The following is a 56109-nucleotide window of genomic DNA, read 5'->3' as shown; positions in this document are numbered from 1 at the left end:
AAGTCATTGCCCGCGCCATGCATCTTGCTGAAGCGCAAGGCCTTGGAACCGGCCTTACTCATTCCCGCTGCCCGCCTTCTTCGCTGGCGCGGGTGCCGGCTGAGTGGTCGTTGCAGCCGGGTCGACGGTCGTGGTGGGGGCAACGGCGCCCTGGGCCTCCGCCGGGGTCGCCTCGGTGGCGGGCTCGGCAGCGGGTTCGACGGTTTCCTCCACCGGCACCGGCTTCTGCGGCAGTACCAGCGGGCCCTTGTTGCCGCAGGCGGCGAGGAGCAGCAGCGAGGCCGCTGCCAGCGGAATCAGGATGGCGTTTCGATGGGGGATCTTCATGCCCCGAGTATAGCCATTGGCGGCTGAGCGGTTGGTGCAGGGAATCGGGTTGCCGGCCAGCGGCCGGCACTACCGCAGGCGCTCAATCCTCGGGAGGCGGAAGCGGCCGCGTCCACAGCCAGATCGCCACCACGGTCATGCTGCCGATCGAGAACCACTTCACCCAGGCAATCGGTACGCACCACAGCATGATGGCGGCGCATACCGCCATGGTGATCGTGGCCATCCACTTGCCGTAGCGGCTGACCGCCCCGTGTGCCTGCCAGTTGGCGATGGCCGGGCCGAAGCGTGGATGCTGCAGCAGCCAGTTGTGCAGGCGCTCGGAGCCACGCGAGGCGGCCCAGGCCGAAATCAGGATGAATACGGTGGTCGGCAGGCCCGGCACGAAGATGCCGACGATGCCGGTGCCGAGGCTGACATACGCCAGCAGCCACCACGCCCAGCGGAAACGCACCACGCGCGGAGGCGTGGCGGCATCGCGAGGGGCGGAAGGATCTGGCGCGCTCATGGCCGCAAGGATACCGGTTCAGGGTGCCAGGCAGCGCCCGGCACCCTGTCGCGATCACGGCTGGGCGATGCCCAGCTGCTGCAGCACGAACGCGTACGACTCGGACAGCTCGCGGTAGCGCTGGAAGCGCCCCGACTTGCCGCCGTGGCCGGCTTCCATGTTGGTGCGGAACAGGATCGGGTAGTGGCCGGTGTTGTCGTCACGCAGCTTGGCCACCCACTTGGCCGGCTCCCAGTACTGCACCTGCGAATCCCACAGGCCGGTACCCACGAACAGCGCCGGGTACGCCTGCCGCTTCACGTTGTCGTAGGGCGAGTAGGACAGCATGTAGTCGTAATACTGCTTCTGTTCCGGGTTGCCCCACTCGTCGTACTCATTGGTGGTCAGCGGAATGGTCGGGTCGAGCATGGTGGTGACCACGTCGACGAACGGGACCTGCGCCACCATCACCCGGTAATCCTGCGGGGCCTGGTTGGCCACCGCGCCCATCAGCAGGCCACCGGCGCTGCCACCGGACGCAGCGACGCGATCCTTCGCCGCCCAGCCCTGTGCGACCAGGCCGCGGGTGACGTCGATGAAGTCGTTGAAGGTGTTCTGCTTGTGCAGCAGCTTGCCGTTCTCGTACCAGTCGCGGCCCATTTCCTGGCCGCCGCGGATGTGGGCGATGGCATACACCACGCCACGATCAAGCAGGCTTACCGCGGTCTGGTTGAAGTACGGATCCATCGACATGCCATAGCTGCCATAGGCGTACTGGAACAGCGCGCCCTTGCCGTCCTTCTGGTAGCCCTTGCGGTAGACCAGCGACACCGGCACCTTCACGCCATCACGTGCGGTGATCCAGACGCGGTCGGTTTCGTACTTCGACGCGTCATAGCCGATCACCGGCTGCACCTTCAGCTGGCGGCGCTCACCGGTGGCGGTGTTCAGTTCGAACACGGTGGTGGGGGTGGTCATCGAGGTGTAGACGTAGCGCAGCCAGGGCGTATCGGCCTCGGTGTTGTCGCCCAGGCCCATCGAGTACGCTGGCTCATCAGCCTTCACGTAGTCGCTGCGGCCATCCTTGAACAGCAGGCGGATGCGTTCCAGGCCCTCGGAGCGTTCGGCGATGGCGGTGTAGCCATCGAACAGTTCGAAGCCTTCGATGAACACCGCATCGTCGTGCGCGATCCAGTCCTTCCATTGCGCACGCGAAGTGGCATCGGTCGGCGCAGTGACCAGCTTGAAGTTCTTCGCGCCGTCGTTGGTGCGGATCACCCAGCGGCCGTCGTAGTGGTCGGCATCGTACTCGACGTCACGCTGGCGAGGGGCCAGCACGGTGAACGTGGTCGGGTCGCCGGCCGGTGCGTAGCGCTCTTCCGAGGACACGGTGCTGTGCACGCCGATGGTGATGAAGCGATCATCGCGGGTGCGGCCGATGCCCATGTAGAAGCTGTCGTCCTTCTCTTCGTAGACGACGGTGTCGGCGCTGGCTGGAGTGCCCAGCACGTGCTTCTTCACGCGCACGGTCAGCAGCGTTTCCGGATCGTTCTCGACATACAGCACGGTGCGGTTGTCGTCGGCCCAGACCAGGTCGCCGGAGCTGCCGGTGATCACATCGGGCAGCACCTTGCCGGTGGCCAGATCCTTGAAGCGGATCGTGTACTGGCGGCGGCCCACATCATCCTCGGCCCAGGCCAGCAGCTGGTTGTCCTGGCTCACTTCCATCGAGCCGACGCTGAAATAGCCCTTGCCGGCGGCCATGGCGTTGACGTCCAGCAGGATCTCCTCGGCGGCCTCCATGCTGCCCTTGCGGCGCGCGTGGATCGGATAGTCCTGGCCGGTCTCGAAGCGGCTGTAGTACCAATAGCCGCGCTCACGCGCCGGCACGCTGGAATCATCCTGCTTGATGCGGCCGACGATCTCCTTGTACAGGGTGTCTTCGAGCGGCTTGAGCGGCGCCAGCACCTGGTCCGCGTAGGCATTCTCGGCCTGCAGGTAGGCCAGCATGTCCTTGTTCTCGCGCTTGTCGTCGCGCAGCCAGTAATAGTCATCGTTGCGGGTCGCGCCGAACGGCGCCTTGACCACATGCGGATGCTTGGCGGCATCCGGCGGAACAGGCGGAGTGGCGGCGGTGGCAGTAGTGGTCATCAGGCTGGCGAGCAACAGGCAGAGAGTGGATTTCATGTAGTGGGGTTCCTTGAACTGCAATGCAATGGCGTCCTTGTGCCCGAGTCTGGGTTGCAGGAGGGCTGCGGGCAACCCTGCGGATCGTCATGGGGAGTGCCGGCCGCTGGCCAGCAACCTCACGAACCCGGAGACGGTCGGAATGCCGGCCGGCGGCCGGCACTACCACAACGCATGACCCAGACGCGCGGCGTACCATGGGCACATGAGCACCCTGCCCCACACGCCGGGCTACAGCCGGCGCAGCCATGAAATCGCTCCATTCCACGTGATGTCCCTGCTGGCCCGCGCACAGGCGCTGGAGCAGGCCGGCCACGATGTGATCCACCTGGAAATCGGCGAACCGGACTTCACCACCGCCGAACCTGTCGTGCGCGCCGGCCAGGCCGCATTGGCCGCCGGTCATACCCGCTACACCGCCGCACGTGGCCTGCCGGCTCTGCGTGAGGCCATCAGCGGCTTCTATCGCAGCCATTACGGGCTGGATATCGACCCTGAACGCATCCTGGTCACACCGGGTGGGTCCGGTGCGCTGCTGCTGGCCAGCAGCCTGCTGGTCGATCCCGGCCGCCACTGGCTGCTGGCGGACCCCGGCTATCCGTGCAACCGCCACTTCCTGCGCCTGGTGGAAGGCGGTGCGCAACTGGTACCGGTCGGGCCGGAGACCGCCTACCAGCTGACCCCGTCACTGGTGGAACAGCACTGGGATGCCGACAGCGTCGGCGCGCTGGTCGCCTCACCGGCCAACCCGACCGGCACCGTGCTTTCCGCCGACGATCTGGCCGCACTGTCGCAGGCCCTGCACGCGCGGGGCGGCCACCTGGTGGTGGACGAGATCTACCACGGCCTCACCTATGGCCTGGATGCGCCCAGCGTGCTGCAGGTGGATGACAGCGCGTTCGTGCTGAACAGCTTCTCCAAGTATTTCGGCATGACCGGCTGGCGGCTGGGCTGGCTGGTGGCACCGCCGGCCGCGGTACCGGACCTGGAGAAGCTGGCGCAGAACCTGTACATCAGCGCCTCGAGCATCGCCCAGCATGCCGCCCTCGCCTGTTTCAGCGAGGAATCGATGGCGATCTTCGAACAGCGCCGCGACGCGTTCCGCCAGCGTCGCGACTTCCTGCTGCCCGCACTGCGTGAGCTGGGCTTCCGTATCGAGGTCGAGCCGCAGGGCGCGTTCTACCTGTACGCAGACGTCAGCGCGTTCACCGACGATGCGCAGGCGTTCTGCGCCCACTTCCTGGAAACCGAGCATGTGGCATTCACGCCCGGGCTGGATTTCGGCTTCCATCGTGCCAACCAGCACGTGCGCCTGGCCTATACCCAGGAAGTGCCGCGATTGCAGGAGGCGGTGGAGCGGATCGCGCGTGGGTTGAAGCATTTCCGGTAGCGCCGACATGTGTGCGGCCTGCGCGTTGTTGGCGGCGCCGCCGTGGCCACCTTCGATGTTCTCGTAGTAGGTCACGTCCTTGCCGGCGTCGATCATCTTCGCCGCCATCTTGCGGGCATGGCCCGGATGCACGCGGTCATCGCGGGTGGACGTGGTGAACAGCACCGGCGGGTACTTCTTCTTCGCATCGAACAGGTGGTACGGCGAGAAGGTCTTGATGAACTCCCAGTCGCTGGTATCCGGGTTGCCGTACTCGGCCATCCACGATGCGCCTGCCAGCAGGTGGTTGTAGCGCTTCATGTCCAGCAGCGGCACCTGCACCACCACCGCACCGAACAGCTCCGGGTACTGGGTCAGCATGTTGCCGGTCAGCAGGCCACCATTGCTGCCGCCCTGCACGCCCAGGTGCCTGGCGCTGGTGATCTTGCGCTTGACCAGATCGCGCGCCACCGCGGCCATGTCTTCATAGGCCTTGTGGCGGTTCTGCTTCAGTGCCGCCTGGTGCCAGCGCGGCCCATACTCGCCACCACCACGGATGTTGGCGACCACGTACACGCCGCCCTTTTCCAGCCAGGCGCGGCCCATGCCACCGGAATAGCTCGGGGTCAGCGAGATCTCGAAGCCACCGTAGCCGTACAGCAGGGTCGGATTGGAACCGTCCAGCTTCATCGCCCGATCGTGCACAACGAAGTACGGCACGCGGGTGCCATCCTTGCTGGTGGCGAAGTGCTGCTCGATCACCTTGCCCTTGGCATCGAAGAAGGCCGGCATGGTCTTCAGCGTTTCCGGGGGCTGGCCGATCTCGGCCAGCGCCAGCGTGGTCGGGGTCAGATAGTCGGTGGCCGTCAGCCACACCGCGTCGCTGTCATTGCTGTCGACCGCAGCCACGCCCAGCGTGCCGAAAGCCGGTGCACCAACGAAGCGGCTGGTCTGCCAGCCATTGGCGCCCGGCGTCAGCACCGACAGGCGGTTCTTGACGTCGTCCAGCACGTTCAGCACCAGATGGTTCCTGGTCCAGGTGGCGCTGGCCAGCGAGGTGGTCGCGGTCGGGGTGAACAGCACGTCGAACTCGCGCTTGCCGGCCAGGAAGTCATCCAGCTTGGTGGCCAGCAGCGAACCGGACGCATAGGTCTTGCCCCCGACAGTCCACGGATCACGCAGCTCCAGGGTCAGCCATTGCTTGTGCAGGCCCTTCTCGGCCGAATTCGGCGCGTCGATCTTGGTCAGCGTGCCATCGTCACCGCGCAGGTAGATCTCGTTGTTGTAGAAGGCGAGCGTGCGGCTGACCAGGTTGCGTTCGAAGCCCGGAGTGTCATCGTGCGTCGCCGCGATGTACATGTCTTCCGGCTTGCCTTCGTACACCGTCGTGGCCGAGGCCATCGGAGTGCCACGCTTCCACAGCTTGGCCACGCGCGGGTAGCCGGAGGTGGTCATCGAGCCGGCACCGAAGTCGGTGTAGACGAACACGGTATCGCGGTCGATCCAGTTGAGGCCGCCCTTCGACTCCGGACGGAAGAAGCCATCCTTGATCCAGGTCTTGTTGGCCAGGTCGAATTCGCGGGTGACGTCGGCATCGGCGCCGCCGCGCGACAACGCGATCAGGCAACGGCTGTAGTCCGGGCGCAGGCAATCGGCGCCGTGCCAGACCCAGTTCTCACCCTCGGCCTTGTTCAGTGCATCCAGGTCGAGCACGGTTTCCCACTGCGGCGAGGCCTTGCGGTATTCGGCCAGGGTGGTGCGTCGCCACAGGCCACGCTCGTGCTGCTGGTCCTTCCAGAAGTTGTAGTAGTAGTCGCCGATCTTCTGCACGGCGGGAATCTTGGCATCGGAGTCGAGCACCTCGCGGATGCTGGCTTCCATCTGCTTGAATGCCGGGGTCTGCGCAAGGCGCGCCTCGGACTTGGCGTTCTGTTCCTTGACCCAGGCCAGCGGCTTGTCGCCGGTTACGTCTTCGAGCCAGGCGTAACGGTCGGTGTCTTCAGCGGCCACGGCGGTCCCCGCCGAGGCAGCGGTCATCATGCCAGCCAACAGGCAGGCGGAAGCGAATCGTGACATTGCAGCTCCAGGCAGTCATAAGCCTTGGAACGCTAGCATGGATCACCGCTGTCGCCCCCGTGTCGAAGGTCAGGCCGCGGCGGTGGCGCCGCGACGGCGGCGGGCCGCACCGCCACCGCGTCGGTCCGCCTGTCCACCGGTGTGACGCGCCCGCCGCAGCCACGACAGGCGCGGCAACGGGAAGCGCAGCAGCGCCCACCAGGCCACCAGCGGCATGCCCACCAGCCACATCGGCAACCAGCCCAGCCACGCGCTGCTACCACGCGCGGCCGGCCAGACCAGGACCAGTGCCACACCGGCCAGGGCCAACTGCCGCACGCTGCGCAGCAGGCGCGGGTCGGCACGTTCAAGGCTGACGCGTTCAGCTGCAGGGCGACGGACGGAACGTGCGTTCATGGGGCTTCTCCGGTAGACAGTGCAACACAGCTTGGTCAATGCCCTTCTCAAAGGCTGCGACACCATTGACGGATCGCGCACGCTCAGTCGACCATGCTCACGCAAAGCCCTCCTGAGCCCGCTCCCGCATGACTTCGATCCGCCCGCTCTGCGCCATGCTCTTGGCCCTGTCCCTGGCGGGCCCCGCCGTGGCCGCCAGCGAGCCGCCATCGCCCCGTGCCAGCGCCCCACGCGTCGCCGACCCGGATGCGCCGATCGACCTGAAGCGCTTCATGGGTACCTGGTACGTGATTGGCCGCGTGCCGAACTTCGTCGAGCGCGGCCATGTGGCCAGCGTCAACGAGTACGAACTGCGCGACGCGCACAAGGTCGGCATCACCTACCGCTATCGTGATGGCTTCGGCGAACCCCTGCAGGAGATCCGCGCACGCGCCAGTGTCGACCCGGACAGCGGCAATCACGGCTGGCGCACCTGGTTCTATCGCGTGGTGCCCACCCATTCACGGGTGCTGGAAGTAGCACCGGATTATTCCTGGGCACTGATCGGCTACCCGGGCCGCGAGATGGCCTGGATCTTCTCGCGCACACCGGACATGGACAAGGGCCTCTACAAGGAACTGGCCGAGCGCCTGCGTGACGAATACGGGGTGAACACCGACAAGCTCAAGCGTGTGCCACAGCGCCCGGAGCAGGTCGGCAAGCTGGGTTACGAAGTACCCAACGTGCGTTGAGAGAGCGCCGGGCGCAGATGTAGTGCCGGCCGCTGGCCGGCAGCTCGGGCACACCTGGAGCAGCGCATCGTTGCCGGCCAGCGGCCGGCACTATCTGAGGCGGGCTACTTGCGGGTGTAGTGCGCGACCAGGCGGTCGCCGAGCATCTGCAGCAGCTGCACCAGGATCAGCAGCACCACCACGGTAACCAGGGCCACGTCGGTGCGGTTGCGCTGGTAGCCTTCGCGCAGCGCCAGGTCGCCCAGGCCGCCGGAACCGATCGCGCCGCCCATGGCAGTGAAGCCAACCAGAGCAACGGTAGTGACCGTGGCGGCGGCAATCAGGCCCGGCCGCGCCTCGGGAAGCAGCACCCGGGTGACCAGTTGCCAGGTGGTGGCACCCATCGACTGCGCGGCCTCGACCACGCCGCGGTCCACTTCGCGCAGCGCGGTTTCCACCAGGCGCGCGTAGAACGGCGCCGCACCGATGACCAGCGCCGGCAACGTGCCGAGCACGCCGATCGACTGGCCCATCAACCACAGCGACACCGGGATCAACACCACCATCAGGATGATGAAGGGTACCGAACGCAGCAGGTTCACCACGATCGCCAGCGCGCCATAGACCAGTGGCCGGCGTTTCATCTGCGGCGCGCCGAACACGTACAGCAGCACGCCCATCGGCAGGCCGATGGCCAGGGTAAGCGGCAGCGAGCCGGCCATCATCAGCAGCGTCTCGAGGGTGGCCTTGCCGATATCCACCCACTTGTCCGCATCCAGGTGGCGGAAGAAGCCGCCGGCAGTAGCGATGATCATCGACGCAGTTCCTCAACGTGCACGCCGGCGGCCACGAACGCCGCCTGCGCGGCGGACTGGTCACCGCCCACCAGGGCGACGACCAGCTGGCCATACGGGGTGTCCTTGATCCGGTCGATACGGCCGGACAGGATGTTGTAGTCGACCCCGGTCTGCCGCGCGACGCTGCCGAGCAGGGGTTCGTAGGTGTCGCCACCAAGGAACGTCAGCCGCACGATGCGGCCACCGACGGCATCGAAATCGCGATGCAGCGCACCTTCGTCCATGTGCTCCGATTCGCTGACGAAACGGCGCGTGGTCGGATGCTGTGGATGCAGGAACACCCGGGTGACCGGCCCGGTCTCGACCATCTGGCCGGCGTCGAGCACGGCGACGCGGTCGCAGACGCGGCGGATCACGTCCATCTCGTGGGTGATCAGCACGATGGTCAGGCCCAGCTCGCGATTGATCTTCGACAGCAGCGACAGCACCGATGCCGTGGTCTGCGGATCGAGCGCACTGGTGGCCTCGTCGCACAACAGGATCTGCGGACGCGTTGCAAGTGCGCGGGCAATGCCGACGCGCTGCTTCTGGCCACCGGACAGCTGCGCCGGATACTTCTGCGCATGCGCTTCCAGGCCAACGGTCTGCAGCAGCTCGACCACGCGTGCGTCGATCTCCGCCTTCGGCGTGCCGGCCAGCTCCAGCGGGAAGGCGACGTTGCCGGCCACCGTGCGCGAAGACAGCAGGTTGAAGTGCTGGAAGATCATGCCGATGCGCCGGCGCAGCGCGCGCAGGCCGTCCGCGTCCAGTGCGGTGACATCCTCGCCACCGATCAGCAGACGCCCACCACTGGGTTCTTCCAGGCGGTTGATCATGCGGATCAGCGTCGACTTGCCGGCGCCGGAATGGCCGATGATGCCGAATACCTCACCGGCCTCGATGGTCAGGTCCAGCGGCTGCAGCGCGCTCACTGCGCGGCCGGCAACGGCATAGGATTTGTGCAGGCGCTGGAACTCGATCACGGGCGTGGCTCACCGGCTGGGTGACGGAAGGGGGCGTGCAGCCTACCAGCGCAGGCGGTCGCGCGCCCGCGCCATGGGCCAGAATGTTATTCCTTTTGGTTCTAAGCCGCTGCCCACGGTAGCGCCGGCCGCTGGCCGGCACCTGCAGCGGTCCCTCCGGCGCGAGGGGTTGCCGGCCGCCGGCCGGCCCTACCCCGGCTCAGGGGTGGTCCAACGGCTTCGGCGGCTCCTGCCGGTTCACCCGCTCGCGATGCAGCAGGTACAGGCCGGACGCAACGATGATCGCCGCCCCCACCCAGGTATAGCCATCGGGCAGCTGGCCCCAGAACGCCAGGTCCCAGCCGATCACCCAGACCAGCCCGCTGTACTCCAGCGGCGCGATCATCGAGGCCTCGCCCAGCTGGAAGGCCCTGGTCAGGGCGATCTGGCCCAGCGCTCCGGCCAGGCCCATGCCGCCGATCAGCGGCGCATGTGCCAGTTGCAGTGGCACCCAGCCGGGTAGGGCCAGCAGGCCGGCACCGATGGCCATGATCACCAGGAACCAGACCACCATCGACTGCGAGGTATCGGTGCGGGTCAGCAGGCTGACCGTGATCGCGGCTACGGCATAGGCGGTGGCCGCGGCCAGCACCATCAGCCCAGGCACCGAAATGAAGCCGTCCACGCCCGGCCGCAGCACGACCAGCACGCCGACCAGGCCGATGCCGATGGCTACCCAGCGCCGCGGCCCGACCCGTTCGCCCAGCAGCGGCACCGACAGCGCAGCGATCAGCAGCGGGGCGACGAAATAGATGGTGTAGGCAGTGGACAGCGGCAGGTCGCGCAGGGCGAACACGAAGCAGCCGATCATCGCCATGCCCAGCGCACCACGCAGCAGGTGCAGCCCCCAGCGGCGCGGCACCAGTGAACGCGGCCCGGCGCTGGCCAGCACCCAGACCAGCACGAACGGCAACGAGGCCGCGCCGCGCAGGAAGGTCACTTCCAGGGTGGGATAGCTGGCCGACAGCTGTTTCATGCCGGCGTCCATCAGCGAGAAACAGGCGACCGCAGCGACCATCCAGGCCACCGCGCGCGAAGGGGAGCGTTGCACGTTCATGGCCCATTATCGCCCGGTCGTCGCTTTCTGTAGAGCCGAGCCCACGCTCGGCTGCTCTTCACAAAGCAGCCGAACGTAGGCTCGGCGTTACAAAGGGCGGGCATAGGGCCCTCGCGATAGAATGGCTGCCACTGAATCCTGCGGAGCATCGCCCATGCCTTCCTTCGACGTCGTGTCCGAAGTCGACACCCACGAACTGACCAACGCCATCGACCAGGCCAACCGCGAACTGGCCACCCGCTTCGATTTCAAGGGCGTGGATGCCAAGTTCGAGCGCGATGGCGATGTGATCAACCAGTTCGCGCCGACCGAGTTCCAGCTCAAGCAGATGAACGACATCCTGCGTGCACGCCTGGCCGCGCGCGGCATCGATGTGCTCAGCCTGGAGTTCGGCGACATCGAGACCAACCTGGCCCAGGCCCGGCAGAAGATCACCGTCAAGCAGGGCATCGAGCAGAAGGTCGCCAAGAAGATCGCTGCTGCGCTGAAGGAGGCCAAGCTGAAGGTTGAAAGCCAGATCAATGGCGACAAGCTGCGCGTGCAGGGCAAGAAGCGCGATGACCTGCAGGACGCCATCGCCGTGCTCAAGGCCGGCAAGTTCGAGCTGCCGCTGCAGTTCAACAATTTCCGCGATTGATCTGGCCGCCGGGCATGGCCCGGCGCCGGCACCTGCGGTGCGACGGCGCGTTGCAAGCGACGCGCCTACAATGTCCGCCCCGCCAGCCGACGTGCCCGCCATGACCGACGCCCAACTGCCCACCGAGGACCCGATCGCCGCCACCCGCCTGTGGCTGGAACGCATCGTCATCGGCCTGAACCTGTGCCCGTTCGCCAAGGCGGTGTATGTGAAGGACCAGGTCCGCATCGTGCTCAGCGATGCGACCACGACGGAAGCCCTGGTTGAGCAGCTGGCCGAGGAACTGGTCCTGCTGCGCGATACGCCGGCCGAGCAGATCGATACCACGCTGATCGTGCATCCGCAGGTGCTGACCGATTTCCTCGACTACAACGACTTCCTCGACAACGCCGATGCGGCGATCGAGGCACTGGACTTGCAGGGCATCCTGCAGGTGGCCAGCTTCCATCCGGGCTACCAGTTCGAAGGCGTGGCGCCGGGCGATGCCAGCAACTACACCAACCGTGCGCCCTTCCCCACCCTGCACCTGCTGCGCGAAGACAGCGTGGCGCGCGCGGTGGACGCGTTCCCTGATCCGGACGTGATCGTCGAGCGCAACATCCAGACCTTGGACCGTATCGGCGTGGACGGCTGGCATCGCCGCCTGCGTGGCGAAGACCTGTCGTGAGCACGGTGCCGCCGATTGCCGCTTGGCCGGCCGCGCCGCTGTCGGGCAAGGTGGTGCTGGTCACCGGCGGCGCCAACGGCATCGGCCGTGGCATCGCCCAGTGCGTGCTAGGTGCAGGTGGCCGCGTGTTGATCGGCGACCTGGACGTGGAAGCCGGCCAGGCCTGCCTGCGCGAGTGGCAACGCGGTGAGGACGCCGCATTCCAGCACCTGGACATTACCGACGAAGCCAGTGTGCGCGACTTCATTGCCACGGCCCTGCAGCGTTTTGGTCGCATCGACGGGCTGGTCAACAGCGCGGGCATCGCCGATGCGCACGGCTCGCGGCTGCAGGACATGGACTGGGATGAATGGCAGCGCCGCCTGTCGTCGCTGCACGGCGCTTTCCTGTGCAGCAAGCACGCGTTGCCGGCGCTGACAGCCAGCGCCGCCGGCGCCATCATCAACATCGCCTCGACCCGCGCCTGGCAATCCGAAGCGCACAGCGAGGCCTATGCGGCGGCCAAGGGTGGCCTGGTGGCCTTCACCCATGCGCTGGCGATCAGCGCCGGCCCGGCGGTGCGGGTGAACAGCATCAGCCCGGGCTGGATCGGCACCAGCGAGTGGCAGGCACCCTCACGGCGACACGCGCCGGAGTACTCGGCCATCGACCACGCACAGCATCCGGTCGGCCGGGTCGGCCACCCCGAGGACATCGGCGCGCTCGCGGTATACCTGCTGTCGTCGCTGTCCGGCTTCAGCACCGGCCAGGATTTCATCGTCGACGGCGGCATGACCCGGAAGATGATCTACGCCGAATGACCCACCACCGGTAGTGCCGGCCTTGGCCGGCGTTCCGGTAGATCCACGCCATGCGTGGAGGGCGGTGAAGTGCCAACCAAGGTTGGCACCTACCCGACGCCTTACGCCATGCCCGAGTGACGCAGCAGCGCGTCAATCTGCGGTGCACGGCCGCGGAAAGCCCTGAAGTTCTCCGCCGCCTGGCGGCTGCCACCGCGCGACAGGATCTCATCACGGAAGCGTGCACCGGTTTCCGCCAGTGCCTGTGGCGCTTCCTCGAACGCGGCATAGGCGTCGGCGCTGAGCACCTCGGCCCACTTGTAGCTGTAGTAGCCCGCGGCGTAACCGCCCGCAAAGATGTGGCTGAACTGGTGCGGGAAGCGGTTCCAGGCCGGCGGGTGGTTCACCGCCACTTCCGCCCGCACGCGGTCGAGCAGCGCCAGCACGCTGTCCTGCGCTGGCTCGAACTGGCTGTGCAGCAGCATGTCGAACAGGCCGAACTCCAGCTGGCGGACGGTGGCCATGCCGCTGTGGAAGTTGCGCGCGGCCAGCATGCGCTCGTACAGCGTGCGCGGCAGCGGCTCGCCACTGTCCACGTGCGCGGTCATCGCCTGCAGGTGGTCCCATTCCCAGCAGAAGTTCTCCATGAACTGGCTGGGCAGCTCAACCGCATCCCATTCCACGCCGTTGATGCCGGCCACGCCCAGTTCGCCGATGCGGGTCAGCAGCTGGTGCAGTCCGTGGCCCATCTCATGGAACAGCGTGGTCACTTCGTTGTGGCTGAAGGTGGCCGGCTTGCCGTTGGCACCCCGGCCGAAGTTGCACACCAGGTAGACCAGCGGCGTCTGCACGCTGCCGTCGGCGCGCACGCGACGGTTGCGGCAATCATCCATCCACGCCCCGCCGCGCTTGCCCTCGCGTGCGTACAGGTCCAGGTAGAACTGGCCGACCAGCGCGCCCTGCGCATCGACCAGGCGGAAGAAGCGCACGTCTTCGTGCCAGACCGGCGCGCTGTCCTCCTGCACATGCAGGCCATACAGCTGCTCGATCACCGAGAACAGGCCGCCCAGCACCTTCGGCTCGGTGAAATACTGCTTCACCTCCTGCTCGGAATAGCTGTAACGCGCCTGCTTCAGGCGGTCGGCGGCGAACGCCAGGTCCCAGGCCTGCAGGGCATCGATGCCCAGCTGCTCGCGTGCGAACTGCTCCAGCTCGGCGCGGTCCCTGGCGGCGAACGGCTTGGCGCGCGAGGCCAGGTCACGCAGGAAACCGAGCACTTCGGCCGGGTCCTGCGCCATCTTGGTCGCCACCGAGTAATGGCCGTACGAATCGAAGCCGAGCAACGCAGCCAGTTCGGCGCGCAGGGCCAGGATGCGGTCGATGTTGCCGCTGTTGTCCAGTGCGTCATCGCCGAATTCGGACGCACGCTGGGCGCTGGCGCGGTACAGGATCTCGCGCAGGTCGCGGTCCTCGCCCCAGGTCTGCACCGGCAGGTAGCACGGCATCTGCAGGGTCAGTTTCCAGCCGGCCTTGCCGTCCTTCCGTGCTGCGGCATGCGCGGTGGCCTTCACGTCTTCCGGCAGGCCCTTCAGCCGCGCTTCGTCTTCGATGATCAGCGACCAGGCATCGGTAGCGTCGAGCACGTTCTGCGAGAACTTCGCCGACAGCGCCGACAGTTCTTCCTTGATCGCAGCAAAACGCTGCTGCGCCTCGGGCGCCAGCTCGGCGCCGCCCAGGCGGAAGTCGCGCAGGGTGTTGTCCAGCACCTTGCGCTGGGCTTCATCGAAATGCGCCGTCTCCGGGCTGGCGGCCAGCGCCTGGTACTGGCGGTAAAGCGCCAGGTTCTGCCCCAGCGCACTGGCGAAGCGGGTCACCCGCGGCAGGTTGCTGTTGTAGGCCTCGCGCAGCTCCGGGGTGTTGACCACGCCCTGCAGGTGGCCGACCAGGCCCCAGGCGCGCCACAGTCGCTCGGTCGCGTCGTCCAACGGGGTGACGAAGGTCTCCCAACGCACCGGCTGCACCTGCTCGGCCGCGCTGACGGCGGCTTCGGCCTCGGCCAGCAGCACATCCAGCGCCGGCGCGACGTGCTCGGGGCGGATCGCCTCGAAGCGCGGCAGGCCGGAAAAATCGAGCAGGGGGTTGGCAACGGTCACGGCAGATCTCCAGGATACGGGCCCGGCACCCGGGCAGCCCTCCAGATATGGCGCTGCCGGGCGCGGCTGACAAGGGGGCACGGCATTCACATCGGCCTTACGCGCGCCCCCCGAAGCTCTGGATGCGGGGGAGTCCGCAGCGGCACGTACCGAACGAGGCCCCACATGGAAGGTCTGGCTGCAGTTGCATCCGCCTCACCGGCGCGGTCGCTGGCACTGTCTGCCAGCGCGGCCGAACTGGCCTGGATCGCCGCGCTGTGCGATGCCGGCGACGACGCCCCGCGCCACCTGCAGCAGTTGCAGGCGGTGCTGCAGCAGGGCGGCACGTTCAATGAAAGCCAGGAGTGGTACCCGTTCGAAGTGGTCGAGCGCGGCGCCAGCCAGCTGCAGCTGGGCCATGAGCGCGAGTTCGTGATCTGCGTGCTGCTGTGGTTGCAGGCATTGGCCCAGGGCCGCGCCAGCATCCTGGATCCCACCCTGCACCTGGATGACCGCGCGATGGACATCGAGGCCTTGCCCGATGCACTGCGCGACGCGGTACTCGACGCCTTCACCGCAGCGGGTTACTGAGACACCGTCGCGGACGCCGACATGGCCCGGCGACAACGTCGGCCGTCCTACAACGCTTCCAGGCTGCACCACGGCAATTCGGGCAGTCCCTGCCCGGCCACCGCAGCGGCCAGCTGTGCGTCGGCGCCGTCGACATCAATGCCCTGGCGCGCGTACCACGCCGGATCGTAGTAGCTCTGCGCATAGCGCTCGCCGCTGTCGCACAGGATGCTGACGATGCTGCCCTGGTGGCCCGCTTCGCGCATCCACTGCGCCGCCTGCAGCACGCCGATGAAGTTGGTGCCGGTGGAGCCACCGACGCGTCGGCCGAGCTGGCGGCTGACATGGCGCATCGCAGCCAGGCTCAGCGCGTCGGGTACCTTGACCATCGCATCGACGCTGGTCGGGATGAAGCTCGGCTCCACCCTTGGCCGGCCGATGCCTTCCACGCGCGAACCACCACTGCAGGTCAGGTCGCGCCAGTCCTGTTCACCGGCCACGGCGGCCCGGTAGCCGTCGAAGAACACCGACACTTCCGGGTCCGCACACAGGATGCGGGTGTCGTGGCGGCGGTAGCTGACATAGCGGCCCAGGGTGGCGGCGGTGCCGCCGGTGCCGGGGCTGCACACGATCCATTCCGGAACCGGGCTGGGCTCTTCGGCCATCTGCTTGAAGATGGACTCGGCGATGTTGTTGTTGGCACGCCAGTCGGTCGCGCGCTCAGCGTAGGTGAACTGGTCCATGAAGTGGCCACCGGTTTCACGGGCCAGCTTTTCCGAATCACAGTTGAGGTCGCAGGCGCGTTCGACCAGGTGGCAGCGGCCGCCTTGGAACTCGATCGCGGCGATCTTTTCAGGCGAGGTGGTGGCCGGGATCACCGCAATGAACGGCAGGCCGAGCAGGCGCGCGAAATAGGCTTCGGACACCGCCGTCGAGCCGCTGGACGCTTCGATCACCGGTCGCCCTTCGCGCAGCCAGCCATTGGCCAGCGCATACAGGAACAGCGAGCGCGCCAGCCGGTGCTTGAGGCTGCCGGTGGGATGGCTCGACTCATCCTTCAGGTACACATCGATGCCCTCGAACCCGGGCAGCGCCAGCGGGATCAGGTGGGTATCGGCGGAGCGGTTGAAATCGGCTTCAATCTTGCGGATGGCGGCGGCCACCCATTCACGCTGCGACATGGCGGGCAATCGTTGTCAGGACGGAACGGTGCGATCCGGCCATTGTACGTCGCGGTACCGTCAGGTGCTGGCCGGTAGAATGCCCCCATCCGGCCGGCAACGGCCCTGTCTGAAGGACCTCCCCCCATGACCATTCCCGCCCTGCGCGATGTCCCCGGCGTCGCCGCCCAGGCCCCGGCCGAAACCACCGGCTTCGTGTTCAACCACACCATGCTGCGGGTGAAGGACATCACCGCCTCGCTGGACTTCTACACCCGCGTGCTCGGCTACCAGCTGATCGACAAGCGCGACTTCCCCGAGGCCCAGTTCAGCCTGTACTTCCTGGCCTACCTCCCGGCCGGCGTGGTGGTACCGGAAGACGACAGCCAGCGCCGCCTGTGGATGGCCGGCCTGCCGGGCGTGCTGGAACTGACCCACAACCACGGCACCGAAACCCAGGACGGCGCGGTCTACCACGACGGCAACAGCGACCCGCGCGGCTTCGGCCACATCTGCGTGTCGGTGCCGGACATCGAGGCGGCCTGCCAGCGCTTCGAGGACCTCGGGGTAACCTTCCAGAAGCGGCTGACCGACGGCCGCATGAAGAACCTGGCCTTCATCAAGGACCCGGACGGCTACTGGGTCGAGATCATCGCCAACGTCTGACCCGGAAAGGGGCACAATTCCGGTAGCGCCGGGCCATGCCCGGCGGCCTTGAGCAGGCCGCGCTGCGCGCTCGCCGGGCACGGCCCGGCGCTACCGACTCCGTCCCCTTTTTGAAGAGGTTCGTATGGAAACGATGGAACTGCACCGTGGCCGCCTGATCGACCACATCCAGCTGGTGGTGCGCGACCTGGCCGCCAGCCGCCGCTTCTACCAGGCAGTGTTCGATACGATCGGCATCCCACTCGGCGGCGAAGGGCCGGACTTCTTCTGGGCCGACGAGCTGTTCATTTCCAGCGCCAGCAGCCGTGCCGCCGCCGGCCAGCTGACCGGCCGCCATCATCTCGCCTTCCAGGCCCGCGACAGCGCCACGGTCGATGCCTTCCACACCGCTGCCATCGCCGCCGGTGGCACAGACAACGGCGCACCGGGCGAGCGCCCCTACCACCCGGGCTACTACGGCGCCTTCGTGCTCGACCCCGATGGCAACAACATCGAAGTGGTCTACCACGGCCCGGCGAACTACAGTGCCGACTCGGTGAAGGTGACGTTCTGACTTCACCGACGCCGTGAACGAAGAAGCCGGGCAATGCCCGGCTTCTCTGTTTCCAGCGCTGCAGCCCTCAGTGGGCGGCCATGTAGATGTCCTGCAGCACGGCCTTTTCCAGTTCCAGCTCGCCCAGCAGGTTCTTCACGATATCGCCCAGGCTGAGGATGCCGACCAGCTGGTTGCCGTCGGTCACCATCAGGTGACGGCGACGCGAGTATGTCATCAGCGACATGGCCTGCTTCAGCGTGGCGTCCGGCGCAATGCCCTCCAGGCCCGTGGACGGCAGGCTGGAAATCACCCGGCGGCCGGCCTGCGGGCCATCATCGGCCAGGGTGCGCACGATGTCCTTCTCGGAGATGATGCCGACCGGGGCATCGTCCTTCATCACCACCAGCGCAGCGATCCTGTTCGCGCTCATCTTGTGGGCGGCGGCACCGATGGTGTCTTCGGCATCGATGGTGATGACAGCTTCTTTCTTGGATTGCAGGAGTTCGCGGACGTTCATTCTTGTTTCCTGGTGCAGGTCACTGAAGTCAAAAAAGTGTGCTCTTCCGATACGCCCCCTCCCCGGGAACAGACCTTTCAGCGCACGTCTGGCGCACCCGTCTGCCGCATGGGAGGCATCGGCAGACGACGTGCTGCAACGCGAACGAGGTGGGGGTTCAACCGCTCAACCCGGACCTCGGTCAAATCGATTCTACGACTGCGACCATCGGTCACTACCGGCATCGATAGGACAGTTCGTCATGGGAACCAGCTGACGATCCAGAGAATGGCACCGCGGCTGAAACCGCCGCTGAATACAAGCGCAGTTGCGCATTAAAGATTGATTGCCCGCTGCCGACAGCGGACAGAACACCCGGCGGCAATCCCACTTCGCACTGTCCGGCCAAACGAAAGGGCCCACGCGGGGCCCCTTCGCTTGCAGCATCCAACCGGAGCGATGGGTATTACTCCACCGTCACGCTCTTGGCCAGGTTGCGCGGCTTGTCCACGTCGGTGCCGCGTGCCAGCGCAGTGTGGTAGGCCAGCAGCTGCACCGGGATGGTGTGCACGATCGGGCTGAGCACGCCGGCGTGGCGCGGGGTGCGAATCACGTGCACGCCTTCGGACGCGTTGAAGTTGCTGTCCTGGTCGGCGAACACGAACAGCTCGCCGCCACGCGCGCGCACTTCCTGCATGTTCGACTTCACCTTTTCCAGCAGGCTGTCGTTGGGGGCGATCACCACCACCGGCATATCCTCGTCCACCAGCGCCAGCGGACCATGCTTCAGCTCACCTGCCGGGTAGGCCTCGGCGTGGATGTAGGAAATCTCCTTGAGCTTGAGCGCGCCCTCCAGCGCGATCGGGTAATGCAGGCCACGGCCCAGGAACAGCGCATTGGACTTGCGCGCAAAGCGTTCGGCCCACGCCGCGATCTGCGGTTCCAGGTTCAGCGCGTGCTGCACGCTGCCCGGCAGGAAGCGCAGCTGCTCCAGGTAATCCGCTTCCTGCGCCGCGTCGATGCGGCCATGCAGCTTGCCCAGCACCACGGTCAACTGGAACAGCGCGGCCAGCTGGGTGGTGAAGGCCTTGGTCGAAGCCACGCCGATCTCGGCGCCGGCACGGGTGTAGCAGACCAGCTCGCTGGCGCGCGGAATCGCGCTTTCCGGCACGTTGCAGATCGACAGCGTGTGCTTGTGGCCAAGCGCCTTGGCGTACTTCAGTGCCTCCATCGTATCCAGCGTTTCGCCGGACTGGGAAATGGTCACGACCAGATGCTTCGGGTTCGCATAAGCGGCGCGGTAGCGGTACTCGCTGGCAATCTCCACGCTGCACGGCAGGCCGGCGATGGCCTCGATCCAGTAGCGCGCGGTCAGGCCTGCGTAGTAGCTGGTGCCGCAGGCGATGATCTGCACGCCTTCGATGCCCGACAGCACCGCCTCGGCGTTCTTGCCGAACAGCTCGGCCGGGAAGCCACCGGCGTCGATCGCCGCTTCGATGGTGTCGCCCAGCGCACGCGGCTGTTCGTGGATTTCCTTCTGCATGAAGTGGCGGTACGGACCCAGCTCCAGCGAGGCCAGCGACACATCGGACAGATGCACGTCGCGCTCGACCGGCTGGTCATGCTCGTCGAAGATGCGCACGCCATCGCGACGGATCTCGGCGGTGTCGCCCTCTTCCAGGAAGATCACCTTGCGGGTGGCCGAGATCACCGCCGAGACGTCGGAGGCGACGAAATTCTCGCCCTCGCCCAGGCCGATCAGCAGCGGGCAGCCCATGCGCGCGCAGACGAAGCGCTCCGGCTCGGCGCGGCTGACCACGGCCAGCGCATAGGCACCGGTCAGCTCTTTCACCGTGTGCTGCAGCGCCACCAGCAGGTCATCGCCGTCCTTCAGGTGGTGGTGGATGAGGTGGGCGATGACTTCGGTATCGGTCTGCGACTCGAAGGTGTAGCCCAGCGCACGCAGCTTCTCGCGCTGCTCCTCATGGTTCTCGATGATGCCGTTGTGCACCAGCGCCACGCCATGGCTGATATGCGGATGCGCGTTGGCCTCGGTGACACCACCGTGGGTGGCCCAGCGGGTGTGGCCGATGCCCAGCACCGCATTGAAGCCCTCTGCCTCGGCCGCGGTGGCCATTTCCGACACACGACCGGTACGACGCACGCGGCGTACATCGCGGCGCTCACCCTGGTCGACTACCGCAATACCCGAGGAATCGTAACCACGGTATTCAAGACGCTTCAGCCCCTCGATCAGTACCGGCACCACGTCGCGATCAGCGATCGCACCCACGATTCCACACATGTCACGCGTTTCCTTGAAGACGATCGGCGCATTCTAGCCCGCGCGTCCGGCGTCGCCCTCCTGTCCGCTTAATGAAAGTGTCCGGAAAGGTGTCCGCGGACACCCGGACACTTCGCCTCCTCATCCAACCTGTTGAACCAAAAGGAAATAAGGTTGGCACGCAACCTGCTTGGTACTGGTTACCACCGTCAGGCACGCATCCGATGATCCGCGACACCTCCGCACAGGACCAGATCGTTTCCACCGCCCCGGCCGGCACCTCCCGCGTGGCCTGGCACCGCTATCGCTGGCCGGCGCTGGGTGCCATCGCGCTGCTGGCCGGCATCGGCTGGGCGGTACATGCCTGGTCCAATGCCAGCCGCTCCTTCGACAGCAGCCGCGTGCGCATCGCCGAAGTGAAGCGCGGCGACCTGGTGCGCGACATCGCCGCCGACGGCCGCGTGATCGCCGCCAACAGCCCGATCCTGTATGCCATCTCGGCCGGTACCGTGGACCTGAAGGTGGTCGCCGGTGACGTGGTCAAGAAGGGCCAGGAGCTGGCGATCATCGACAGCCCGGAACTGCGCAGCAAGCTGGCCCAGGAACAGGCAACGCTGGCCGGGCTGGAAGCCGAGGCCAGCCGCGCCGCGCTGGACGCGACCCTGGCCCGCGCCAAGTCCCGCAAGGAAACCGACCAGGCCACCATCGAGCGTCAGGCCGCCGACCGTGACCTGCAGCGCTACCAGCGCGGCTACGACGGCGGCGCGGTACCGCAGATCGACCTGGCCAAGGCCAAGGATTCGCTGAAGAAAGCCGACATCGCCCTGGCCAACGCCACCACCGATGCGCGCCTGCAGAGCCAGGGCGCCGACCTGGATGCCCGCAACAAGCGCCTGCTGGCCGACCGCCAGAAAGCGGTGGTGGCCGAAGTGCAGCGCCAGGTCGATGCGCTGACGCTGCGCGCGCCCTTCGATGGCCAGGTTGGCCAGGTGCAGGCCGTGCAGTCCACCAACCTGGCCGCCAACGCGCCGGTGCTGGGCGTAGTCGACCTGTCCAAGTTCGAGGTCGAGATCAAGGTGCCGGAGAGCTTCGCCCGCGACCTGGCGATCGGCATGCCGGCCCAGCTGACCGGTGGCAACGGCCAGCCGTTCCCGGGCGAGATCAGCGCAGTATCGCCGGAAGTGGTCAACGGCGAGGTCAACGCCCGCGTGCGCTTTGCCAGCGCGCAGCCGGAAGGCCTGCGCCAGAGCCAGCGGATGTCGGTGCGCGTGCTGCTCGATACCCGCAAGGACGTGCTGAAGGTCGAGCGCGGCCCGTTCGTCGAACAGGGCAACGGCGTGGCCTACGTGATGGATGGCCGCACCGCCGTGCGCCGTCCAGTCGAACTGGGCGTCAGCAGCCTGGGCGAAGTGGAAATCAAGTCGGGTGTGCAACCGGGCGACCGCATCGTGGTCTCCGGCAGCGACCTGTTCAAGGACGCCGAACGCGTCTCCGTCAACTGATACCTGAACCCTGAATCCTGGAGAGAGGACACCCCATGTACATGCTCGAAATGCGTTCGGTCGCCAAGGTCTTCCGCACCGAACAGGTGGAAACCCACGCACTGCGCTCACTGGAACTGCAGGTCAAGGAAGGTGAGTTCGTCGCGGTCACCGGCCCGTCAGGCTCCGGCAAGACCACCTTCCTCAACATCGCCGGCCTGCTGGAAACCTTCACCAGTGGCACCTACATGCTGGACGGCCAGGACGTGAGCACGCTGGGCGATGATGCGCGCAGCCGCCTGCGCAACCAGAAGATCGGCTTCATCTTCCAGGGCTTCAACCTGATCCCCGACCTGAACCTGTTCGACAACGTCGACGTGCCGCTGCGCTATCGCAAGATGAGCGCCAACGAGCGCCGCGAACGCATCGAGAAGGCGCTGACCCAGGTCGGCCTCGGCTCGCGCATGAAGCACTACCCGAACGAGCTGTCCGGCGGCCAGCAGCAGCGCGCGGCGATCGCACGTGCCCTGGCAGGCAGCCCGCGCCTGCTGCTGGCCGACGAACCGACCGGCAACCTGGACACGCAGATGGCCCGCGGCGTGATGGAGCTGCTGGAGGAGATCAACGCTGCCGGCACCACCATCGTGATGGTCACCCACGATCCGGAACTGGCCGCGCGCGCACAGCGCAACGTGCACATCGTTGATGGCCAGGTCACCGATCTGGTGCGCGAGCCGGTGCTGGTCACGCCGCCGCGCCACATCGTCGCCGTCAACGAGTGAGGGCCCCACCATGTTCGCCTACTACGCCCGACTGGCGGTGCGCAGCTTCCGCCGCAACAAGGTCCTGACCGCGCTGATGGTGGTTGCCATCGCGCTCGGCATCGGCGCCTCGATGACCACCCTGACCGTGTTCCACGTGCTGTCCGGTGACCCGATTCCCGGCAAGAGCAACCGCCTGTTCTACGTCCAGCTCGACGCCGCGACCGGCGCCTACGTCGCCGGTGAGGAGCCGGAAACCCAGCTGACCCGCTTCGACGGTGAAGCCCTGCTGCGCGAAGCCAAGGGCGAGCGCCAGGCGCTGATGAGCGGAGGCGGCGGCACCATCGAACCGGACAACAGCACCCTCAAGCCCTTCAGCATCGACACCCGCTGGACCTCGGCCGACTTCTTCCCGATGTTCGAGGTGCCCATGCAGTACGGCCGCCCCTGGACGCGCGAGGACGATGAAGGCCGTGCGCGCGTGGTGGTCATCTCCAAGGCGCTCAATGACAAGCTGTACCAGGGCGCCAACAGCGTGGGCCGCGACCTGCGCATGGAAGGCCAGAGCTACCGCATCGTCGGCGTGATGAAGGAATGGAGCCCGGAGCCGCACTTCTACGACCTGACCACTGGCAGCTACGGCAAGAACGAAGACCTGCTGCTGCCGATCTCCACCTCCTTCGACCTGAAGCTGGGCAGCAACGGCAACATGAACTGCTTCGGCGAGAATCCGGACGGCAACAGCTACTCGCTCAACGCACCGTGCGCGTGGCTGCAGTACTGGGTGGAGATGGACCCGGCCAAGGCCGACGACTACCGCCGCTACCTGGAGAACTATTCGACCCAGCAGCGCGAGGCCGGCCGCTTCAAACACCCGCCGAACGTGCGCCTGCGCACCGTGATGGAGTGGCTGGACTTCAATGGCGCAGTGCCCAGCGACGTGCGCCTGCAGCTGTGGCTGGCACTGGGCTTCCTCGGCGTCTGCCTGGTCAACACGGTGGGCCTGCTGCTGGCCAAGTTCCTGCGTCGCAGCGGTGAGATCGGCGTGCGCCGCGCGCTCGGCGCCAGCCGCGGACAGATCTTCCTGCAATGCCTGGTGGAAGCCGGCGCGGTCGGCGTGGTCGGTGGCGTGCTGGGTATCGGCCTGGCCCTGCTCGGCCTGTTCGCGGTGCGCCAGCAACCGGTGGAATACGCCAAGCTGGCCCACCTGGACGGCAACATGCTGCTGCTCGCACTGGGCCTGACCCTGCTCGCCAGCGTCGCCGCCGGTTTCCTGCCCGCCTGGCGTGCGATGCAGGTCACCCCGGCCATCCAGCTCAAGTCGCAGTAAGCACCCGAACGAGGACTCCCATGGACATCCGCCCCATCCTCAGCACGCTGCGCCGGCACAAGACTGCCGCTGCCCTGATCGTGCTGGAAGTCGCACTGACCTGCGCCATCGTCTGCAACGCGCTGTTCCTGGTCAGCCAGCGCGTGGAGAAGATCAGCATGCCCAGCGGCATCGCCGAGAGCGAACTGGTGATGCTGCGCGTCAGTGGCATCGGCAAGCAGACCGACGCCATGGCCCGCACCCGCGAGGACCTGGCATCGCTGCGCGCGATTCCCGGCGTCAGCAACGTCACCATCATCAACCAGGTTCCCTTCCGCCACGGCTCCTCCAGCAGCAGCATCTCGCGCGAGGTCGACCAGGAACGGCCGACCACCAACGCCTCGATGTACACCCTGTCCGAGAACGGGCTGGCCACGATGGGCATCAACCTGATCGCCGGCCGCGATTTCCTGCCCGGCGAGTACCAGAACTTCGAAGACGCCAGCAAGGGGGGCGCCAAGGAAAACGCCATCCCGGTCATCCTCACCCAGGCCACCGCCGCCAAGATGGAACCCAACGGCAGCGCGCTGGGCAAGACCTACTACATGGGCAAGCAGCCGCTGCACGTGGTCGGCATCGTCGACACGCTGAGCACGCCCAACGGCTGGAATGACAACTGGACCAACTCGATGCTGCTGCCCATGCGGCGCACCTTCGACGAGGGTGGCACCTATGTGCTGCGCACTTCGCCGGAACGCCGCCAGGAGGTGCTTGATGCGGGGGCTGCTGTACTGGAGCGCAACGACCCCAACCGGCTGATGCGCGACAAGCTGACCTATGAAGACCAGCGCAAGGACTTCTTCAAGAACGACCGCGCGATGGTTGGCCTGCTGATCACCGTCAGCGTCTCGCTGCTGGTGGTCACCGCACTGGGCATCATCGGCCTGGCCAGCTTCTGGGTGCAGCAGCGCAGCAAGCAGATCGGCATTCGCCGCGCACTCGGTGCCACCCGCGGGCAGATCCTGCGCTACTTCCAGACCGAGAACTTCCTGCTGGCCTCGCTGGGCATCGTGCTGGGCATGCTGGCGGCCTACGCGATCAATCTGGCACTGATGAACCTGTACGAGCTGCCACGCATGCCCCTGTACTACCTGCCGCTGGGCGCGCTGCTGCTGTGGGTGCTGGGCCAGGTCGCGGTGTTCGGGCCGGCCCGGCGCGCGGCAGCGGTCCCGCCCGCAGTTGCCACGCGGGGCGCGTGAGATGCGTGCCTGCCGGATGCTGTTGATGGCACTGCTGCCACTGCCGGCGCTGGCCGGCGGTGGCAGCTCGCAGACGCTGGAATGGCGCCAGGATGATGCCCGCCTGGCGCTGCGCTCGACCGAGGGCCAGGTACGGGTGGAAGCCGCGCGTCCGGAAGCCCGCTTCGGCGTGCGCAGCGGCGACCGCATCCTGCGCCTGGACGATACGGCTGTGCGGCGCATCGAGCATCTTGCCGATGCGCTGCGGCATTCCAGTGCCCCGACTGCGTACCTGTTGCTGCGCCGCGACAAACGCGAGCTCACCGTCCCGGTGGACGCCACCTCGTGGCGGCTGGCGCTGGTCGCTCCGCCACCGCCGCCACCGCCGCCACCAGCGCGGCGCTGAAACCAGCCCGCCCTCGTCGCCGCGGCTTTGGCTATGCTTGATGGGTGGCGCCGGGCTCTCCCGGCGTATGGATACGAACACGGCTCCATCGGCGCCGCCCATCCCTTTCTGCAGAACTGCTTGATGCCTTCGATCCTGATCATCGACGACAACGCCAGCGTGGGCACCGCGCTGGACGTGCTGTTCTCCCTGCATGACATCGACACCCTGCAGGCGCAGAGCCCGGCCGAAGGGCTGGCCCTGCTCGAGTCGCAGCCGGTTGATCTGGTGATCCAGGACATGAATTTCAGCGAGGACACCACCTCCGGCGAGGAGGGCGAAGCGCTGTTCGCACAGATCCGCGCGCGCCACCCGGACCTGCCGGTGATCCTGCTCACCGCCTGGACCCACCTGAGCAGCGCGGTGGACCTGGTCAAGGCCGGTGCCGCCGACTACCTGGCCAAGCCCTGGGACGACCGCAAGCTGCTGACCACGGTCAACAACCTGCTCGAGCTGTCCGAGGCACGCCGCGAGCTGGACCGGCGGCGCGCGCGTGAGCTGCGGCAGCGCAACACGCTGGAAGAGAAGTACAAGCTCTGTGGCGCGGTCTTTGCAGATCCGGCCAGCGAGCGCGTCATCGCGCTCGCCTGCCAGGTCGCGCGCTCCGAACTGCCGGTGCTGATCACCGGTCCCAACGGCGCTGGCAAGGAGAAGATCGCGCAGATCATCCAGGCCAACTCGCTGGTGGCCAAGGGCCCGTTCATCACGGTCAACTGCGGCGCATTGCCGTCGGAACTGATCGAAGCCGAACTGTTCGGTGCCGAGGCCGGTGCGTACACCGGCGCCAACAAGGCACGCGAAGGCAAGTTCGAGGCCGCCGATGGTGGCACCCTGTTCCTGGATGAGATCGGCAACCTGTCGCTGGGCGGGCAGATGAAGCTGCTGCGTGTGCTGGAAACCGGCCGCTTCGAGCGTCTTGGCTCCAATCGCGAGCGCCAGGTCAAAGTCCGCGTGGTCAGTGCGACCAATGCCGACCTGCCGGCGATGATCCGCGACGGCACCTTCCGCGAAGACCTGTACTACCGCCTCAATACGGTGGAACTGGTACTGCCACCATTGGCCGAACGCCCGGGCGACATCGTGCCGCTGGCCGAGCGCTTCCTGACCGCCGGCAAGCCGCTGTCCAGCGCCGCCACCGCGGCCCTGCAACGGCATCCCTGGCCCGGCAACGTGCGCGAACTGCGCAACGTGATCCAGCGCGCCGAGCTGCTGGCGACCGGCAACCGCATCGAAGTGACCGACCTGAACCTGCCGCGTGCCGCACCTGCTTCGCGACCGGCGCCCAGTGCCGGCAATGATCCTGACCGTGCGCGCATCGAGGATGTGCTGGCGCGCAACCACGGCGTCATCGCCCAGGCCGCCGCCGAACTCGGCCTGAGCCGCCAGGCACTGTACCGGCGCATGGACCGGCACGGCATCCCACGCGAATGAAGCGGCGTTCGTTCACCTTCCGCCTGTTCCTGCGCCTGCTGCCGGTGCTGGCGCTGGCCGCCGCGTTGCCGTGGCTGCTGGCGTACTGGATGGACCACGGCTGGGTTGTGACCACCGTGTCGGCACTGATCCTGCTGTCGCTGATGTGGTGGACGCTGCGCCGTGCCACCGCCCCCGTGCGGTCACTGATGCGGGCCCTGGCGGGCACCACCAGCAGCTATCGCGACGGCGAATACAACTTCGGCGTGCACTGGCCCGGCAATGACGAGCTCGGCGACCTGGTGCAGGCACACCGCGAACTGGGTGATGTACTGCGTGCACAGCGGCAGGGCCTGGTGCAACGCGAGCTGCTGCTGGACACAATGGTGCAGAACACGCCGGTGGCGATGCTGCTGATCGCCTCCGGCGGCGATGGCATCGCCCGCGTGGTGTTCTCCAACTTGGCCGCGCGCAAGTTGCTGCATGGCGGCTGGAAGCTGGAAGGACAGCGCCTGGAGGACGTGCTGGAACAGGTGCCGGTGGAACTGCGCGATGCCATCGCCCGCGGCGGCGACAGCCTGTTCGCGGTGCATGCGGAAGGCGAAGACAGCGACGAGGATGACGAACAGGTCTATCACCTCTCACGTCGTTCTTTCCACCTCAATGGCCGTCCGCACGACCTGTTGCTGGTACGCCTGCTCACCGCCGAGCTGCGCCGCCAGGAAGTGCAGACGTGGAAGAAGGTGATCCGGGTGATCAGCCATGAGCTGAACAACTCACTGGCACCGATCGCTTCGCTGGCACACTCCGGCGGCGTGCTGGTGCAGCGCGAGCGCTTCGATCGGCTGCCGGAGATCTTCACCACCATCGAAGACCGGGCGCGCCATCTGGAAGGTTTCATTCGCGGCTATGCGCGTTTTGCCAAGCTGCCGCAGCCGCAGTTGCAGACCGTGCACTGGGCCCCCTTCCTGTCCAGCCTGCGCCAGCAGATTCCGTTCACCATGGAGCGCGAGCCGGACGAGGAACTGAGCAGCCGCATCGACATCGCGCAGTTCGGGCAGGCGTTGTTGAACCTGTTGAAGAACGCGCATGAGGCCGGCGCCGAAGCCGATCCGCCCAATGATGACGTGCAGGTGCAGCTGACGCGGTTGCCGCAATGGCTGCGCCTGGATGTGCTGGACCGTGGCAAGGGCATGAACGAGCAGGTGCTGCAGAACGCGCTGATGCCGTTCTATTCCACCAAGCGCAACGGCACCGGGCTGGGGCTGGCGTTGACCCGCGAGATCGTGGAGGCGCACGGCGGGCGTGTGTCACTGCAGAATCGTGGCGATGGCGGGTTGTGCGTCTCGATCCTGCTGCCGGTGGGGTGAGTTGCCGACTTGGCTCGGTCTGTCAGTAGAGCCACGCCATGCGTGGATGTGCCGACCAGGGTCGGCACCTACCAGACCTGCCGCATCGCCACCCGCAGATGCATTGGAAATCCCAGCGCGGCCTCTTCGGCCATCACCGCGCGCAGGCCCTCGCTCCACTGCGCCTCGGGCACTACCTCGAACCCTTCGCTGGCGTAGAAGGCTGCATTCCACGGCACATCGCTCAAGGTGGTCAGCACCGCTGCAGCAAAGCCGGTGGCCCTGGCCTGCGCCAAGGCATGCCGCAGCAATGCACGGCCATGGCCACGACGCGCGTGCGCTGGATCCACATCCATCTGCAGGACATGGAACTCGCCTGCCAGGTCGCCGGCCAGCAGGTAGCCGGCAACACCGCCGGCGGCGCCATCCACCACCCACAGCTGCCCACGCTCAAGGCCTTCCTGCAGCGTCGGCAGGTCCAGGCCGTGGCTGGCAAACACCGGATAGGCCTCGTGACCCCTCAGCAGTTCGCCGGCACGTTGTTCGATCGCCGGCAGCACACCCAGCTCATCGGTGCGCGGAACCCGTGGCTCAGGACTTCTTGACCGGGCGCTTCCAGCCATCGATGGTTTCCTGTCGTGCACGTGCCAGCGTCAGCTTGCCGTCCGGCGCGGTGCGGGTGATGACCGACCCGGCAGCGATGGTCGCGCCCTCGCCGATGGTGATCGGTGCCACCAGCGAGCTGTTGGAGCCGATGAAGGCGTTGTCGCCGATGGTGGTGGTCGACTTGTTCACGCCATCGTAGTTGCAGGTGATGGTGCCGGCACCGATGTTCACCCTGCTGCCGATCACCGCGTCGCCCAGATAGGTGAGGTGGTTGGCCTTGCTGCCCACACCGAGGGTGACCTTCTTGGTCTCGACGAAGTTGCCGACGTGCACGCCATCGGCCAGCACGGTGCCCGGGCGCAGCCGTGCGAACGGGCCAATCTGCGCAGCGCCTTCGGTGACCACGCCGTCCAGATCACAGTGCGCACGCACTTCGGTGCCTGGCCCCAGGTTGACGTCCTTCAGCCTGTTGAACGGGCCTACGGTGACGCCGTCACCGAGCACGATGTTGCCTTCAAGGACAACGTCGACATCGATCAGCACATCGCTGCCCACGGTGACGGTGCCACGGATATCCAGGCGTGCCGGGTCGCGCACGCGCGCGCCCTGTGCGCACAGTGCACGCACCGCACGGCGCTGCCAGGCGCGCTCCAGCTGCGACAGCTGCCAGGGATCATTTGCCCCCTCGGCCTCCTGCGCATCGGCGACCAGCGCCATCTCGGCCGGGGTGTACTCGTTCGCGGCGAACGCGAACACGTCAGTGAGGTAATACTCGCCCTGGGCGTTGCTGTTGGACAGCTGCGACAGCCAGCGGCGCAGCGCGGTCGACTCGGCGGCGATGATGCCGGTATTGATCGTGCGCACGCGCAGCTGGTCGTCAGTGGCGTCCTTCTGCTCGACGATGGAGCCGACCTTGCCCTCCGCATCGCGCAGCACGCGGCCGTAACCGGTCGGGTCATCGAGCTCGGCCACCAGCACCGCCAGGCGCCCCGGCTCCGACAGCAGGTGGCGCAGGGTCTGCGCACGGATCAGCGGCACATCGCCGTACAGCACCAGCACCTGCGCCGCATCGGGCACCTGCGGCATCGCCTGCGCCACGGCGTGGCCGGTGCCGAGCTGCTGCGCCTGTTCGGCCCACAGCAGGTCGGGCTGGTCGGCGAAATGCTGGCGGACGGCTTCCCCGCCGTGCCCATACACCACGTGGATGGCGGCCGGCTGCAGTTCGCGCGCTGCGGCGATCACGTGGGCCAGCATCGGCTGGCCCGCTATCGGCTGCAGCACCTTGGGCAACACGGATTTCATGCGCTTTCCAGCACCGGCGGCGAGGATGATGACGTGCAGGGCTTGGCTCATGGAATATCCGGGCAGCAACGAACTGTGAACTGGCTGCTAGCATAGCCGACGCGTTCCCCTGTGCTGCGTGAACCATGCCTGTCATCCACAGTCGATTCCCGAATCTGCTTCCGTGGCTGGGCGCAGCCCTGCTCGTCCTTGGGCTGTGTACTACCCCCCTGGCGCGCAGCATCCCCTGGAGCCGCTTCGCCGAACTTGTGGAGATCGGCTTGTTCGCGTGCGGCGCTGGCGTACTACTGAAGCGCTGGCGCCACTGGTCGATGGCCAGCGTTCTGGGCGTGCTGTGGTTGCTGCTACTGCCTGTATTCGCTGGTGTGCTGGCTTTCCTGTCTGCGCTGTTGATGCTGCTGGCTGCAGCCGCCATCGGTACAACGTTGTTCGCGCAACGCGCGCTGGCGCTGCAGGCATGCGCAGGCCTGCTGGTGATGGCCGCGGTACTGGGCTGGACGCTGCTGCTGCCGATCCATTACCGATGGATCTACCTGCTGGCCTGCCTGGCATTGGTGGCCTGGCGCCGCGCCACACTGCGGTCCGCGCTGCGGGCCGCGGCCACGCAATGGCGGCATGCAGTGGCCGCTGCACCGCGTAGCGCAGCCTTTGCCGTGCTCGTGCTTGGTCTGGCCAGCACGGCCTGCTGGCTGCCGACCCTGCAGTATGACGACCTGACCTATCACCTGCGGCTGCCGTGGCAGTTGATGGAACTCGGGGTGTACCAGCCTGCGCCAGAACACCAGATCTGGGCACTGGCGCCGTGGGCAACCGATGTGATCCATGCGATTCCGCAGCTGCTGTCTGGTGCTGAAGCACGCGGCCCGGTCAATGCATTCTGGCTGCTGGCACTGGGCGCTGCTGCGTGGCACCTGGCTGCACAACTGGGGGCGGGCGGGCAGTCGCGCTGGCTCGCCGTTGCCATGGTAGCCAGCCTGCCGCTGACCGCGGGCCTGGCCGGCGGCATGCAGACCGAATTGCCAACGGCAGCAGTACTGCTGTGGATGTGTGCACTGGCCGCAGCCCCGCGGGATACCCGTCTTTCCAGCTGGCTGCTGCTGGCGGTACTGGCGGGTGGGCTGCTGGCAATCAAGACCATGGGTGCGCTCATGGCGCTGCCGGTACTGCTATGGGCCCTGGTCCGCCATCCGTGGCCGTCGCTGCCACGAATCGTACTGGTGGCGCTGGTCGGCCTGCTGGTGGGCGCGTCCAGTTACGCCTACGCCACTTGGATCGCCGGCAACCCGGTGCTGCCGCTGTTCAACGGCATCTTCCATTCGCCGTACTACGCACCCGTCAACTTCCTTGATGCCACCTACAGCGTCGGCTTCGGCGCCAACCTGCCGTGGATGCTCACGTTTCATTCCTCGCGCTACTTCGAGTCGCAGGATGGCGCGGCAGGCGTGGCGCTGGTCGGCCTGGCGGGCCTGTGGCTGCTGGCACTGCTGCGCCCGTCCACGCGCGCGGCGACACTGGTGGCAACAGCCGTACTGGTGCTGCCGCTGTTGCCTGTGCAGTACCTGCGCTATGCCTACCCGGGCATGGTCCTGCTGTCTGTCGTGGCCGTTGCGGCGCTGGGTGCCGGCGCCCCGCGTCGGCCGCTGCTGGTACTGCTGGTCACGATCTGCGTGCTGAACGTCAGCCTGCAATCGACCGGCTACTGGATGATGCGCAGCGGTGCATTGAAGGACACGTTGAAGGCCGCTGGCCGCGACGAGCCCCTGTTCCAGCGCTTCACCCCCGAACGCTCGCTGGCAGCGGGCGTTCGCGCGTCGCCCGATGATGGACGCAATGTCCTGGTACTGGACCCTGCCGCCCCCTACTTCGCCGAGTTCGGCAGCCGTGGCCGCAGTGTTGCCTGGTACGCGCCCTCGCTGCAGGCGGCGGCAGCGGTCGCCGAACACGATGCCAGCGGCCAGCGGTGGCTGGCAGTGCTGCGGGGCATGCAGGCCGGGCACATCATTCTCAACACCCGTAACCTGACGGCGCCGCAACGCGCGGCACTGCAGTTGGCCGGGGCGGAACTGCGGGGCGAGGCAGGCGATCGCCAGTGGTGGTATCTTCCCGCCGCCATGGAGCTCCCCGCAGAATGAGTACGTCCACGCTCTCCACGCCAACGCCAGACAAGGGTTCCGCCGCGATGCCGCGCATTGCCGTGGTGATTCCCTGCTACCGCGTGCGGGCGCATGTCATGCAGGTCATTGCCGGCATCGGCGCCGAAGTGGGCTGGATCATCGCCGTGGCAGCGGCGCGATGATCCGCGACTGATGCATGGATCCACGCGTCACCGTCATCGAACACGCGCAGGACCAGGGCGTTGGCGGCGCAACGATGACCGGATACATGCATGCGCTGCAGGCGCCTGCAGAGGTGGTCATCAAGCTTGATGGCGATGGCCAGATGGACCCCGCGCAGGTGCTGCGCTTCGCCAGCCCGCCTCTCTCCGGCCACGCCGACTACGCCAAGGGCAATCGCTTTCATCGTGTGGGTTTCCTGCCGGGGATGCCTTGGGTACGACTTGCCAGCAACGCCGCGTTGTCGTTCCTGACCAAGCTCTCCAGCGGTTACTGGCAGATCGCCGATCCCACCAACGGGTACACCGCTGTACGCAGCGAGCTGCTGCACGAGCTGGAACTGGAGCGCATTGCGAAGCGCTATTTCTTCGAATCGGATCTTCCATACCACCTCAACCAAGCACGCGCGGTCGTGGTTGACGTTCCCATGCGCGCGCACTACAAGGATGAAACCAGCAGCCTTCGCCCCGCACGCATCCTCGGTCCTTTCATGCTCGGCCACCTTCGCAATACCGCGCGCCGCATCCTCTACAGCTACGTCACTCGTGGGTTCTCACTGGCCAGTGTGCAACTGCTGCTGGGCAGCCTGCTTCTGGTTGCCGGCTCCGTTTTCGGCCTGTGGCACTGGCTGGTGTCGATGCAAAGCGGGGTACCAGCCACCGCTGGCACCGTGATGGCGGCTGGCCTGCCGATCATAGTGGGCGTGCAGATGCTGATGTCATGGCTGAATTTCGATGTGGCGAGCGAACCCCGGCAGGCTGCGCACCGGCTGTTGGCAGATGTGCAGGCTTACCAGCGCGGCGGCGGATCGACGCGATGACGTTGTTCCGCCAGGGAAGCACCTATCTCGTCATCGGGCTCGTGCAGCTGCTGGTCGATTGGCTGGTGTTCGTGGCCGCCAGCGCGCTGGGCATGCCGGTCGCGCCGGCCAATATCACCGGCCGCTTGGCCGGCATGCTGCTGGGCTTCTGGCTCAACGGCCGCTACACCTTTGCCGAGGCCGGTGCCCGCAAGCTGGGATGGAAGCGATTCGCACGCTTCTTCGGGCTGTGGCTGCTGCTGACGGCAGCGAGCACGCTGCTGGTCAGCCTGGTCGACCAGGCGTTGGGCCTGCAGTACACGTGGCTGGCCAAGCCGCTGGTGGAAGGCGGGCTGGCCTGCGTGTCGTTCCTGTTGATGCGCTACGTGGTGTATCGCTGAGACGGGGCGGGATCCGGGATGCCGGATCGGGATCGGGATCGGGATCGGGATCGGCATCCGCATCGGCATCGGTAGAGTCGACTGTCAGTCGACTGCTCTTCCATCAGGCCGCGAAATCCCGCGCTGCGCGCGGTAGTCGACTAACAGTCGACTCTACCCAGTCGGCGCTGCCCCGCCAGCACAAACAAGAACGCCGGCACAGGGCCGGCGTTCTCGTGGGTGCAGCGCGAACCTCAGTGCTTGAGATTCTTGCGCAGGCGTTCCAGTGCCTGCAGCTGGACGACGGCCTCGGCCAGCTTCTGCTGGGCTTCGGCCACTTCCATCGCTTCGCCGCGGTTGGCCAGGATGCGTTCGGCTTCTTCCTTGGCCTTGCGGACCGAGGCTTCGTCGATGTCCTGCGCGCGGATCGCGGTGTCGGCCAGCACGGTCACCACCTGCGGCTGCACTTCCAGGATACCGCCGGAGATGGCGAAATCCAGCTGCTCGCCATTCGGCGTGGTCACCACCACCTTGCCCGGCTTCAGGCGGGTGATCAGCGGCGCGTGCTTGGGCGCGATGCCCAGTTCGCCCAGCTCACCGGTGGCCACGACCAGGGTCGCTTCGCCACGGAAGATTTCCTGCTCGGCGCTGACGATGTCGCAACGGATCGTGCTCATGCAAATCTCTTCGCTGTTCGCGGCGGCGCAATGCCACCGTGGGGGTCCACCGGCGCGGGCGGTTGCCCGGCGCCGGCGTCAGGTCGGGCAGGATCGCTCCCGCCCGTCCCGGATCAGGCCTTCTCGGCCATCTTCTTGGCCTTCTCGACCGCTTCTTCGATGCCGCCGACCATGTAGAACGCCTGCTCCGGCAGGTGGTCGTACTCGCCATCGACGATGGCCTTGAAGCCACGGATGGTGTCCTTCAGCGGCACGTACTTGCCCGGCGAACCGGTGAACACTTCGGCCACGTGGAACGGCTGGCTGAAGAAGCGCTCGATCTTACGGGCGCGCGACACGGCCTGCTTGTCCTCTTCGGACAGTTCGTCCATGCCCAGGATCGCGATGATGTCCTTCAGTTCCTTGTACTTCTGCAGGGTCTGCTGGACGCGCTGGGCGGTGTCGTAGTGCTCGTGGCCGATGACCAGCGGGTCCATCTGGCGGCTGGTGGAGTCCAGCGGATCGACGGCCGGGTAGATACCCAGCGAGGCGATCGAACGCGACAGGGTGACGGTCGAGTCCAGGTGGGCGAAGGTGGTCGCCGGCGACGGGTCGGTCAGGTCGTCCGCGGGAACGTAGACGGCCTGGATCGAGGTGATCGAGCCGTTCTTGGTGGAGGTGATGCGCTCCTGCAGGACGCCCATTTCCTCGGCCAGGGTCGGCTGGTAACCCACCGCGGACGGCATACGGCCCAGCAGTGCCGACACTTCGGTACCGGCCAGGGTGTAGCGGTAGATGTTGTCGACGAACAGCAGGACGTCCTTGCCCTTGCCGTTTTCGTCCTTCTCGTCGCGGAAGTACTCGGCCATGGTCAGGCCGGTCAGCGCGACGCGCAGACGGTTGCCCGGCGGCTCGTTCATCTGGCCGTACACCATCGCCACCTTGTCCAGGACGTTGGAGTCCTTCATTTCGTGGTAGAAGTCGTTGCCCTCACGGGTACGCTCACCCACGCCGGCGAACACGGACAGGCCGCTGTGCGCCTTGGCGATGTTGTTGATCAGCTCCATCATGTTGACGGTCTTGCCGACGCCGGCGCCGCCGAACAGGCCGACCTTGCCGCCCTTGGCGAACGGGCACATCAGGTCGATGACCTTGATGCCGGTTTCCAGCAGCTCGGTGGCCGGGGACTGGTCTTCATACGACGGCGCAGCGCGGTGGATTTCCCAGTTGTCGCTGGCAGCGACCGGGCCGGCTTCGTCGATCGGACGGCCCAGCACGTCCATGATGCGGCCCAGGGTGCCGGCACCGACCGGCACCGAGATGCCGCGGCCGGTGTTGACGGCAACCAGGTTGCGCTTCAGGCCGTCGGTGGAACCGAGGGCGATGGTACGCACCACGCCGTCGCCCAGCTGCTGCTGGACTTCGAGGGTGATCTCGGTGTTTTCCACCTTCAGTGCGTCGTACACCTTCGGCACCGATTCACGCGGGAATTCGACGTCGACGACCGCGCCGATGATCTGAACGATCTTGCCCTGACTCATTGCTGCATCCTCTAATGTGTGCTTTGAACGAACGCGGTCAGACTGCTGCCGCGCCGCCGACGATTTCGGAGATTTCCTGGGTGATCGCTGCCTGGCGCGCCTTGTTGTAGACGAGCTGCAGGGTGCCGATCAGCTTGTTGGCGTTGTCGCTCGCCGCCTTCATCGCAACCATGCGTGCGGCATGCTCGGAGGCGACGTTTTCCAGCAGTGCCTGGTACACCAGCGACTCGATGTAACGCGTCATCACGTGCTCCAGCACGGTCGCGGCATCGGGTTCGTACAGGTAATCCCAGTCGTGGTGAGCGACCTGCTTCTCAGCCGGCGGCAGCGGCAGCAGCTGATCGAAGCTGGCCTTCTGCACCATGGTGTTCACGAAGCGGTTGTACACCAGGTACACGCGGTCGATCTTGCCTTCGGTGAAGGCGTCGAGCATGACCTTGATCACACCGATCAGCGATTCCAGCTTCGGCACGTCGCCGATGTGGGTCACGCTGCCGACCATGTTGACCTTCACGCGGCGGAAGAAGGTCGAAGCCTTCTGGCCGATGGTCACCAGGTCCACTTCGGCACCCTTGTCCTGCCATGCTTTGGCTTCGCCCAGCATCTTGCGGAACAGGTTGTTGTTCAGGCCGCCGGCCAGGCCGCGATCGGAGGAGATCACGATGAAACCGACCCGCTTGACCTGCTCGCGCTCGACCAGGAACGGATGCTGGTAGTCGGTGCTGGCCTGGGCCAGATGACCGATCACCTGCTTCATCGCCTGCGCGTACGGACGCGAGGTCTTCATCCGATCCTGCGCCTTGCGGATCTTGGAGGCCGAGACCATTTCCAGGGCGCGCGTCACCTTGCGGGTGTTCTGCACGCTCTTGATCTTGGTTTTGATTTCGCGTCCGCTTGCCATCTCTTGTTTCCCGTGGCGCGGGGCTGATGCCCCGCGTTGTTCAACCGTTTGTCATCTGGTCCAGCGGAGCCGGAGGCTCCGCTCTACAGGACCGCGATTACCAGCTGCCGGTGGTCTTGAACTCGGCGATGCCCTTCTTGAAGGCACCTTCGATGTCGTTGTCCCAACCGCCGGTGGCGTTGACCTTGCTGATCAGCTCGCCCTGGGTGTTGGCGAAGTGGGCGTGCAGGCCTTCTTCGAACGCCAGCAGCTTGTTGACCGGCACGTCGTCCAGGTAACCCTCGTTGACGGCGTAGATCGACAGCGCCTGGTTGGCGATCGACATCGGCGCGTACTGCTTCTGCTTCATCAGCTCGGTGACGCGCTGGCCACGCTCCAGCTGCTTGCGGGTCGCTTCGTCCAGGTCCGAGGCGAACTGCGCGAAGGCAGCCAGCTCACGGTACTGGGCCAGCGAGATACGGATACCGCCCGACAGCTTCTTGATGATCTTGGTCTGGGCCGAGCCACCGACGCGCGACACCGAGATACCGGCGTTCACGGCCGGGCGGATGCCGGCGTTGAACAGGTCGGTTTCCAGGAAGATCTGGCCGTCGGTGATCGAGATCACGTTGGTCGGAACGAACGCGGACACGTCGCCGGCCTGGGTTTCGATGATCGGCAGCGCGGTCAGCGAACCGGTCTTGCCGGTGACCTTGCCTTCGGTGAACTTCTCGACGTACTCCTCGGACACGCGGGCAGCGCGCTCGAGCAGACGGGAGTGCAGGTAGAACACGTCACCCGGGTAGGCTTCACGGCCCGGCGGACGCTTCAGCAGCAGCGAGATCTGGCGGTAGGCGACGGCCTGCTTGGACAGATCGTCGTACACGATCAGCGCGTCTTCACCGCGGTCCATGAAGTACTCACCCATGGTGCAGCCCGAGTAGGCGCTGATGTACTGCATGGCAGCCGATTCGGAAGCGGTCGCGGCCACCACGATGGTGTGGGCCAGCGCGCCGTTCTCTTCCAGCTTGCGCACGATGTTGGCGATGGTCGACGCCTTCTGGCCGATCGCAACGTACACGCACTTGATGCCGGTGCCCTTCTGGTTGATCACCGCATCGATCGCCATGGCGGTCTTGCCGGTCTGGCGGTCACCGATGATCAGCTCGCGCTGGCCACGGCCGATCGGGATCATCGAGTCGACCGACTTGTAACCGGTCTGCACCGGCTGGTCGACCGACTTGCGCCAGATCACGCCCGGAGCAACGCGCTCCACCGGAGCGGTCAGGTCGGTGCCCAGCGGGCCCTTGCCGTCGATCGGCTCGCCCAGCGCGTTCACGACGCGGCCCAGCAGTTCCGGACCGACCGGCACTTCCAGGATGCGACCGGTGGTCTTGGCGACGTCGCCTTCGCGCAGGTGCTCGTAGTCACCCAGGACCACGGCGCCGACCGAGTCGCGCTCCAGGTTCAGGGCCAGTGCGAAGGTGTTGTTCGGCAGTTCGATCATTTCGCCCTGCATCACGTCGGCCAGACCGAAGATGCGCACGATGCCGTCGGACACGCTGGTCACGGTGCCTTCGTTGCGCGATTCCGCGGCCAGCTTGACCTTCTCGATGCGGTTCTTGATCAGTTCGCTGATTTCGGAGGGGTTGAGCGTGGTTGCCATCGTCAAGTCCTAGTGCCGGCAGCGGGGCCGGACGTTAAATGAATTCAGTTAGCGAGCGCGGTCTGCAGACGGGCCAGCTTGCCCTTCAGCGAACCATCGATGACCACGTCGCCGGCGTCGATCACGGCGCCGCCGATCAGCGAGGCATCGACCGCGGTGGTCACGTCGACCTCGCGGTTGAAGCGCTTGCGCAGCGCGACCTTGATCGCATCCAGCTCAGCGGCCGACAGTTCGGCGGCCGAGGTGACGGTGGCCTTGACCACGTGCTCGGCTTCGGCGCGCAGGGCGTCGAACATGCCGGCGATTTCCGGCAGCAGCGGCAGACGGTGCGACTCGGCCAGGACGGCCAGGAAGCGCGAGTAGGTCTCGCCGTGCGACACCGGCGCCAGCAGGGCGACGGCGTCGTCACGACCCAGCTCCGGGTTGGCGAGCAGGGCCGCCACGCGCGGGTCGGCGGCGACGTGGGCGGAGAACGCCAGGGCGTCCGACCACGGCGCGAACGCGCCTTCGTCGCGCGCGGTCGCGAACGCGGCGCGGGCGTACGGGCGGGCAAGCGTGAGGGCCTGGCTCATCCTTAGATCTCCGAGGCCAGCTCGTCGAGCAGCGCCTTGTGGGCGTTGGCGTCGATTTCGCGCTTGAGCAGCTTTTCGGCACCGGTCACGGCCAGCGCGGACACCTGCTTGCGCAGATCTTCACGGGCACGGTTGGCGGCGGCGTCGATTTCAGCCTGGGCCAGTTCCTTCTGACGGGTGGCTTCGGTGATCGCTTCGTTACGGGCAGCATCAACGATCTGGTTGGCACGCGCGTGGGCCTGATCGATGATCTCGTTGGCCTTGGTGCGGGCTTCCTTCAGCGCTTCGTTGACCTTCTCCTGCGCCTGGGCCAGATCTTTCTGGCTGCGGTCGGCAGCAGCGAGGCCCTCAGCAATCTTCTGCTGGCGCTCCTCGATCGCGTTCATCAGCGGCGGCCAGATCTTGGTCGCGATGATCCAGATCAGACCAGCGAAGGCCAGCGCCTGCGCAAGAAGGGTGAAATTGATATTCATGGTTAGCTCGATCGCTGGTTTCGGGGTGGACGCGCCGCCGTAGCGGCACATCCGGCCTTCATCCGAAACCGGGTGCATCAGCACCCGGTCGTCTCAAACCGCTGTATCAGCCGGCCAGAGCCTTGGTGACGGCGCCAGCGAAGGCAGCCGACAGCGGGTTGGCGAAGGCCAGCAGCAGGCCAACGGCGACCGAGATGATGAACGCGGCGTCGATCAGGCCGGCGGTGATGAACATGCGGACCTGCAGGACCGGGATCAGTTCCGGCTGGCGGGCGGCCGACTCCAGGAACTTACCAGCCATGATGGCCAGACCCAGACCGGCGCCCAGCGCGGCCAGGCCGATCATGATGCCGACGGCAAGGGCGGTGGAGCTCTGAATCTGCGCGAAGTTGGTCAGGACGGCGAAGTACATGGTTATCTCCAGGAACTTAAGTTGCTAAGGGTGATGAAACGGATGAAGGTTGAAACGCGTTGAAGCTTGAAACTCAGTGAGCGTCTTCCGACAGGCTCAGGTACACGATCGACAGCATCATGAAGATGAAGGCCTGCAGCGGGATCACCAGCAGGTGGAACAGCATCCAGCCGAGGCCGAACACACCACCGGCAATGGCACCGAAGAAACCGGCACCACCCAGCACCCAGATCAGCAGGAACACGATTTCGCCGCCGAACATGTTGCCGAACAGTCGCATCGCCAGCGAGATCGGCTTGCTCAGCCACTCGACGATGTTGAGGATCAGGTTGAACGGCATCATCCACTTGCCGAACGGCGCCGTCAGGAATTCCTTGATGAAGCCGCCCAGGCCCTTGGACTTGAGCGCGAAGAACAGCATCAGGAAGAACACGCTGATGGCCATGCCCAGGGTGGCGTTGACGTCAGCGGTCGGGACCGGCTTCCAGTAGTGCACGCCCGCCCATTCCAGCGGCTTGGCGATGAAATCGGCCGGGATCATCTTCAGCAGATTCATCAGCAGAATCCAGAAGAAGATCGTGATGGCGATCGGCGTGACCAGCTTGCTCTTGCCGTGGTAGGTGTCCTTGGCCTGGCGGTCGACGAACTCCAAGCAGATCTCGACGAAGGCCTGCCACTTGCCCGGCACGCCGGCGGTGGCCTTGCGGGTCCCCAGCCAGAACGCGACCACGATCACCAGGCCCATCAGGACGGCGGTGAGGAAGGTATCGACGTGGATATGCCAGAACATACCCTCACCCTTGCCGACCGGCGCGGTCAGGTTGTGCAGGTGATGCTGGATGTAGCTGGTAGGGGTTAGAGCCTCGCCCGCCATGTGTCCGGAACCTTCAGTTAATTGAATTCTGTCAACGCCTGGCCATGGCCAGGACCTGGAACATCAAGCCGACGGCGATACCGGCCAACAGCGCCAACGCAGGCAGCTTGAAGACCAGGAACCCCACCAGCAGGACGCCGAAAACCACGACCCACTTGGCCACGATCGCAATGATCAGGCGAGCCATCGCCGATCCTGCGGCCACCGCACCTCCGCCCAGCGCCATCCGTGCTGCAACCCAGCCACCGGCCGAAATGGCCACACCAGACGCCAGCGCGCCGAGGGCATATTTCGGACCCACCAGCAGGAAGGCCAGGGCCAGGACAGCGACCGCGGCCAGCGGGTAGACCGCGGCGCGCAGCATCAGTCGCCGACCCGCGTCAACGGAGTTCAGCACAGGACGTCCCGCGTGGTTGCATGTGGAGGGTTGAGGCGGCTACAGCAGGGGGGGCCTCATCGAGCCGCCAAATTATAGCAATGGGACAATTTGCGAGACAACCGCTGCCTGTTCATCCCGGGAAGGCGCAAGTTGCGGTAACGGTTGCATTTTTGCGTACCACCGGGGGGACAATGACGTCCGCACGATGTTGCACCGCAGTATTGAACTTTGGTCGCAGTCGACGGAACTTTCACCGGATGCGCCGGTCCGATTACTCGACCTGCCTGCAGCATCCTCGTCGGCTCCACCCCGCAGGTCCCACGATGGCCCCGAAGCCCGTCTCCGGGGCCATCTTTTTGCATCGTCGTGACAGCGCTGAACCGTGCACACGCCGTGGACCATACGTTCACGGATGGTGGACGGGCCTGTCCCGCACAGTGGTCTTCATTCTGATGAACCACTGCAAGGACTCTTCGATGCGCCCCGTACCCACCCTGCTCGCCCTCTCCCTGCTCGCTGCCGGCGCCTCGTTCGCCAATGCCGCCCACGCCGCCGAAGGCGACGACCGTTTTGCCCTGCGCCTGGGTGCGATGAACATCGACTCGGACAACACCCTCCGCGGCAACACCAACGTGGCCGGCCAGGACATCGGTTTCTCCGAGGACTTCAAGCTGGGTGGCAAGGAGTGGGAGCCGCGCATTGACGGCATGTTCCGCATCAGCAACCGCCAGCGCCTGCTGTTCAACTACTTCAAGTACGACAAGGACCGCCGCGAGACCCTCGGCCAGGACATCTCCTTCGGTGACGTCAGCGTGCCGTCCGGCAGCTTCGTCAAGGGCGAACTGAAGTACCAGGTGGCCAGCCTGGTCTATGACTACTCGGTGGTGGACACCGACACCTTCGACCTCGGCCTGCAGCTGGGTGCCGAGTACGCCAAGGTCAGCACCAAGGCCTACGCCGATCTGGGCACTGTCTATGAGGGCCAGTTCCTCAACGAGAAGACCGACGGCGTGGCGCCGGTGGTCGGTGCACGCTTGAGCTTCACCCCATCCGAGAAGTGGATGATCACCCTGCAGGGCCAGTACCTCAACACGCGCTGGGGCAGCTTCGATGACTACAAGGGCGACCTGAGCCGCGCCAACGCCATCGTCGACTACCGCTTCACCAGGAACTTCGGCGTGTTCGCCGGCTACGACTGGTTCAAGCTTGATGCGGACAAGAAGGGCAGCGATGGCACCATCGGCCTGAAGCAGGAATTCAAGGGCCCGGTGGCCGGTATCAGCTTCGTGTTCTGACACCCGCCCCTTCCACGGCACTCTCTCTCCTGGCGCGGCCTCCGGAACATCGGGGCCGCGCTCTTTTGTGCTGTTTTTCCCTGCGTGCAGCAGCAAGAGCAGCTGGGTCGAGCACTGGAGGGAGCGGGGGCCGCGTGCGAATGTCCCCCGGCGCCGGCCTGCGGCCAACGCCTCCTCCTTTACTTCGCACACAGCCCCCGCTCCCTCCGCGTGTCAGGCATCCCGGCGGCCTGAGCACCGGCTCTCGACTATCCGCAAGCCGAGCCGCTGTGCGGGTGGCAGGCGTTTGGACAAAGTAAAGGAGGAGGCGACCGCCGCAGGCGGGTGACGGGGACATTTGCCCAAATGCCTGCCACCCGCGCGGCAGCCCGAACGCTCGCAACGAGAGTGATCGAGGCTCAAAAAAAAAAACCCCGGCAAACGCCGGGGCTTTTCATTTGGAACGGCGCGGGCGCCTTACTTCTTCTTCGGCATGTACAGATCGGTGATCGTGCCGTCGTAGATTTCCGACGCCATCGCCACCGACTCGCTCAGCGTCGGGTGCGCGTGGATGGTGTGGCCGATGTCTTCGGCTTCCGCACCCATCTCGATCGCCAGGCCGATCTCGGCCAGCAGGTCACCGGCGTGCACGCCGACGATCGCACCACCGATGATGCGGTGGGTCTCTTCGTCGAAGATCAGCTTGGTGAAGCCCTCGGTACGGCCGATGCCGATCGCGCGGCCACTGGCAGCCCACGGGAACTTGGCCACGCCGACCTTCAGGCCCTTGGCCTTGGCTTCGGTCTCGGTCACGCCGACCCAGGCGATTTCCGGGTTGGTGTAGGCCACCGACGGAATCACACGGGCCACCCACTCCTTCTTGTGGCCTGCAGCCACTTCGGCGGCCAGCTTGCCTTCGTGCGTGGCCTTGTGGGCCAGCATCGGGTTGCCGACGATGTCGCCGATGGCAAAGATGTGCGGCACGTTGGTGCGCATCTGGCGATCCACCGGGATGAAGCCACGCTCGGTGACCTGCACGCCGGCCTTCTCGGCATCGATCTTCTTGCCGTTCGGCGAACGCCCGACGGCCACCAGCACACGGTCGAAGGTGCCCTGCGCCAGCGCAGGCGCCTGGCCTTCCTCGGCAGCTTCAAAGGTCACGGTGATGCCCTTGGCATCGGCGGTGACGCCCGAGGCCTTGGTCTTCAGGTGGACTTCGATGCCCTGCTTCTTCAGGCGATCGGCCAGCGGCTTGACCAGGTCCTTGTCGGCGCCCGGCATCAGCTGGTCCATGAACTCGACCACAGTGACCTTGCTGCCCAGCGCGCTGTACACGGTGGCCATTTCCAGGCCGATGATGCCGCCGCCGACGACCAGCAGCGAGCCCGGCACTTCGGCCAGCTCCAGCGCATCGGTGGAGTCCATCACGCGCGCGTCGTCCCACGGGAAGTTCGGCAGCTTCACCGCCTGCGAACCGGCAGCGATGATGCACTTCTGGAAGCGCAGCAGCTGGGTGCCGCCGTCAGCGGCGGTGATCTCCATCTCGTTGGCCGAGATGAACCTGCCGACGCCCTGCACGTTGCGGACCTTGCGCTGCTTGGCCATGCCGGCCAGGCCCTTGGTCAGCTGGTTGACGACCTTTTCCTTGTACTGGCGCAGCTTGTCCAGGGTGATGGTCGGCTTGCCGAACTCGACGCCGAAATCACCGGCATGGGCCACTTCGTCGATTACCGCAGCGGCGTGCAGCAGCGCCTTGGACGGAATGCAACCGACGTTGAGGCAGACGCCGCCGAGGCTGGCGTAGCGCTCGACCAGCACCGTATCCAGGCCGACGTCGGCGGCGCGGAAGGCGGCGGTGTAGCCGCCCGGGCCGGAGCCCAGCACGACCATTTCGCATTCGATGTCGGCCGGCTTGCCGCTGGACAGCGCCGGCTTCGGCGCAGCCGGTTCAGCCGGGGCGCGGTGCGATGGGGTCACCGGCGGCTTGCTGGCCGGAGCGGCCGCAGCCGGAGTCGGCGCAGCGGCCTTGGCCGGGGCTTCGGCGGCGCCTTCAGCGTCCAGCACCACGACCACGGCGCCTTCGGACAGGGTGTCGCCCAGCTTGACCTTGATTTCCTTGACCACGCCGGCAGCCGAGGACGGCACTTCCAGGGTGGCCTTGTCCGATTCCAGGGTCACCAGACCCTGATCCTTCTTCACCGTGTCGCCGACGGCGACCAACACTTCGATCACCGGCACATCGCTGTAATCGCCGATGTCGGGAACCTTGACTTCAATCGTGGCCATGGTGGGTTTTCCTCGTGCCCGACCGGCATGGCCGGTGGGCTGTCACTGCATCTGTTCACGCGGCCGCGCCAGGGGCTGCGGCCGCACGGTGGGGGCGAAGCGGTGCTTTACAGCAGCACGCGGCGCATGTCGGCCAGTACCTGGGACAGGTACGTGGTGAAGCGTGCGGCCAGGGCGCCGTCGATGACGCGGTGGTCGTAGCTCAGCGACAGCGGCAGCATCAGCTTCGGTGCGAATTCCTTGCCGTTCCAGACCGGCTGGATGGACGACTTGGAGACACCGAGGATGGCCACTTCCGGTGCATTGACGATCGGGGTGAACGCGGTGCCACCGATGCCGCCCAGCGAGCTGATCGAGAAGCAGCCGCCGCTCATGTCGGCCGGGCCGAGCTTGCCGTCGCGCGCCTTCTTGGCCAGTTCGCCGGTTTCCTGCGCGATCTGCACCACGCCCTTCTTGTCCACGTCGCGGATCACCGGCACGACCAGGCCGTTCGGCGTGTCGGCGGCGAAGCCGATGTGGAAGTACTTCTTCAGGGTCAGGTTTTCGCCGCTGGCATCGAGCGAGGCGTTGAATTCCGGGAACTTCTTCAGCGCCGCGGCGCTGGCCTTGATCAGGAAAGCAAGCATGGTCAGCTTGATGCCGGCCTTCTCGTTCTCCTTGTTCAGCGCCACGCGCAGCGCTTCCAGGTCGGTGATGTCGGCTTGGTCGAACTGGGTGACGTGCGGGATCATCGCCCAGTTGCGGGCCAGGTTCGCGCCGGAGATCTTCTTGATGCGCGACAGCGGCTGGACTTCGGTCTCGCCGAACTTGCTGAAGTCGACCTTCGGCCACGGCAGCAGGTTCAGGCCACCACCGGCAGCGACGGCAGCACCGGCGGCAGCCGGCACGCCACCGCTGAGCGCGGCCTTGACGAACTTCTGCACGTCAGCCTTGGTGATGCGGCCGCCCTTCTCGGTGCCGTTGATCTGCAGCAGGTCCACGCCCAGTTCGCGGGCGAACACACGCACCGCCGGGGTGGCATACGGCACCTTGGCCGGCAGCACGCCATCAGCGTTGAACTGCACCGGCGGGCTGGACGGGGTACCGGCCGAGGCGATCTCGCGGGCCGCCAGCTTGTCCGGCTGCGCCGGCACGGCGACCGGCTCGACCTTGGTGGCTGTCTCAGCGGCTGCAGGCGCGGCGGCAGCGGCGGCCTTGGTCGGTGCCGGCGCGGCAGCGCCCTCGGCCTCGATGATCGCAACCACATCGCCCTGCGACAGGTTGTCGCCGACCTTGACCTTGATCTCCTTGACCACACCGGCCACCGAGGACGGCACTTCCATGGTGGCCTTGTCGCTTTCCAGCGTGACCAGGCCCTGGTCCTTCTTGACCGTGTCGCCAACGGCGACCAGGACTTCGATGACCGGAATGCCGGCGTAGTCGCCGATGTCCGGCACCAGCGCTTCAACGGCACCACCGCTGGCAGCCGGGGCAGCTGCGGCCGGGGCCGGCGCGCTCTGGGTAGCGGCAGCCGGGGCAGCGGCCTTGGCCGGCGCCGGCGCGGCAGCCGCCGGCTTGGCGGCTTCCGCTTCGCCTTCAGCCACTTCGATCAGGGCCACGACCTTGCCTTCGGACAGGCTGTCGCCCACCTTGACCTTCAGCTCCTTGACCACGCCAGCCACCGAGGACGGCACTTCCATGGTCGCCTTGTCGCTTTCCAGCGTCACCAGCCCCTGGTCCTTCTTGACCGTGTCGCCGACGGCGACAAGCACCTCGATTACCGGGATATCGCTGTAGTCACCGATATCGGGGACAAGTGCTTCCTTGATTTCGGCCATGGGGATAACTCCGGCAATCTGGTGTAGGGAAACGTCTATTGTGCGGCCAGCGGGGTCCAGCGCCAACCGTTACAGGTGTTTTCAGTACGCACGCAGCCGGGACACGCTGTTGCCCATGGGTTGCGCCTGCCACCAGTCGGTAGCGTATTGTCCCTACGATGTCCGCTTCATGTCGCCAGTGCGTCTGCCACCGGCTGCCAGGCCTGGCGCAGGCGCGGCAGCGACCAGGCCGCATTGGCCGGGCTGGTCGACGGCAGTACCACCCGTTTCGGCGGGGCCTCCAACCGTGGCAGCACCCAACGCTGGAATGCCTGCGCTGACGCGGCGCCATTGCAGCCGACCAGCTTCAGCTCGGGCAACGCGGCGATCAGTTCCGGCAGTGCATTGGCCACTTCCGTGCCACGCACGATGTCCGCATCCAGACTGCCCCGGCGCTCACAGCGGCCAATCACATCCCACAGGCCGATGCCTGCGGCGTTCAACGCCTGCAGCCGCGCTGCATAGGGCAGATCCGCACTGAAGCCACAGATATCGGCCATCAACGGCCAGAAACGGTTGCGCGGATGCGCGTAGTAGCGCTGCTCCTGCAGCGACGCCACGCCTGGCATCGAGCCCAGCAGCAGCACGCGGCACTGCACGTTCACCTGCGCTTGCAGGCCAATGCACAACGTTGCTTCGCTCACATCTTCTCCAACTGCATGAATGTCAGCGAGGGCCGAAAACCCCATGAATACAGGCATTCCGCACCCGTCGCTGAACAAGGAAAACTATTTTTTAACGTGCGTCGGATTCGATTCATGTTGGGGCGACTACGGTGTGCTCGCCCCGCAACCGGGGGCCCAAAACAAGAAACATTAGGAGATACCCCCATGCGCTCCATCCATATCCTGAGTCTCGCCCTGCTGACCTCCGCCGCCTTTGCACCGGCCGCTTTCGCCCAGGACAGCAGCAGCACCGACACTGCCTCGGGCAAGCATTTTGCCGTGGTTGGCGGCATCTCGCTGCTGGAACCGAAGAACGACCCGATCACCGGCGTGAAGAAGACCGATGGCGGCCCGGCGCCGACCGTCAGCTTCAGCTACTACATCAACGATAACTGGGCCGTTGAACTGTGGGGCGCTGCCGACAAGTTCGAAAACAAGTTCAAGGGCCCGAACAACGCCCGCCTGGGCTCGGTCGAGCAGCAGCCGGTCGCGCTGAGCGGCCAGTACCACTTCGGCCAGGCTGACAACGTGTTCCGCCCGTTCGTGGGCGTGGGCTACTACCAGTCGAGCTTCAGCAACGAGAAGCTGGGCAACGGCGCTGACACCGACATCCGCTTCAAGGATGCCAAGGGCGTGATCGGTACCGTCGGCGTGGACATGAACATCAACTCCACCTGGTTCGCCCGTGCCGACGCCCGCTACATGCGCGCCCGCCCGGACGTGAAGGTTGGCGGCGAAAAGATCGGCGAAGCCAAGATGGATCCGTGGACCGTCGGCTTCGGCATCGGCGCCCGCTTCTGATCCAGGCTGCACCTGCTTCACTGATGTAACGCGACGGGCCCTTCGGGGCCCGTCGTCGTTTCCGTCACCCGCGTTCCACCTGTAGAGCCGAGCCCATGCTCGGCTGCTTTTATGTAGAGTCGAGCCCATGCTCGACTATCGGGAAAGCAGCCGAGCATGGGCTCGGCTCTAGACAAACAGGGTACGAAGGCGCGATGGAGGAAGTCGACCTGCTGGTGATCGGTGGCGGCATCAACGGCGCCGGCATCGCCCGTGATGCCAGCGGACGCGGACTGCGCGTCCTGCTGTGCGAACAGCATGACCTGGCCGCGCACACCTCCAGTGCCAGCAGCAAACTGGTCCACGGCGGCCTTCGCTACCTTGAACAGGGCGAATTCGGCCTGGTGCGCAAAGCGCTGGGTGAGCGTGAGACGGTACGCCGGCAAGCCCCTCACCTGGTCCATCCTCTGCGTTTCGTCCTGCCCTGGGAACCGCACCTGCGCCCGCGCTGGATGCTGCGCGCGGGACTGTGGCTGTACGACCATCTGGGCCGGCGCAGCCCTGCGTTTCCCGCATCGCACGCACTGGACCTGCAACGCGATCCGCTGGGTCGCTGGCTCTCCCCCTCGCTGCGCATCGGCTTCAGCTACGCCGATGCGCAGGTCGATGACGCGCGGCTGGTGCTGCTCAACGCCCTGGATGCCGCGCAGCGCGGCGCACAGGTGCGGGTCCGCAGCCGCTGCATCGACCTGCGCCCCGTTCACGGCCGATGGCAGGCCGTTCTGGAATCCGCCGATGGCCAGCCGCACCCGGTGACTGCGCGCGCCGTTGCCAATGCGGCTGGTCCGTGGGCCGGCGGCCTGCTGGAACAGATGCAGGGGCGCGGCGATGGCCCCGCGCTGCGCCTGGTGCAGGGCAGCCACATCGTGCTGCGCCGCCCCTGGCCCAGCGACAGCGCCTGCCTGCTGCAGCAGCCCGATGGGCGCGTGGTGTTCCTTCTGCCCTTCGCCCACGACCACCTGCTGGTCGGCACCACCGACACCGACTATCGCGGTGACCCGGCGCGCTGCAGCGTGCTCCCTGCGGAGGTGACGTACCTGTGTGATGCGGCCAATCGCTACCTGCGTGATCCCATCGCAGCGGAGGAGGTGGCCTGGCGGTTCGCTGGCGTACGCCCGTTGCTGGCCGATCCCGATCCGCGTGCGGCACGACTCAGCCGTGATTACCGACTGCAGCTGCAGTCCCACCCGGCACCGGCGCTGCACGTGCTGGGAGGCAAGCTCACCACCTACCGGGTGCTGGCCGAGGAAGCGCTGGAGCTGCTGCGGCCGGCGCTGCCGCAGATGGGCCCGGCGTGGACGGCAGGCGGAGACCCGCTGCCTGGCAGCGACTGGGGCGACGCCACGCAGGCGTGCTCGCGCCTGCAGTTGCTGGCACCGTGGTTGCCCGAGGAAATCGCACGCCGCTGGGCCGACGCCTACGGCAGCCGCAGCGCGGAGCTGCTGCATGGCCTGCAGGGTGTGAACGATCTTGGCGAAGACTTTGGCGGCGGCCTGCACGCGCGGGAAGTCGCTTTCCTGCGTGAGCACGAATGGGCCTCGAATGCCGAGGACGTGCTGTGGCGGCGGAGCAAGCTGGGGTTGCGGCTGGACGCGGCGCAGGTGGCACGGCTGCAGGCGTGGATGGAGCAAGCCAGCGTGTAGAGCCGGGCCATGCTCGGTTGCATCCGCACAACGCAGCCGAGCATGGCCCGGCTCTGCAGGAAGCTGAGGTACCTTACCCCGACCGCTCTACCGGAGACGCTGCATGACGCCCCGCTACGTGCTGGCCATCGACCAGGGCACCACCAGTTCGCGCGCGATCCTGTTCGACCGTGCCGGCGACATCGTCGGCAGTGCACAGCGCGAATTCGCACAGATCTTCCCCCAGCCCGGCTGGGTCGAGCATGACCCGCGCGAGATCCTTACCAGCGTCTACGCCACGCTGACCGAACTGCTCAGCCGCGAACAGATCGATCCGCGCCATATCGCTGCGCTGGGCATCACCAACCAGCGCGAAACCACCGTGGTCTGGGACCGCGCGAGCGGCCAGCCCATCCATAACGCGATCGTCTGGCAATCGCGGCAGAGCCACGCCATCTGCGAGCGGCTGAAGTCCGACGGGCATGAAGCGCTGGTCCGCGAGCGGACCGGCCTGCTGATCGACGCCTATTTCTCCGCGACCAAGGTGCGCTGGATCCTCGACCACGTGGAAGGTGCGCAGCAGCGCGCCGAGCGTGGCGAGCTCCTGTTCGGCACCATCGACAGCTGGCTGGTGTGGAACCTCAGCGGTGGCCAGGCGCACGTGACCGATTACAGCAATGCCGCGCGCACCCTGCTGTTCAACATCCACACGCTGGACTGGGATGAAGACCTGCTGGCGCTGCTGGACATCCCGCGCGCGATGCTGCCGCAGGTGCGCGACTCCAGTGCGGTGTACGCACACACCCGGCCGCAGTTCTTCTTCGACCACCCGATCCCGATCGCCGGCATCGCCGGTGACCAGCAGGCGGCGCTGTTCGGCCAGGCCTGCTTCCAGCCGGGCATGGTCAAGAACACCTACGGCACCGGCTGCTTCATGCTGATGCACACCGGCACGCAGGCGGTACGCTCGCGCAACGGCCTGCTGACCACCATCGCCTGGGGCCTGGACGGGCGCGTGGAGTATGCGCTGGAGGGGTCGATCTTCATCGCCGGCTCGGTGGTGCAGTGGCTGCGCGACGGACTGCGCATGATCGAACGCGCCAGCGACAGCCAGGCGCTGGCCGCACAGGTACCCGACAGTGGCGGCGCCTACCTGGTGCCGGCGTTTGTCGGCCTCGGCGCGCCCTATTGGCGCAGCGATGTGCGCGGCGCGATGTTCGGCCTGACCCGCGGTACCCGCAAGGCGCATTTCGTGCGCGCCGCGCTGGAAGCGATGGCCTACCAGACCCGCGACGTGCTCGATGCAATGCAGTCCGATGCCGGTATCGCGCTGACCGAACTGCGCGCCGATGGCGGTGCGATCGGCAACGACTTCCTGGCCAGCTTCCAGGCAGACATCCTCGGTGTGCCGCTGCTGCGGCCGCGGTTGACCGAAACCACCGCGCTCGGTGCGGCCTATCTGGCCGGCCTGGCCGTCGGGTTCTGGTCCAGCCGCGAACAGATCACCGCGCAGTGGGGCCTGGACCGGCGCTTCGAGCCACAGATGGACGTGGCCCAGCGCGAGAAACTGTATGCCGGATGGCAGCAGGCGGTGGCCGCCACCCTCGCCTTCCACGTCGATTGAAACTGCAATGCCCTGCCCTGCTGCGGCACACGTGGAGTGACACGGTAGAGCCGAGCCATGCTCGGCCGCCGCCGGTGAAATGCCGGAAACAGCAGAGCCGAGCGTGGGCTCGGCTCTACAGGGAAGGCAGTGTCGACGAAGGTCGACACCCACCGTTCAAATCAACAGATCAGCCGCAATCAGAACGCCGGCAGCACCGCGCCCTTGTACTTGGTCTCGATGAAGGCCTTCACCTGCGGACTGGTCAGGGCCTTGGCCAGTTTCTGCACACGGGCGTCGTCCTTGTTGTCCGGGCGCGCGACCAGGAAGTTCACGTAGGGCGAATCCTTGCTCTCGATCGCCAGAGCGTCCTTGGTCGGGTTGAGGCCGGCATCCAGCGCGTAGTTGGTGTTGATCAGTGCCAGGTCCACCTGGTCCAGCACGCGCGGCAGCATCGCCGAGTCGAGTTCGCGGAACTTCAGGTTCTTCGGGTTGGCGGTGATGTCACGCAGGGTCGACAGCGCGTTGGCCGGATCCTTCAGCTCGATCACGCCGGCCTTGTGCAGCAGGATCAGCGCACGGCTGTTGTTGCTCGGGTCGTTCGGGATCACCACATCTGCGCCTTCGCGCAGCTCGGCCAGCGACTTGACCTTGCGCGAATAGGCGCCGAACGGTTCGATGTGCACGCCGATCACCTTCACCAGATCGGTCTTGCGATCGCGGTTGTAGGCATCCAGGTACGGCTCGGTCTGGAAGTAGTTGGCGTCCACCTGCTTCTGCACCAGCTGGTCGTTGGGCTGCACGTAGTCGTTGAACACGCGCACGTCCAGGTCCACGCCTTCCTGCTTGAGGATCGGCTTGACCACTTCAAGGATCTCGGCATGCGGCACGGCCGTGGCGGCCACCACCAGCTTCTGCGAGGGCTCGCCGGACGTGCCGCAGGCGGTCAGGGCCAGCGCAGCGGCGAGCAGGGGCAGCAACAGGGTCTTCTTCATGGGCGGAAGGGTTCTCGGGGGGAGTGTCAGGATTTTTCGTAGTTGCTCAGGGCCAGCTCGAGCAGCGCCTTGGCCTGCTCGCGCAGCATCACCGGCTCGATGATCTCGGCATCCGAACCATAGTGCAGCACGTCCATCAGCAGCTCGCGCGAGACGCTGTACGGCACCTTCAGTTCGTAGCGGCCATCGGCCAGGAAGCGGCCCTGCTGCTTGGAATGCCAGTGCTCGTCGGCCACCCAGCGCGCGGCCTTGGCGCTGAACAGGATGGTCGCCCAGCCCTTCGGCGCACCAGAAAAAATGCCATAGCTGGCGCCGAGCTGCTCGTCCAGCTCGCTGTCGGCGACATCGCGGGCGGTGCTGTCGATCACCCGTGCCTTGTGGATGCGGTCCACGGCGAAACTGCGCAGCGCCTCGCGGTCATGGTCCCAGGCATCCAGGTACCAGTTGTCGCGATAATGGGTCAGGCGCTGCGGCGAGACGGTACGCTTGGTCGGCTCGTCGGTGGAACGGGCACGGTACTCGAACGCCAGCTGGCGGCGCTCCAGCACGGCCGATGCGACGCTGCGGAAGCTGCCTTCGTCAAACTTGCGGCCACGGTGCGGAATCACCCGCACGCGGTCCACCGGCCAGCTGGACACGCCCGCCTGGGCCGCCAGCAGGCTCTCGATGCGCTGCTGCAGCGGCGCCAGCACCGACGACAGCACGCCACCGCCGGTGCGGGCCAGCAGGTGTTGCGAAGCCAGCAGGGCATGCAGCTCCTCCGAGCTGAGCCATAGGCCAGGCAGTTCGAAGCGGTCGCTCTCGTCGGCCTGGTAACGGAAGCCTGCCTCGCCGTCGCCCTCGATCGGTGCCATCAGCGCATCGCGCAGGAAGGCCAGGTCGCGGTAGACGGTGGCACGGGAACAACCGAGCTTGTCCTGCAGGGTCGCCACCGTCACCGGATAGCGCGCGGACTTGAGCAGACGATGCAGGGCGGTGATGCGTTCGTATCGGTCCATACCCCCGATTATGTCCGAGTCGCGGGTCTTGTGTGGGACGTTTGGGCTATCGTGGTCGCCCCCACCCCATGGAATGCCCGATGCGCCGGTTGCCTGCCCTGTCCCTGCTGGCCTGCCTGCTGCTGGCCGCCTGCGATCGCCCGCCGGCGCCGGCGGGCACCGAGGCGCCGGTACCCGCCGCCGATCCGGCACAGGCGGTGCTGGGCGCCAGCCAGCGTTTCGCCGCCCTGCGCAGCTTCCACGCCGAACTGGAAGTGCTGGGCGCGCCGCAGCGGGTACGCAGCGCCATGGACTTCGTTGCACCCGACCGTTTCCGGGTGGAGACCCCGGCCGGGCCGCAGACCATCATCGGCGACACCCTGTTCCTGCAGGCCGACGGTGCGATCCGCCAGGTGCCGGCCCCGCCCGGCCTGCTCGAGCAGTGGCGCAACCCGCTGCCGGCCGACGCCCTGCCCGCCGACCTGAAGGCCGAAGATCTCGGCAGCCAGGCGCTGGACGGGGTCGAGACCCGTCACTACCGGCTGCGCGGCAACCAGCCCGGCGAACGCCTGGAGTACTGGGTGGATGCCCAGGGCCTGCCACGCCAGATCGTGCGCAGCGGCAGCAGCAATGGCCGCAGTTTCCAGCTGCGGCTGCGCTATTCGCGCTTCAACGACCCGGCGTTGCGCGTCGATCTGCCCTGAATGGGCGGTCGCGGCAACGTCTGCTGAAGCGGGCGTTTGGATCGATTCGGACCGCCATCACGCTTCCAGTATCATCACCGGCTGTCAACCGCTTCGGAGTAGTCCCGATGTTCCTGCGCGTGTCCCTGCTGATCCCCCTGCTGCTGTGCGCGCCGCTCGCGTACGCACAGGATGCCTCCGAACTGGCGGCGATGTCCTCGCCGTGGAGCGGCAGTGGCGGCGAGCTCGGCTTCGCTTCGGCACGCGGCAACAGCAGCACCGAGAGCTTCAACGGCCGCCTGCGCCTTCGCTACACCGACGGCGACTGGGTTCACAGCATGGACCTGGCCGGCCTGCGCTCCAGCTCCAAGGTGACCGAGACCCGCGATGACGGCACCACCACCCGCCGCAACAACACCACGGCCAATCGCTACACCGGCAGTGCCGGCAGCGCGCTGCAGCTGGGCGAACACCGCCAGCTGACCGCCACGGTGCGTACCGAGCGCGATGACTTCGCCACCTACGACCGCCAGAGCTCGTTCGGCCTGGGTTACGGCACCCGCCTGTGGAACACCGAGCGCTTCTCGTTCGACGCGCAGATCGGTCCCGGTGTGCGCCGCACCCACAGCACCGAGGACGACCGCACCCGCACCGGCATGATCGGCCGCGGCCTGTTCGACATGAAGTACTCGCTGACCGACAACACCGACCTGGTCAACACGCTGCTGGTCGAATCCGGTTCGTACAACACCTTCGGCCAGAACGACTTCGGCGTGTCGGTGAGCATGAACGAGCACTTGGCGCTGAAGGCCGGCTGGCAGGCGCGTTACAACAGCGACGTCGCTGTCGACAAGCGCAAGACCGATACGCTGACCACGATGAACGTGGTCTACAAGTTCAAATAAGCAGAACGGGCGCCGAGGGCGCCCGTTTCGTTTTTGTAGAGTCGAGCCATGCTCGACTTGAGCGCGAAGCCCGGGATTTTCCCGGCGAAGAGCAGCCGAGCATGGCTCGGCTCTACAGACATCGGGACTCAGGCGTTCAGCAGTTCGCCGGCGCCATCGTCCAGCAGCATGTTCGCCACGCGCTGGCCCAGCGCTTCCGGGGCATTGGCCGGGCCCACCGCCTCGGCACGCACCGCACGGCCATCGCTGGCGCTGCCAACCAGCCCCTGCAGGTGCAGGTCGTCGCCCTGCCACTGCGCGATGGCCGCCACCGGCACATGGCAGCTGCCATGCAGCGCACGGTTCATTGCCCGCTCGGCTTCCACGCAGGCACGGGTAGCCGCGTCATCAAGCTGGCCGAACAGCGCCCTCAGGTGCGCATTGCCGCCATCGCACTCCACCGCCACCGCGCCCTGCGCCGGGGCCGGCAACCACTGCGGCGGTTGCAGGCGCGCGACGATGCGCTCACCCAGGCCCAGGCGCTCCAAGCCGGCCACGGCCAGCACGATGGCGTCGTAGCCGCCGTTGTCGAGCTTGGCCAGGCGGGTGTTGACGTTGCCGCGCAGGTCGAGCAGCTCCAGGTCCGGGCGCAGCGCGCGCAGCTGGGCCTGGCGGCGCAGCGACGAGGTACCGACCCGCGCGCCGATCGGCAGCGCGTCCAGCGAGGCGTACAGGTTGGAGACGAAGCCATCGGCCGGATCGTGTCGGGGCAGGATTGCCGGCAGCGCGAACGGCTCGTCCAGTTCCATCGGCACGTCCTTCAAAGAATGCACGGCGCAGTCGGCCTCACCGCGCAGCATGGCCAGCTCCAGTTCCTTCAGGAACAGGCCCTTGCCACCGATCGCGGCCAGCGAGCGGTCGAGCACCTCGTCACCGCGGGTGCTCATCGGCACCAGTTCCACATGCAGGCCGGGATGGGCCTGGCGCAGGCGGTCAGCGACGTGTTCGCTCTGCCAGAGGGCGAGCGGGCTCTTGCGGGTGGCGATGCGGACGGTTTCCATTCGGTCATTATCGCGCCTTCGGCGCGGATACGGCCAACGGCGGAGCCCCTCGTGGCTGGCGGAGGGGTCGTGAAAGCAACAGCCGCGCTTGGCCGGGCGGGGTG

54 protein-coding genes and 1 pseudogene (1 of these 55 only partly in view) are annotated in these 56109 nt (G+C 66.4%); 25 read left to right on the top strand and 30 right to left on the bottom strand.

Annotation, left to right across the window (positions count from 1 at the left end; all coding sequences use genetic code 11):
• From dapF to O0J15_RS03905, 4 genes are all read right to left on the bottom strand, one after another.
• Positions 1–62, bottom strand: partial view of a diaminopimelate epimerase gene (dapF, locus tag O0J15_RS03920; protein WP_308305110.1) — the 5' portion only. It extends 790 nt beyond the left edge of the window; only the first 62 of its 852 coding nucleotides appear in the window; it begins with the start codon at positions 60–62; its stop codon lies off the left edge, out of view.
• Positions 55–327, bottom strand: coding sequence for a lipoprotein (locus tag O0J15_RS03915; RefSeq protein ID WP_065178023.1), 273 nt, complete (start codon positions 325–327; stop codon positions 55–57). Before O0J15_RS03915 ends, dapF begins: the two co-directional genes overlap by 8 nt.
• Before the next feature lie 82 nt (positions 328–409).
• Positions 410–835: a YbaN family protein gene (locus tag O0J15_RS03910; protein WP_019660705.1), complete on the bottom strand. Its 426-nt coding sequence runs from the start codon at positions 833–835 to the stop codon at positions 410–412.
• A 54-nt stretch (positions 836–889) separates the two neighbouring features.
• Positions 890–3001 (bottom strand): S9 family peptidase, encoded by a 2112-nt coding sequence (locus O0J15_RS03905; RefSeq protein ID WP_171952609.1) that lies wholly within the window; start codon positions 2999–3001, stop codon positions 890–892.
• A 205-nt stretch (positions 3002–3206) separates the two neighbouring features.
• On the opposite strand from O0J15_RS03905, the gene O0J15_RS03900 reads away from it, so the two are divergent.
• The gene (locus O0J15_RS03900; protein ID WP_164144581.1) at positions 3207–4391 is read left to right on the top strand and encodes a pyridoxal phosphate-dependent aminotransferase; all 1185 of its coding nucleotides are present in this window, start codon (positions 3207–3209) and stop codon (positions 4389–4391) included.
• On the opposite strand, the pseudogene O0J15_RS03895 reads toward O0J15_RS03900, so the two are convergent.
• Together O0J15_RS03895 and O0J15_RS03890 are read right to left on the bottom strand one after the other, a co-directional pair.
• Positions 4389–6446 (bottom strand): annotated as a pseudogene (locus O0J15_RS03895) (prolyl oligopeptidase family protein); the annotation flags it as partial. The gene O0J15_RS03900 and the pseudogene O0J15_RS03895 sit on opposite strands and share 3 nt — an antisense overlap.
• Positions 6447–6515: 69 nt before the next feature.
• Positions 6516–6842 carry a hypothetical protein gene (locus tag O0J15_RS03890; RefSeq protein WP_021203893.1) on the bottom strand — a complete coding sequence of 109 codons (327 nt, stop codon included), beginning with the start codon at positions 6840–6842 and terminating at the stop codon, positions 6516–6518.
• A 128-nt stretch (positions 6843–6970) separates the two neighbouring features.
• Between O0J15_RS03890 and O0J15_RS03885 the strand changes: the two genes are divergently transcribed.
• Complete coding sequence (locus tag O0J15_RS03885) at positions 6971–7573, top strand: lipocalin family protein (protein WP_019660709.1); 603 nt, start codon at positions 6971–6973, stop codon at positions 7571–7573.
• A gap of 104 nt (positions 7574–7677) precedes the next feature.
• Here the strand turns inward: O0J15_RS03885 and O0J15_RS03880 are convergent, their stop codons facing one another.
• The 3 genes from O0J15_RS03880 to O0J15_RS03870 form a co-directional block, all read right to left on the bottom strand.
• The gene (locus tag O0J15_RS03880) at positions 7678–8367 is read right to left on the bottom strand and encodes a methionine ABC transporter permease (RefSeq protein WP_019660710.1); all 690 of its coding nucleotides are present in this window, start codon (positions 8365–8367) and stop codon (positions 7678–7680) included.
• Entirely contained in the window at positions 8364–9371 is a 1008-nt protein-coding gene (locus O0J15_RS03875) for a methionine ABC transporter ATP-binding protein (RefSeq protein ID WP_021203891.1), read from the bottom strand. Before O0J15_RS03875 ends, O0J15_RS03880 begins: the two co-directional genes overlap by 4 nt.
• Positions 9372–9570: 199 nt before the next feature.
• Positions 9571–10467 (bottom strand): DMT family transporter, encoded by an 897-nt coding sequence (locus O0J15_RS03870; protein WP_019660712.1) that lies wholly within the window; start codon positions 10465–10467, stop codon positions 9571–9573.
• A 154-nt stretch (positions 10468–10621) separates the two neighbouring features.
• On the opposite strand from O0J15_RS03870, the gene O0J15_RS03865 reads away from it, so the two are divergent.
• The 3 genes from O0J15_RS03865 to O0J15_RS03855 all read left to right on the top strand — a co-directional run bounded on the left by O0J15_RS03865 (position 10622) and on the right by O0J15_RS03855 (position 12571).
• Complete coding sequence (locus O0J15_RS03865; RefSeq protein ID WP_049411069.1) at positions 10622–11104, top strand: YajQ family cyclic di-GMP-binding protein; 483 nt, start codon at positions 10622–10624, stop codon at positions 11102–11104.
• A 100-nt stretch (positions 11105–11204) separates the two neighbouring features.
• Positions 11205–11771 (top strand): DUF1415 domain-containing protein, encoded by a 567-nt coding sequence (locus O0J15_RS03860; RefSeq protein WP_171952607.1) that lies wholly within the window; start codon positions 11205–11207, stop codon positions 11769–11771.
• Positions 11768–12571, top strand: coding sequence for an SDR family oxidoreductase (locus tag O0J15_RS03855; RefSeq protein WP_308305108.1), 804 nt, complete (start codon positions 11768–11770; stop codon positions 12569–12571). Before O0J15_RS03860 ends, O0J15_RS03855 begins: the two co-directional genes overlap by 4 nt.
• A gap of 101 nt (positions 12572–12672) precedes the next feature.
• On the opposite strand, the gene O0J15_RS03850 is transcribed toward O0J15_RS03855, so the two are convergent.
• On the bottom strand, positions 12673–14703 hold the full coding sequence (locus O0J15_RS03850; protein WP_308305107.1) for a M3 family metallopeptidase: 2031 nt from the start codon (positions 14701–14703) through the stop codon (positions 12673–12675).
• A 165-nt stretch (positions 14704–14868) separates the two neighbouring features.
• On the opposite strand from O0J15_RS03850, the gene O0J15_RS03845 reads away from it, so the two are divergent.
• Positions 14869–15273: a hypothetical protein gene (locus O0J15_RS03845; protein WP_005419475.1), complete on the top strand. Its 405-nt coding sequence runs from the start codon at positions 14869–14871 to the stop codon at positions 15271–15273.
• Positions 15274–15320: 47 nt separating this feature from the next.
• Here O0J15_RS03845 and O0J15_RS03840 read toward each other — a convergent pair whose 3' ends face one another.
• Entirely contained in the window at positions 15321–16433 is a 1113-nt protein-coding gene (locus tag O0J15_RS03840; RefSeq protein ID WP_019660717.1) for a PLP-dependent cysteine synthase family protein, read from the bottom strand.
• Positions 16434–16559: 126 nt separating this feature from the next.
• Between O0J15_RS03840 and gloA the strand changes: the two genes are divergently transcribed.
• On the top strand, positions 16560–17078 hold the full coding sequence (gloA, locus tag O0J15_RS03835; protein ID WP_019660718.1) for a lactoylglutathione lyase: 519 nt from the start codon (positions 16560–16562) through the stop codon (positions 17076–17078).
• A 124-nt stretch (positions 17079–17202) separates the two neighbouring features.
• Complete coding sequence (locus O0J15_RS03830) at positions 17203–17631, top strand: VOC family protein (protein WP_019660719.1); 429 nt, start codon at positions 17203–17205, stop codon at positions 17629–17631.
• Between the two features lie 67 nt (positions 17632–17698).
• On the opposite strand, the gene O0J15_RS03825 is transcribed toward O0J15_RS03830, so the two are convergent.
• Together O0J15_RS03825 and glmS are read right to left on the bottom strand one after the other, a co-directional pair.
• Positions 17699–18130: a CBS domain-containing protein gene (locus O0J15_RS03825; RefSeq protein ID WP_014648481.1), complete on the bottom strand. Its 432-nt coding sequence runs from the start codon at positions 18128–18130 to the stop codon at positions 17699–17701.
• Between the two features lie 445 nt (positions 18131–18575).
• Entirely contained in the window at positions 18576–20414 is a 1839-nt protein-coding gene (gene glmS, locus O0J15_RS03820; protein ID WP_019660720.1) for a glutamine--fructose-6-phosphate transaminase (isomerizing), read from the bottom strand.
• Positions 20415–20617: 203 nt separating this feature from the next.
• Between glmS and O0J15_RS03815 the strand changes: the two genes are divergently transcribed.
• From O0J15_RS03815 to O0J15_RS03785, 7 genes are all read left to right on the top strand, one after another.
• Entirely contained in the window at positions 20618–21895 is a 1278-nt protein-coding gene (locus O0J15_RS03815; protein WP_308305106.1) for an efflux RND transporter periplasmic adaptor subunit, read from the top strand.
• 35 nt (positions 21896–21930) lie between these two features.
• Positions 21931–22656, top strand: coding sequence for an ABC transporter ATP-binding protein (locus O0J15_RS03810; protein ID WP_010481339.1), 726 nt, complete (start codon positions 21931–21933; stop codon positions 22654–22656).
• Between the two features lie 10 nt (positions 22657–22666).
• Entirely contained in the window at positions 22667–23965 is a 1299-nt protein-coding gene (locus tag O0J15_RS03805) for an ABC transporter permease (RefSeq protein WP_134735355.1), read from the top strand.
• A gap of 20 nt (positions 23966–23985) precedes the next feature.
• Entirely contained in the window at positions 23986–25203 is a 1218-nt protein-coding gene (locus tag O0J15_RS03800) for an FtsX-like permease family protein (RefSeq protein WP_134735356.1), read from the top strand.
• Positions 25204–25219: 16 nt separating this feature from the next.
• On the top strand, positions 25220–25588 hold the full coding sequence (locus O0J15_RS03795; RefSeq protein ID WP_031270494.1) for a PDZ domain-containing protein: 369 nt from the start codon (positions 25220–25222) through the stop codon (positions 25586–25588).
• Between the two features lie 123 nt (positions 25589–25711).
• Positions 25712–27058 carry a sigma-54 dependent transcriptional regulator gene (locus tag O0J15_RS03790; RefSeq protein ID WP_308305105.1) on the top strand — a complete coding sequence of 449 codons (1347 nt, stop codon included), beginning with the start codon at positions 25712–25714 and terminating at the stop codon, positions 27056–27058.
• Positions 27055–28407, top strand: a complete 1353-nt coding sequence (locus O0J15_RS03785) for a PAS domain-containing sensor histidine kinase (RefSeq protein ID WP_019660726.1) — start codon at positions 27055–27057, stop codon at positions 28405–28407. The genes O0J15_RS03790 and O0J15_RS03785 overlap by 4 nt, the downstream gene beginning before the upstream one ends.
• Positions 28408–28475: 68 nt before the next feature.
• Here O0J15_RS03785 and O0J15_RS03780 read toward each other — a convergent pair whose 3' ends face one another.
• Positions 28476–29009, bottom strand: coding sequence for a GNAT family N-acetyltransferase (locus O0J15_RS03780; RefSeq protein ID WP_053497585.1), 534 nt, complete (start codon positions 29007–29009; stop codon positions 28476–28478).
• A complete protein-coding gene (gene glmU / locus O0J15_RS03775; RefSeq protein ID WP_308305104.1) occupies positions 28978–30345 on the bottom strand; it encodes a bifunctional UDP-N-acetylglucosamine diphosphorylase/glucosamine-1-phosphate N-acetyltransferase GlmU in 1368 nt (455 codons plus the stop codon). The genes O0J15_RS03780 and glmU overlap by 32 nt, the downstream gene beginning before the upstream one ends.
• A gap of 209 nt (positions 30346–30554) precedes the next feature.
• On the opposite strand from glmU, the gene O0J15_RS03770 reads away from it, so the two are divergent.
• Genes O0J15_RS03770 through O0J15_RS03755 form a run of 4 tightly spaced genes read left to right on the top strand, consistent with a single transcriptional unit; the run spans position 30555 to position 33827 of the window.
• Entirely contained in the window at positions 30555–32426 is a 1872-nt protein-coding gene (locus O0J15_RS03770) for a hypothetical protein (RefSeq protein ID WP_308305103.1), read from the top strand.
• Entirely contained in the window at positions 32423–32590 is a 168-nt protein-coding gene (locus O0J15_RS03765; protein ID WP_227854087.1) for a hypothetical protein, read from the top strand. The genes O0J15_RS03770 and O0J15_RS03765 overlap by 4 nt, the downstream gene beginning before the upstream one ends.
• Before the next feature lie 14 nt (positions 32591–32604).
• The gene (locus O0J15_RS03760; protein ID WP_308305102.1) at positions 32605–33447 is read left to right on the top strand and encodes a glycosyltransferase; all 843 of its coding nucleotides are present in this window, start codon (positions 32605–32607) and stop codon (positions 33445–33447) included.
• Entirely contained in the window at positions 33444–33827 is a 384-nt protein-coding gene (locus O0J15_RS03755; RefSeq protein WP_155030157.1) for a GtrA family protein, read from the top strand. Before O0J15_RS03760 ends, O0J15_RS03755 begins: the two co-directional genes overlap by 4 nt.
• 233 nt (positions 33828–34060) lie before the next feature.
• On the opposite strand, the gene O0J15_RS03750 is transcribed toward O0J15_RS03755, so the two are convergent.
• From O0J15_RS03750 to O0J15_RS03710, 9 genes are all read right to left on the bottom strand, one after another.
• Positions 34061–34483 carry a F0F1 ATP synthase subunit epsilon gene (locus tag O0J15_RS03750; protein WP_005419509.1) on the bottom strand — a complete coding sequence of 141 codons (423 nt, stop codon included), beginning with the start codon at positions 34481–34483 and terminating at the stop codon, positions 34061–34063.
• Between the two features lie 113 nt (positions 34484–34596).
• Entirely contained in the window at positions 34597–36003 is a 1407-nt protein-coding gene (gene atpD / locus O0J15_RS03745; protein ID WP_005419510.1) for a F0F1 ATP synthase subunit beta, read from the bottom strand.
• Between the two features lie 37 nt (positions 36004–36040).
• On the bottom strand, positions 36041–36904 hold the full coding sequence (gene atpG, locus O0J15_RS03740) for a F0F1 ATP synthase subunit gamma (RefSeq protein ID WP_005411129.1): 864 nt from the start codon (positions 36902–36904) through the stop codon (positions 36041–36043).
• 97 nt (positions 36905–37001) lie between these two features.
• Positions 37002–38549, bottom strand: a complete 1548-nt coding sequence (gene atpA, locus O0J15_RS03735) for a F0F1 ATP synthase subunit alpha (RefSeq protein ID WP_005419511.1) — start codon at positions 38547–38549, stop codon at positions 37002–37004.
• Positions 38550–38593: 44 nt separating this feature from the next.
• Complete coding sequence (locus tag O0J15_RS03730; RefSeq protein ID WP_019660730.1) at positions 38594–39121, bottom strand: F0F1 ATP synthase subunit delta; 528 nt, start codon at positions 39119–39121, stop codon at positions 38594–38596.
• A 2-nt stretch (positions 39122–39123) separates the two neighbouring features.
• A complete protein-coding gene (locus O0J15_RS03725; RefSeq protein WP_005419512.1) occupies positions 39124–39594 on the bottom strand; it encodes a F0F1 ATP synthase subunit B in 471 nt (156 codons plus the stop codon).
• A gap of 106 nt (positions 39595–39700) precedes the next feature.
• The gene (gene atpE, locus O0J15_RS03720; protein ID WP_005411133.1) at positions 39701–40006 is read right to left on the bottom strand and encodes a F0F1 ATP synthase subunit C; all 306 of its coding nucleotides are present in this window, start codon (positions 40004–40006) and stop codon (positions 39701–39703) included.
• A gap of 73 nt (positions 40007–40079) precedes the next feature.
• Positions 40080–40880, bottom strand: coding sequence for a F0F1 ATP synthase subunit A (atpB, locus tag O0J15_RS03715; RefSeq protein ID WP_005411134.1), 801 nt, complete (start codon positions 40878–40880; stop codon positions 40080–40082).
• Between the two features lie 31 nt (positions 40881–40911).
• Positions 40912–41277 carry a hypothetical protein gene (locus tag O0J15_RS03710; RefSeq protein WP_014648497.1) on the bottom strand — a complete coding sequence of 122 codons (366 nt, stop codon included), beginning with the start codon at positions 41275–41277 and terminating at the stop codon, positions 40912–40914.
• 458 nt (positions 41278–41735) lie between these two features.
• Between O0J15_RS03710 and O0J15_RS03705 the strand changes: the two genes are divergently transcribed.
• On the top strand, positions 41736–42554 hold the full coding sequence (locus tag O0J15_RS03705; protein ID WP_019660733.1) for a hypothetical protein: 819 nt from the start codon (positions 41736–41738) through the stop codon (positions 42552–42554).
• A gap of 456 nt (positions 42555–43010) precedes the next feature.
• Here O0J15_RS03705 and lpdA read toward each other — a convergent pair whose 3' ends face one another.
• The 3 genes from lpdA to O0J15_RS03690 all read right to left on the bottom strand — a co-directional run bounded on the left by lpdA (position 43011) and on the right by O0J15_RS03690 (position 47319).
• Positions 43011–44819 carry a dihydrolipoyl dehydrogenase gene (gene lpdA / locus O0J15_RS03700; protein ID WP_111098361.1) on the bottom strand — a complete coding sequence of 603 codons (1809 nt, stop codon included), beginning with the start codon at positions 44817–44819 and terminating at the stop codon, positions 43011–43013.
• A 107-nt stretch (positions 44820–44926) separates the two neighbouring features.
• Entirely contained in the window at positions 44927–46636 is a 1710-nt protein-coding gene (gene aceF, locus O0J15_RS03695) for a dihydrolipoyllysine-residue acetyltransferase (protein ID WP_308305101.1), read from the bottom strand.
• A 167-nt stretch (positions 46637–46803) separates the two neighbouring features.
• Positions 46804–47319 carry a DNA-deoxyinosine glycosylase gene (locus tag O0J15_RS03690; protein WP_021203872.1) on the bottom strand — a complete coding sequence of 172 codons (516 nt, stop codon included), beginning with the start codon at positions 47317–47319 and terminating at the stop codon, positions 46804–46806.
• Positions 47320–47505: 186 nt separating this feature from the next.
• Here O0J15_RS03690 and O0J15_RS03685 point away from each other — a divergent pair, with 186 nt between their 5' ends.
• The 3 genes from O0J15_RS03685 to glpK all read left to right on the top strand — a co-directional run bounded on the left by O0J15_RS03685 (position 47506) and on the right by glpK (position 51426).
• Positions 47506–48141, top strand: coding sequence for an OmpW family outer membrane protein (locus O0J15_RS03685; RefSeq protein WP_308305100.1), 636 nt, complete (start codon positions 47506–47508; stop codon positions 48139–48141).
• 194 nt (positions 48142–48335) lie between these two features.
• Positions 48336–49823 carry a glycerol-3-phosphate dehydrogenase gene (glpD, locus tag O0J15_RS03680; protein ID WP_308305099.1) on the top strand — a complete coding sequence of 496 codons (1488 nt, stop codon included), beginning with the start codon at positions 48336–48338 and terminating at the stop codon, positions 49821–49823.
• 103 nt (positions 49824–49926) lie between these two features.
• On the top strand, positions 49927–51426 hold the full coding sequence (gene glpK / locus O0J15_RS03675; RefSeq protein WP_134730008.1) for a glycerol kinase GlpK: 1500 nt from the start codon (positions 49927–49929) through the stop codon (positions 51424–51426).
• A gap of 179 nt (positions 51427–51605) precedes the next feature.
• On the opposite strand, the gene O0J15_RS03670 is transcribed toward glpK, so the two are convergent.
• Together O0J15_RS03670 and O0J15_RS03665 are read right to left on the bottom strand one after the other, a co-directional pair.
• Positions 51606–52400, bottom strand: a complete 795-nt coding sequence (locus O0J15_RS03670) for a MetQ/NlpA family ABC transporter substrate-binding protein (RefSeq protein ID WP_058978693.1) — start codon at positions 52398–52400, stop codon at positions 51606–51608.
• Positions 52401–52426: 26 nt separating this feature from the next.
• A complete protein-coding gene (locus tag O0J15_RS03665) occupies positions 52427–53398 on the bottom strand; it encodes a YafY family protein (protein ID WP_019660741.1) in 972 nt (323 codons plus the stop codon).
• Between the two features lie 80 nt (positions 53399–53478).
• Between O0J15_RS03665 and O0J15_RS03660 the strand changes: the two genes are divergently transcribed.
• Both O0J15_RS03660 and O0J15_RS03655 read left to right on the top strand, forming a co-directional pair.
• On the top strand, positions 53479–54081 hold the full coding sequence (locus O0J15_RS03660) for a hypothetical protein (protein ID WP_308305098.1): 603 nt from the start codon (positions 53479–53481) through the stop codon (positions 54079–54081).
• Between the two features lie 107 nt (positions 54082–54188).
• A complete protein-coding gene (locus O0J15_RS03655) occupies positions 54189–54965 on the top strand; it encodes a YdiY family protein (protein ID WP_019660743.1) in 777 nt (258 codons plus the stop codon).
• A 128-nt stretch (positions 54966–55093) separates the two neighbouring features.
• Here O0J15_RS03655 and hemC read toward each other — a convergent pair whose 3' ends face one another.
• On the bottom strand, positions 55094–56005 hold the full coding sequence (gene hemC / locus O0J15_RS03650; protein WP_111099183.1) for a hydroxymethylbilane synthase: 912 nt from the start codon (positions 56003–56005) through the stop codon (positions 55094–55096).
• Between the last annotated feature and the right edge of the window lie 104 nt (positions 56006–56109).

Source organism: Stenotrophomonas sp. Sm10 (assembly GCF_030985515.1).
GTDB classification, from domain to species: domain Bacteria; phylum Pseudomonadota; class Gammaproteobacteria; order Xanthomonadales; family Xanthomonadaceae; genus Stenotrophomonas; species Stenotrophomonas hibiscicola.
Note: the sequence above shows the minus strand (reverse complement) of the source record. Positions and strands in the feature narration are given on the sequence as shown.

Coding starts and splice junctions, on each gene's coding strand:
- O0J15_RS03845 (WP_005419475.1), top strand. CDS start 14,869: ATGGAAGGTCTGGCTGCAGTTGCATCCGCCTCACCGGCGCGGTCGCTG.
- O0J15_RS03880 (WP_019660710.1), bottom strand. CDS start 8,367: ATGATCATCGCTACTGCCGGCGGCTTCTTCCGCCACCTGGATGCGGAC.
- aceF (WP_308305101.1), bottom strand. CDS start 46,636: ATGGCCGAAATCAAGGAAGCACTTGTCCCCGATATCGGTGACTACAGC.
- atpE (WP_005411133.1), bottom strand. CDS start 40,006: ATGTACTTCGCCGTCCTGACCAACTTCGCGCAGATTCAGAGCTCCACC.
- glmS (WP_019660720.1), bottom strand. CDS start 20,414: ATGTGTGGAATCGTGGGTGCGATCGCTGATCGCGACGTGGTGCCGGTA.
- O0J15_RS03900 (WP_164144581.1), top strand. CDS start 3,207: ATGAGCACCCTGCCCCACACGCCGGGCTACAGCCGGCGCAGCCATGAA.
- O0J15_RS03660 (WP_308305098.1), top strand. CDS start 53,479: ATGCGCCGGTTGCCTGCCCTGTCCCTGCTGGCCTGCCTGCTGCTGGCC.
- O0J15_RS03830 (WP_019660719.1), top strand. CDS start 17,203: ATGGAAACGATGGAACTGCACCGTGGCCGCCTGATCGACCACATCCAG.
- O0J15_RS03870 (WP_019660712.1), bottom strand. CDS start 10,467: ATGAACGTGCAACGCTCCCCTTCGCGCGCGGTGGCCTGGATGGTCGCT.
- O0J15_RS03685 (WP_308305100.1), top strand. CDS start 47,506: ATGCGCTCCATCCATATCCTGAGTCTCGCCCTGCTGACCTCCGCCGCC.
- O0J15_RS03755 (WP_155030157.1), top strand. CDS start 33,444: ATGACGTTGTTCCGCCAGGGAAGCACCTATCTCGTCATCGGGCTCGTG.
- O0J15_RS03890 (WP_021203893.1), bottom strand. CDS start 6,842: ATGAACGCACGTTCCGTCCGTCGCCCTGCAGCTGAACGCGTCAGCCTT.
- O0J15_RS03760 (WP_308305102.1), top strand. CDS start 32,605: ATGGATCCACGCGTCACCGTCATCGAACACGCGCAGGACCAGGGCGTT.
- atpG (WP_005411129.1), bottom strand. CDS start 36,904: ATGGCAAGCGGACGCGAAATCAAAACCAAGATCAAGAGCGTGCAGAAC.
- O0J15_RS03805 (WP_134735355.1), top strand. CDS start 22,667: ATGTTCGCCTACTACGCCCGACTGGCGGTGCGCAGCTTCCGCCGCAAC.
- O0J15_RS03915 (WP_065178023.1), bottom strand. CDS start 327: ATGAAGATCCCCCATCGAAACGCCATCCTGATTCCGCTGGCAGCGGCC.
- O0J15_RS03765 (WP_227854087.1), top strand. CDS start 32,423: ATGAGTACGTCCACGCTCTCCACGCCAACGCCAGACAAGGGTTCCGCC.
- O0J15_RS03705 (WP_019660733.1), top strand. CDS start 41,736: ATGCGCCCCGTACCCACCCTGCTCGCCCTCTCCCTGCTCGCTGCCGGC.
- O0J15_RS03780 (WP_053497585.1), bottom strand. CDS start 29,009: ATGGCTGGAAGCGCCCGGTCAAGAAGTCCTGAGCCACGGGTTCCGCGC.
- O0J15_RS03815 (WP_308305106.1), top strand. CDS start 20,618: ATGATCCGCGACACCTCCGCACAGGACCAGATCGTTTCCACCGCCCCG.
- O0J15_RS03655 (WP_019660743.1), top strand. CDS start 54,189: ATGTTCCTGCGCGTGTCCCTGCTGATCCCCCTGCTGCTGTGCGCGCCG.
- O0J15_RS03840 (WP_019660717.1), bottom strand. CDS start 16,433: ATGTCGCAGCGTGAATGGGTGGCCGCCGCCATCCGCAAGATTGAAGCC.
- gloA (WP_019660718.1), top strand. CDS start 16,560: ATGACCATTCCCGCCCTGCGCGATGTCCCCGGCGTCGCCGCCCAGGCC.
- O0J15_RS03750 (WP_005419509.1), bottom strand. CDS start 34,483: ATGAGCACGATCCGTTGCGACATCGTCAGCGCCGAGCAGGAAATCTTC.
- O0J15_RS03670 (WP_058978693.1), bottom strand. CDS start 52,400: ATGAAGAAGACCCTGTTGCTGCCCCTGCTCGCCGCTGCGCTGGCCCTG.
- O0J15_RS03885 (WP_019660709.1), top strand. CDS start 6,971: ATGACTTCGATCCGCCCGCTCTGCGCCATGCTCTTGGCCCTGTCCCTG.
- O0J15_RS03910 (WP_019660705.1), bottom strand. CDS start 835: ATGAGCGCGCCAGATCCTTCCGCCCCTCGCGATGCCGCCACGCCTCCG.
- O0J15_RS03800 (WP_134735356.1), top strand. CDS start 23,986: ATGGACATCCGCCCCATCCTCAGCACGCTGCGCCGGCACAAGACTGCC.
- O0J15_RS03730 (WP_019660730.1), bottom strand. CDS start 39,121: ATGAGCCAGGCCCTCACGCTTGCCCGCCCGTACGCCCGCGCCGCGTTC.
- atpA (WP_005419511.1), bottom strand. CDS start 38,549: ATGGCAACCACGCTCAACCCCTCCGAAATCAGCGAACTGATCAAGAAC.
- O0J15_RS03790 (WP_308305105.1), top strand. CDS start 25,712: ATGCCTTCGATCCTGATCATCGACGACAACGCCAGCGTGGGCACCGCG.
- O0J15_RS03825 (WP_014648481.1), bottom strand. CDS start 18,130: ATGAACGTCCGCGAACTCCTGCAATCCAAGAAAGAAGCTGTCATCACC.
- O0J15_RS03665 (WP_019660741.1), bottom strand. CDS start 53,398: ATGGACCGATACGAACGCATCACCGCCCTGCATCGTCTGCTCAAGTCC.
- atpD (WP_005419510.1), bottom strand. CDS start 36,003: ATGAGTCAGGGCAAGATCGTTCAGATCATCGGCGCGGTCGTCGACGTC.
- O0J15_RS03865 (WP_049411069.1), top strand. CDS start 10,622: ATGCCTTCCTTCGACGTCGTGTCCGAAGTCGACACCCACGAACTGACC.
- O0J15_RS03795 (WP_031270494.1), top strand. CDS start 25,220: ATGCTGTTGATGGCACTGCTGCCACTGCCGGCGCTGGCCGGCGGTGGC.
- O0J15_RS03810 (WP_010481339.1), top strand. CDS start 21,931: ATGTACATGCTCGAAATGCGTTCGGTCGCCAAGGTCTTCCGCACCGAA.
- O0J15_RS03725 (WP_005419512.1), bottom strand. CDS start 39,594: ATGAATATCAATTTCACCCTTCTTGCGCAGGCGCTGGCCTTCGCTGGT.
- O0J15_RS03785 (WP_019660726.1), top strand. CDS start 27,055: ATGAAGCGGCGTTCGTTCACCTTCCGCCTGTTCCTGCGCCTGCTGCCG.
- hemC (WP_111099183.1), bottom strand. CDS start 56,005: ATGGAAACCGTCCGCATCGCCACCCGCAAGAGCCCGCTCGCCCTCTGG.
- glmU (WP_308305104.1), bottom strand. CDS start 30,345: ATGAGCCAAGCCCTGCACGTCATCATCCTCGCCGCCGGTGCTGGAAAG.
- O0J15_RS03860 (WP_171952607.1), top strand. CDS start 11,205: ATGACCGACGCCCAACTGCCCACCGAGGACCCGATCGCCGCCACCCGC.
- glpK (WP_134730008.1), top strand. CDS start 49,927: ATGACGCCCCGCTACGTGCTGGCCATCGACCAGGGCACCACCAGTTCG.
- atpB (WP_005411134.1), bottom strand. CDS start 40,880: ATGGCGGGCGAGGCTCTAACCCCTACCAGCTACATCCAGCATCACCTG.
- lpdA (WP_111098361.1), bottom strand. CDS start 44,819: ATGGCCACGATTGAAGTCAAGGTTCCCGACATCGGCGATTACAGCGAT.
- glpD (WP_308305099.1), top strand. CDS start 48,336: ATGGAGGAAGTCGACCTGCTGGTGATCGGTGGCGGCATCAACGGCGCC.
- O0J15_RS03905 (WP_171952609.1), bottom strand. CDS start 3,001: ATGAAATCCACTCTCTGCCTGTTGCTCGCCAGCCTGATGACCACTACT.